Origin of the sequence: Candidatus Nitrosopumilus sp. (genome assembly GCF_040878665.1) — an archaeon.
Classification (GTDB): Archaea; Thermoproteota; Nitrososphaeria; order Nitrososphaerales; family Nitrosopumilaceae; genus Nitrosopumilus.
Genome location: NZ_JBBDLU010000007.1, coordinates 107,965 through 163,929 on the forward strand (window position 1 = coordinate 107,965; position 55,965 = coordinate 163,929).

General features: G+C 34.3%; 70 protein-coding genes and 1 tRNA gene (2 of these 71 cut by a window edge). 43 read left to right on the plus strand and 28 right to left on the minus strand.

Annotated features, from left to right (window positions below; all coding sequences use genetic code 11):
• A protein-coding gene (locus WDZ98_RS06965; protein ID WP_368059870.1) for a type II toxin-antitoxin system RelE/ParE family toxin crosses the window boundary here: on the plus strand, positions 1-38 show its 3' end. It extends 217 nt beyond the left edge of the window; 38 of the gene's 255 nt are visible here — the last part of the coding sequence; the start codon falls outside the window, past its left edge; it ends in the stop codon at positions 36-38.
• 316 nt (positions 39-354) lie between these two features.
• Here the strand turns inward: WDZ98_RS06965 and WDZ98_RS06970 are convergent, their stop codons facing one another.
• Genes WDZ98_RS06970 through WDZ98_RS06980 form a run of 3 tightly spaced genes read right to left on the minus strand, consistent with a single transcriptional unit; the run spans position 355 to position 2,102 of the window.
• Positions 355-1,023, minus strand: a complete 669-nt coding sequence (locus tag WDZ98_RS06970) for a zinc-ribbon domain-containing protein (protein WP_368059868.1) — start codon at positions 1,021-1,023, stop codon at positions 355-357.
• Positions 1,024-1,083: 60 nt separating this feature from the next.
• Entirely contained in the window at positions 1,084-1,260 is a 177-nt protein-coding gene (locus WDZ98_RS06975; protein ID WP_368059866.1) for a hypothetical protein, read from the minus strand.
• A complete protein-coding gene (locus WDZ98_RS06980; RefSeq protein ID WP_368059864.1) occupies positions 1,257-2,102 on the minus strand; it encodes a TrmB family transcriptional regulator in 846 nt (281 codons plus the stop codon). Before WDZ98_RS06980 ends, WDZ98_RS06975 begins: the two co-directional genes overlap by 4 nt.
• A gap of 741 nt (positions 2,103-2,843) precedes the next feature.
• Here WDZ98_RS06980 and WDZ98_RS06985 point away from each other — a divergent pair.
• The 5 genes from WDZ98_RS06985 (at position 2,844) to WDZ98_RS07005 (ending at position 4,586) form a co-directional block, all read left to right on the plus strand.
• Entirely contained in the window at positions 2,844-3,005 is a 162-nt protein-coding gene (locus tag WDZ98_RS06985; protein ID WP_368059862.1) for a hypothetical protein, read from the plus strand.
• An 89-nt stretch (positions 3,006-3,094) separates the two neighbouring features.
• A complete protein-coding gene (locus WDZ98_RS06990; RefSeq protein WP_014965479.1) occupies positions 3,095-3,226 on the plus strand; it encodes a hypothetical protein in 132 nt (43 codons plus the stop codon).
• 54 nt (positions 3,227-3,280) lie between these two features.
• On the plus strand, positions 3,281-3,703 hold the full coding sequence (locus WDZ98_RS06995) for a hypothetical protein (RefSeq protein WP_368059860.1): 423 nt from the start codon (positions 3,281-3,283) through the stop codon (positions 3,701-3,703).
• An 87-nt stretch (positions 3,704-3,790) separates the two neighbouring features.
• The gene (locus WDZ98_RS07000; protein WP_368059858.1) at positions 3,791-4,330 is read left to right on the plus strand and encodes an inorganic diphosphatase; all 540 of its coding nucleotides are present in this window, start codon (positions 3,791-3,793) and stop codon (positions 4,328-4,330) included.
• Position 4,331: 1 nt separating this feature from the next.
• Positions 4,332-4,586: a UBP-type zinc finger domain-containing protein gene (locus WDZ98_RS07005; RefSeq protein WP_368059856.1), complete on the plus strand. Its 255-nt coding sequence runs from the start codon at positions 4,332-4,334 to the stop codon at positions 4,584-4,586.
• Between the two features lie 39 nt (positions 4,587-4,625).
• Here the strand turns inward: WDZ98_RS07005 and WDZ98_RS07010 are convergent, their stop codons facing one another.
• The gene (locus WDZ98_RS07010) at positions 4,626-5,186 is read right to left on the minus strand and encodes a TATA-box-binding protein (RefSeq protein WP_014965483.1); all 561 of its coding nucleotides are present in this window, start codon (positions 5,184-5,186) and stop codon (positions 4,626-4,628) included.
• Between the two features lie 4 nt (positions 5,187-5,190).
• On the minus strand, positions 5,191-6,111 hold the full coding sequence (locus WDZ98_RS07015; RefSeq protein WP_368060146.1) for a transcription initiation factor IIB family protein: 921 nt from the start codon (positions 6,109-6,111) through the stop codon (positions 5,191-5,193).
• A gap of 178 nt (positions 6,112-6,289) precedes the next feature.
• Between WDZ98_RS07015 and WDZ98_RS07020 the strand changes: the two genes are divergently transcribed.
• On the plus strand, positions 6,290-8,062 hold the full coding sequence (locus WDZ98_RS07020) for a M3 family oligoendopeptidase (protein ID WP_368059853.1): 1,773 nt from the start codon (positions 6,290-6,292) through the stop codon (positions 8,060-8,062).
• Between the two features lie 115 nt (positions 8,063-8,177).
• On the opposite strand, the gene WDZ98_RS07025 is transcribed toward WDZ98_RS07020, so the two are convergent.
• Positions 8,178-8,750 (minus strand): hypothetical protein, encoded by a 573-nt coding sequence (locus tag WDZ98_RS07025; protein WP_368059850.1) that lies wholly within the window; start codon positions 8,748-8,750, stop codon positions 8,178-8,180.
• A gap of 143 nt (positions 8,751-8,893) precedes the next feature.
• Between WDZ98_RS07025 and WDZ98_RS07030 the strand changes: the two genes are divergently transcribed.
• Positions 8,894-10,039 carry a hypothetical protein gene (locus WDZ98_RS07030; RefSeq protein WP_368059848.1) on the plus strand — a complete coding sequence of 382 codons (1,146 nt, stop codon included), beginning with the start codon at positions 8,894-8,896 and terminating at the stop codon, positions 10,037-10,039.
• Here WDZ98_RS07030 and WDZ98_RS07035 read toward each other — a convergent pair whose 3' ends face one another.
• Positions 10,040-10,591: a pyruvoyl-dependent arginine decarboxylase gene (locus WDZ98_RS07035; protein ID WP_368059846.1), complete on the minus strand. Its 552-nt coding sequence runs from the start codon at positions 10,589-10,591 to the stop codon at positions 10,040-10,042. It lies immediately after the preceding gene.
• A 74-nt stretch (positions 10,592-10,665) separates the two neighbouring features.
• Positions 10,666-10,893: a hypothetical protein gene (locus tag WDZ98_RS07040; RefSeq protein ID WP_368059844.1), complete on the minus strand. Its 228-nt coding sequence runs from the start codon at positions 10,891-10,893 to the stop codon at positions 10,666-10,668.
• A gap of 123 nt (positions 10,894-11,016) precedes the next feature.
• On the opposite strand from WDZ98_RS07040, the gene WDZ98_RS07045 reads away from it, so the two are divergent.
• From WDZ98_RS07045 to WDZ98_RS07060, 4 genes are all read left to right on the plus strand, one after another.
• A tRNA-Thr gene (locus WDZ98_RS07045) sits at positions 11,017-11,091 on the plus strand.
• A 70-nt stretch (positions 11,092-11,161) separates the two neighbouring features.
• Complete coding sequence (locus WDZ98_RS07050; protein WP_368059842.1) at positions 11,162-11,965, plus strand: thioredoxin domain-containing protein; 804 nt, start codon at positions 11,162-11,164, stop codon at positions 11,963-11,965.
• A gap of 105 nt (positions 11,966-12,070) precedes the next feature.
• A complete protein-coding gene (locus WDZ98_RS07055; protein ID WP_368059840.1) occupies positions 12,071-13,402 on the plus strand; it encodes a DEAD/DEAH box helicase in 1,332 nt (443 codons plus the stop codon).
• Between the two features lie 44 nt (positions 13,403-13,446).
• Positions 13,447-13,680 (plus strand): Lrp/AsnC ligand binding domain-containing protein, encoded by a 234-nt coding sequence (locus WDZ98_RS07060; protein ID WP_368059838.1) that lies wholly within the window; start codon positions 13,447-13,449, stop codon positions 13,678-13,680.
• Positions 13,681-13,690: 10 nt separating this feature from the next.
• On the opposite strand, the gene WDZ98_RS07065 is transcribed toward WDZ98_RS07060, so the two are convergent.
• Complete coding sequence (locus WDZ98_RS07065) at positions 13,691-14,230, minus strand: hypothetical protein (RefSeq protein WP_368059836.1); 540 nt, start codon at positions 14,228-14,230, stop codon at positions 13,691-13,693.
• 94 nt (positions 14,231-14,324) lie between these two features.
• Between WDZ98_RS07065 and WDZ98_RS07070 the strand changes: the two genes are divergently transcribed.
• The 4 genes from WDZ98_RS07070 to WDZ98_RS07085 all read left to right on the plus strand — a co-directional run bounded on the left by WDZ98_RS07070 (position 14,325) and on the right by WDZ98_RS07085 (position 16,742).
• Positions 14,325-14,732, plus strand: a complete 408-nt coding sequence (locus WDZ98_RS07070; protein ID WP_368059834.1) for a cyclic nucleotide-binding/CBS domain-containing protein — start codon at positions 14,325-14,327, stop codon at positions 14,730-14,732.
• Positions 14,733-14,979: 247 nt separating this feature from the next.
• Positions 14,980-15,399, plus strand: a complete 420-nt coding sequence (locus WDZ98_RS07075) for a DUF6659 family protein (protein ID WP_368059832.1) — start codon at positions 14,980-14,982, stop codon at positions 15,397-15,399.
• A gap of 366 nt (positions 15,400-15,765) precedes the next feature.
• Positions 15,766-16,056 carry a hypothetical protein gene (locus tag WDZ98_RS07080; protein WP_368059830.1) on the plus strand — a complete coding sequence of 97 codons (291 nt, stop codon included), beginning with the start codon at positions 15,766-15,768 and terminating at the stop codon, positions 16,054-16,056.
• On the plus strand, positions 16,053-16,742 hold the full coding sequence (locus WDZ98_RS07085; protein WP_368059828.1) for a hypothetical protein: 690 nt from the start codon (positions 16,053-16,055) through the stop codon (positions 16,740-16,742). The genes WDZ98_RS07080 and WDZ98_RS07085 overlap by 4 nt, the downstream gene beginning before the upstream one ends.
• Before the next feature lie 15 nt (positions 16,743-16,757).
• Here WDZ98_RS07085 and WDZ98_RS07090 read toward each other — a convergent pair whose 3' ends face one another.
• Entirely contained in the window at positions 16,758-17,216 is a 459-nt protein-coding gene (locus WDZ98_RS07090) for a hypothetical protein (RefSeq protein ID WP_368059826.1), read from the minus strand.
• A 75-nt stretch (positions 17,217-17,291) separates the two neighbouring features.
• Here WDZ98_RS07090 and WDZ98_RS07095 point away from each other — a divergent pair, with 75 nt between their 5' ends.
• Together WDZ98_RS07095 and WDZ98_RS07100 are read left to right on the plus strand one after the other, a co-directional pair.
• Positions 17,292-17,606: a hypothetical protein gene (locus WDZ98_RS07095; protein WP_368059824.1), complete on the plus strand. Its 315-nt coding sequence runs from the start codon at positions 17,292-17,294 to the stop codon at positions 17,604-17,606.
• Between the two features lie 348 nt (positions 17,607-17,954).
• Positions 17,955-18,275, plus strand: a complete 321-nt coding sequence (locus WDZ98_RS07100) for a hypothetical protein (protein WP_368059822.1) — start codon at positions 17,955-17,957, stop codon at positions 18,273-18,275.
• On the opposite strand, the gene WDZ98_RS07105 is transcribed toward WDZ98_RS07100, so the two are convergent.
• Both WDZ98_RS07105 and WDZ98_RS07110 read right to left on the minus strand, forming a co-directional pair.
• Positions 18,272-20,299 (minus strand): thioredoxin domain-containing protein, encoded by a 2,028-nt coding sequence (locus tag WDZ98_RS07105; protein WP_368059820.1) that lies wholly within the window; start codon positions 20,297-20,299, stop codon positions 18,272-18,274. The two genes, WDZ98_RS07100 and WDZ98_RS07105, sit on opposite strands and share 4 nt — an antisense overlap.
• Before the next feature lie 42 nt (positions 20,300-20,341).
• Positions 20,342-20,575: a hypothetical protein gene (locus WDZ98_RS07110; RefSeq protein ID WP_368059818.1), complete on the minus strand. Its 234-nt coding sequence runs from the start codon at positions 20,573-20,575 to the stop codon at positions 20,342-20,344.
• Positions 20,576-20,695: 120 nt separating this feature from the next.
• On the opposite strand from WDZ98_RS07110, the gene WDZ98_RS07115 reads away from it, so the two are divergent.
• Both WDZ98_RS07115 and WDZ98_RS07120 read left to right on the plus strand, forming a co-directional pair.
• A complete protein-coding gene (locus WDZ98_RS07115) occupies positions 20,696-21,730 on the plus strand; it encodes an alcohol dehydrogenase catalytic domain-containing protein (protein WP_368059816.1) in 1,035 nt (344 codons plus the stop codon).
• 222 nt (positions 21,731-21,952) lie between these two features.
• Positions 21,953-22,192 carry a hypothetical protein gene (locus WDZ98_RS07120; RefSeq protein ID WP_368059814.1) on the plus strand — a complete coding sequence of 80 codons (240 nt, stop codon included), beginning with the start codon at positions 21,953-21,955 and terminating at the stop codon, positions 22,190-22,192.
• On the opposite strand, the gene WDZ98_RS07125 is transcribed toward WDZ98_RS07120, so the two are convergent.
• On the minus strand, positions 22,176-22,676 hold the full coding sequence (locus WDZ98_RS07125) for a hypothetical protein (RefSeq protein ID WP_368059812.1): 501 nt from the start codon (positions 22,674-22,676) through the stop codon (positions 22,176-22,178). The two genes, WDZ98_RS07120 and WDZ98_RS07125, sit on opposite strands and share 17 nt — an antisense overlap.
• A 120-nt stretch (positions 22,677-22,796) precedes the next feature.
• Here WDZ98_RS07125 and WDZ98_RS07130 point away from each other — a divergent pair, with 120 nt between their 5' ends.
• Positions 22,797-23,045, plus strand: coding sequence for a hypothetical protein (locus WDZ98_RS07130; RefSeq protein WP_368059810.1), 249 nt, complete (start codon positions 22,797-22,799; stop codon positions 23,043-23,045).
• Here WDZ98_RS07130 and WDZ98_RS07135 read toward each other — a convergent pair whose 3' ends face one another.
• Positions 23,046-23,732: a hypothetical protein gene (locus WDZ98_RS07135; protein ID WP_368059808.1), complete on the minus strand. Its 687-nt coding sequence runs from the start codon at positions 23,730-23,732 to the stop codon at positions 23,046-23,048.
• A 102-nt stretch (positions 23,733-23,834) separates the two neighbouring features.
• Between WDZ98_RS07135 and WDZ98_RS07140 the strand changes: the two genes are divergently transcribed.
• A complete protein-coding gene (locus tag WDZ98_RS07140) occupies positions 23,835-24,038 on the plus strand; it encodes a hypothetical protein (RefSeq protein ID WP_368059806.1) in 204 nt (67 codons plus the stop codon).
• On the opposite strand, the gene WDZ98_RS07145 is transcribed toward WDZ98_RS07140, so the two are convergent.
• The 5 genes from WDZ98_RS07145 to WDZ98_RS07165 all read right to left on the minus strand — a co-directional run bounded on the left by WDZ98_RS07145 (position 24,035) and on the right by WDZ98_RS07165 (position 28,298).
• On the minus strand, positions 24,035-24,265 hold the full coding sequence (locus tag WDZ98_RS07145; RefSeq protein ID WP_368059804.1) for an Lrp/AsnC ligand binding domain-containing protein: 231 nt from the start codon (positions 24,263-24,265) through the stop codon (positions 24,035-24,037). The genes WDZ98_RS07140 and WDZ98_RS07145 overlap by 4 nt on opposite strands.
• Positions 24,266-24,331: 66 nt before the next feature.
• Positions 24,332-25,528 carry a tRNA pseudouridine(13) synthase TruD gene (gene truD / locus WDZ98_RS07150; protein ID WP_368059802.1) on the minus strand — a complete coding sequence of 399 codons (1,197 nt, stop codon included), beginning with the start codon at positions 25,526-25,528 and terminating at the stop codon, positions 24,332-24,334.
• Positions 25,525-27,123 (minus strand): lyase, encoded by a 1,599-nt coding sequence (locus WDZ98_RS07155; RefSeq protein ID WP_368059800.1) that lies wholly within the window; start codon positions 27,121-27,123, stop codon positions 25,525-25,527. The genes truD and WDZ98_RS07155 overlap by 4 nt, the downstream gene beginning before the upstream one ends.
• A gap of 51 nt (positions 27,124-27,174) precedes the next feature.
• Positions 27,175-27,528 (minus strand): peptidyl-tRNA hydrolase Pth2, encoded by a 354-nt coding sequence (gene pth2, locus WDZ98_RS07160; protein ID WP_368059798.1) that lies wholly within the window; start codon positions 27,526-27,528, stop codon positions 27,175-27,177.
• A gap of 212 nt (positions 27,529-27,740) precedes the next feature.
• On the minus strand, positions 27,741-28,298 hold the full coding sequence (locus WDZ98_RS07165) for a hypothetical protein (protein ID WP_368059796.1): 558 nt from the start codon (positions 28,296-28,298) through the stop codon (positions 27,741-27,743).
• A 207-nt stretch (positions 28,299-28,505) separates the two neighbouring features.
• On the opposite strand from WDZ98_RS07165, the gene WDZ98_RS07170 reads away from it, so the two are divergent.
• From WDZ98_RS07170 to WDZ98_RS07205, 8 genes are all read left to right on the plus strand, one after another.
• Complete coding sequence (locus tag WDZ98_RS07170; protein ID WP_368059794.1) at positions 28,506-29,489, plus strand: matrixin family metalloprotease; 984 nt, start codon at positions 28,506-28,508, stop codon at positions 29,487-29,489.
• Positions 29,486-30,658 carry an ATP-binding protein gene (locus tag WDZ98_RS07175; RefSeq protein WP_368059792.1) on the plus strand — a complete coding sequence of 391 codons (1,173 nt, stop codon included), beginning with the start codon at positions 29,486-29,488 and terminating at the stop codon, positions 30,656-30,658. Before WDZ98_RS07170 ends, WDZ98_RS07175 begins: the two co-directional genes overlap by 4 nt.
• The gene (locus tag WDZ98_RS07180) at positions 30,651-30,803 is read left to right on the plus strand and encodes a hypothetical protein (RefSeq protein WP_368059790.1); all 153 of its coding nucleotides are present in this window, start codon (positions 30,651-30,653) and stop codon (positions 30,801-30,803) included. Before WDZ98_RS07175 ends, WDZ98_RS07180 begins: the two co-directional genes overlap by 8 nt.
• Before the next feature lie 355 nt (positions 30,804-31,158).
• Positions 31,159-32,295: an NAD(P)/FAD-dependent oxidoreductase gene (locus WDZ98_RS07185; RefSeq protein ID WP_368059788.1), complete on the plus strand. Its 1,137-nt coding sequence runs from the start codon at positions 31,159-31,161 to the stop codon at positions 32,293-32,295.
• Positions 32,296-32,348: 53 nt separating this feature from the next.
• Positions 32,349-32,528, plus strand: coding sequence for a zinc finger domain-containing protein (locus WDZ98_RS07190; RefSeq protein ID WP_368060953.1), 180 nt, complete (start codon positions 32,349-32,351; stop codon positions 32,526-32,528).
• A gap of 1 nt (position 32,529) precedes the next feature.
• The gene (locus WDZ98_RS07195; RefSeq protein WP_368059784.1) at positions 32,530-32,811 is read left to right on the plus strand and encodes an elongation factor 1-beta; all 282 of its coding nucleotides are present in this window, start codon (positions 32,530-32,532) and stop codon (positions 32,809-32,811) included.
• A gap of 8 nt (positions 32,812-32,819) precedes the next feature.
• On the plus strand, positions 32,820-34,988 hold the full coding sequence (locus WDZ98_RS07200) for a CDC48 family AAA ATPase (RefSeq protein WP_368059782.1): 2,169 nt from the start codon (positions 32,820-32,822) through the stop codon (positions 34,986-34,988).
• 3 nt (positions 34,989-34,991) lie between these two features.
• A complete protein-coding gene (locus WDZ98_RS07205) occupies positions 34,992-35,288 on the plus strand; it encodes a hypothetical protein (protein ID WP_368059780.1) in 297 nt (98 codons plus the stop codon).
• Here the strand turns inward: WDZ98_RS07205 and WDZ98_RS07210 are convergent, their stop codons facing one another.
• A complete protein-coding gene (locus tag WDZ98_RS07210; RefSeq protein WP_368059778.1) occupies positions 35,289-36,203 on the minus strand; it encodes a heme o synthase in 915 nt (304 codons plus the stop codon).
• Between the two features lie 69 nt (positions 36,204-36,272).
• On the opposite strand from WDZ98_RS07210, the gene WDZ98_RS07215 reads away from it, so the two are divergent.
• A complete protein-coding gene (locus tag WDZ98_RS07215) occupies positions 36,273-37,361 on the plus strand; it encodes a plastocyanin/azurin family copper-binding protein (RefSeq protein ID WP_368059776.1) in 1,089 nt (362 codons plus the stop codon).
• Positions 37,362-37,363: 2 nt separating this feature from the next.
• Positions 37,364-37,753 carry a Mov34/MPN/PAD-1 family protein gene (locus tag WDZ98_RS07220; RefSeq protein WP_368059774.1) on the plus strand — a complete coding sequence of 130 codons (390 nt, stop codon included), beginning with the start codon at positions 37,364-37,366 and terminating at the stop codon, positions 37,751-37,753.
• A 1-nt stretch (position 37,754) separates the two neighbouring features.
• Here the strand turns inward: WDZ98_RS07220 and WDZ98_RS07225 are convergent, their stop codons facing one another.
• A complete protein-coding gene (locus tag WDZ98_RS07225; protein ID WP_368059772.1) occupies positions 37,755-38,144 on the minus strand; it encodes a cyclophilin-like fold protein in 390 nt (129 codons plus the stop codon).
• A 571-nt stretch (positions 38,145-38,715) separates the two neighbouring features.
• Between WDZ98_RS07225 and WDZ98_RS07230 the strand changes: the two genes are divergently transcribed.
• Both WDZ98_RS07230 and WDZ98_RS07235 read left to right on the plus strand, forming a co-directional pair.
• On the plus strand, positions 38,716-38,973 hold the full coding sequence (locus WDZ98_RS07230) for a DUF2024 family protein (RefSeq protein WP_368059770.1): 258 nt from the start codon (positions 38,716-38,718) through the stop codon (positions 38,971-38,973).
• 58 nt (positions 38,974-39,031) lie between these two features.
• Complete coding sequence (locus WDZ98_RS07235; RefSeq protein ID WP_368059768.1) at positions 39,032-39,214, plus strand: hypothetical protein; 183 nt, start codon at positions 39,032-39,034, stop codon at positions 39,212-39,214.
• Here the strand turns inward: WDZ98_RS07235 and WDZ98_RS07240 are convergent.
• The 4 genes from WDZ98_RS07240 to WDZ98_RS07255 form a co-directional block, all read right to left on the minus strand.
• The gene (locus WDZ98_RS07240) at positions 39,211-41,250 is read right to left on the minus strand and encodes a sodium-translocating pyrophosphatase (protein ID WP_368059766.1); all 2,040 of its coding nucleotides are present in this window, start codon (positions 41,248-41,250) and stop codon (positions 39,211-39,213) included. The genes WDZ98_RS07235 and WDZ98_RS07240 overlap by 4 nt on opposite strands.
• Positions 41,251-41,286: 36 nt before the next feature.
• Positions 41,287-41,664 carry a hypothetical protein gene (locus WDZ98_RS07245; RefSeq protein WP_368059764.1) on the minus strand — a complete coding sequence of 126 codons (378 nt, stop codon included), beginning with the start codon at positions 41,662-41,664 and terminating at the stop codon, positions 41,287-41,289.
• Between the two features lie 153 nt (positions 41,665-41,817).
• Positions 41,818-42,309: a GTP-dependent dephospho-CoA kinase family protein gene (locus tag WDZ98_RS07250; RefSeq protein ID WP_368059762.1), complete on the minus strand. Its 492-nt coding sequence runs from the start codon at positions 42,307-42,309 to the stop codon at positions 41,818-41,820.
• Positions 42,310-42,321: 12 nt separating this feature from the next.
• Positions 42,322-43,584, minus strand: a complete 1,263-nt coding sequence (locus WDZ98_RS07255; RefSeq protein ID WP_368059760.1) for an Mrp/NBP35 family ATP-binding protein — start codon at positions 43,582-43,584, stop codon at positions 42,322-42,324.
• A gap of 148 nt (positions 43,585-43,732) precedes the next feature.
• Here WDZ98_RS07255 and WDZ98_RS07260 point away from each other — a divergent pair, with 148 nt between their 5' ends.
• The 3 genes from WDZ98_RS07260 to nadC are packed head-to-tail and all read left to right on the plus strand — an operon-like array spanning position 43,733 to position 45,374.
• Positions 43,733-44,326 (plus strand): DNA-directed RNA polymerase, encoded by a 594-nt coding sequence (locus WDZ98_RS07260; protein ID WP_368059758.1) that lies wholly within the window; start codon positions 43,733-43,735, stop codon positions 44,324-44,326.
• Between the two features lies 1 nt (position 44,327).
• Positions 44,328-44,516 (plus strand): transcription elongation factor subunit Spt4, encoded by a 189-nt coding sequence (gene spt4, locus WDZ98_RS07265; protein ID WP_368059756.1) that lies wholly within the window; start codon positions 44,328-44,330, stop codon positions 44,514-44,516.
• Positions 44,517-44,558: 42 nt separating this feature from the next.
• Entirely contained in the window at positions 44,559-45,374 is an 816-nt protein-coding gene (nadC, locus tag WDZ98_RS07270) for a carboxylating nicotinate-nucleotide diphosphorylase (protein WP_368059754.1), read from the plus strand.
• Here nadC and WDZ98_RS07275 read toward each other — a convergent pair.
• The 3 genes from WDZ98_RS07275 to WDZ98_RS07285 all read right to left on the minus strand — a co-directional run bounded on the left by WDZ98_RS07275 (position 45,363) and on the right by WDZ98_RS07285 (position 47,636).
• The gene (locus tag WDZ98_RS07275) at positions 45,363-45,755 is read right to left on the minus strand and encodes a tetratricopeptide repeat protein (protein ID WP_368059752.1); all 393 of its coding nucleotides are present in this window, start codon (positions 45,753-45,755) and stop codon (positions 45,363-45,365) included. The genes nadC and WDZ98_RS07275 overlap by 12 nt on opposite strands.
• A 12-nt stretch (positions 45,756-45,767) precedes the next feature.
• Positions 45,768-46,724, minus strand: coding sequence for a quinolinate synthase NadA (gene nadA / locus WDZ98_RS07280; protein ID WP_368059750.1), 957 nt, complete (start codon positions 46,722-46,724; stop codon positions 45,768-45,770).
• Between the two features lie 93 nt (positions 46,725-46,817).
• Positions 46,818-47,636, minus strand: a complete 819-nt coding sequence (locus WDZ98_RS07285) for an aspartate dehydrogenase (protein WP_368060144.1) — start codon at positions 47,634-47,636, stop codon at positions 46,818-46,820.
• A gap of 230 nt (positions 47,637-47,866) precedes the next feature.
• Between WDZ98_RS07285 and WDZ98_RS07290 the strand changes: the two genes are divergently transcribed.
• The 6 genes from WDZ98_RS07290 to WDZ98_RS07315 form a co-directional block, all read left to right on the plus strand.
• The gene (locus WDZ98_RS07290; protein WP_368060142.1) at positions 47,867-48,751 is read left to right on the plus strand and encodes a hypothetical protein; all 885 of its coding nucleotides are present in this window, start codon (positions 47,867-47,869) and stop codon (positions 48,749-48,751) included.
• A 347-nt stretch (positions 48,752-49,098) separates the two neighbouring features.
• Entirely contained in the window at positions 49,099-50,196 is a 1,098-nt protein-coding gene (locus WDZ98_RS07295) for a DNA double-strand break repair nuclease NurA (RefSeq protein ID WP_368059748.1), read from the plus strand.
• The gene (locus tag WDZ98_RS07300) at positions 50,196-51,755 is read left to right on the plus strand and encodes an ATP-binding protein (RefSeq protein ID WP_368059746.1); all 1,560 of its coding nucleotides are present in this window, start codon (positions 50,196-50,198) and stop codon (positions 51,753-51,755) included. Before WDZ98_RS07295 ends, WDZ98_RS07300 begins: the two co-directional genes overlap by 1 nt.
• Before the next feature lie 2 nt (positions 51,756-51,757).
• Positions 51,758-53,014, plus strand: a complete 1,257-nt coding sequence (locus WDZ98_RS07305; protein ID WP_368059744.1) for an exonuclease SbcCD subunit D — start codon at positions 51,758-51,760, stop codon at positions 53,012-53,014.
• Entirely contained in the window at positions 53,004-55,430 is a 2,427-nt protein-coding gene (locus WDZ98_RS07310; RefSeq protein ID WP_368059742.1) for an AAA family ATPase, read from the plus strand. Before WDZ98_RS07305 ends, WDZ98_RS07310 begins: the two co-directional genes overlap by 11 nt.
• Before the next feature lie 528 nt (positions 55,431-55,958).
• On the plus strand, positions 55,959-55,965 hold the 5' end (the start) of the coding sequence (locus WDZ98_RS07315) for a hypothetical protein (protein ID WP_368059740.1). Its footprint extends 356 nt past the window's final position; the window shows 7 of its 363 coding nt (coding positions 1-7); its start codon is at positions 55,959-55,961; its stop codon lies off the right edge, out of view.

Genomic DNA, 55,965 nt, shown 5'->3' on the forward strand with positions numbered 1-55,965 from the left:
TCGAGGCCGATCATAGAGGAAGAGTTTACAAAAAATAAGGTAGAGGTTGAATACTCCAATAACTTTCTACCGTCATTTATAATCAACAAAAAAGGTATCGAACCCCACTGTGGGTTGTGATACATACCAGTCCACCACTCTATTCATGATAATGATTTTTTCCTAAATACTAGTAAAACAGACAACAGTATGAATTGTCATAAAATAAGTGAAGCTCATGTTTGGAGATATTCAAAGCACACTAAAATGCGTAGATGTCTAAAATGCAAATCAAGAGTTGTAATCACTGAAAAAGAATTTGCTTCTAAATGGGGTATGAAAAAAAGTAATCTAAAATAGAATGCAGATTTTTTCCTATTCTAAATTACAAGAATTAGTATCAGGATCATAAACTAATCCTGGTCCACATTTTGAATTAGTTTCAATATTTTTTGCCACAATACCCACAACACAGGAATCAGTTTCTGTATCCAAAACAGTTCCAGGACCACATCTTGAATCAGCTATGCCAATGAAAACATCATCAACTGGTACAACATTTGATACATCAGATGAAGAGTCATCTAACATATTATCAAAATATCCCTGAGTGTATCCAGCTCCGAGAATTATCAAAATAATAACAGGAATTCCAACAAGCATAGGAATTTTTAGTGGAATAGTTGTAAAACTTTTGGATTTTGGGACTGGTTGTGGATTTGCACCTACTTCAAACAAAGAAGTACCACATGTCATACAGAAATTAGCACCTAATGGACATTTTTTACCACATTTCCAGCAATGGATTGTCTCTTTTGGTTCAGGTTCATTTTCAAAAACAGTATCTTCAGAAGTATCAAAAGTATGTTTTATGAGGTATTTTTCTCGCATGCGTTTTAGATAATTCTCGTCAGTAACCCAGATGGTTTTATTTTGAATGTACGCTTGCTTGATATGCTCTAATCTATACGAATCCCCAACACCAAGCTTCAGCAATGCATTGACATCATCTACAACATCAATAGGATCCATAATATCTTTCATTAGATACACATGACATTAAATACTAATTGAAAAATTAGAGCAAAATTTCAGACCGTGTAATTATGACCTAGAGGGGGAGAATTTGTTCTTTTCACGAGTCTCTTTGAATTTTTTAAACAGTGTACTAGTCTTGAGATTTAAGTCCAGCATTGTTTCTTGCATTATATCACGACATTCTTTTCCAGCAACATCAGCCATAGATAGATTTTCAAGTTTGCTAATGCTTTCTTTGGTCAATACGATGCTTCTCCTTTTTCCCAAGACAGATCAAAAAGAGAACTCATCATTTCGACTAGAGTTTCAGAATCAGACCACCATGCAAAGATTTGTCTTGTTGGATGGTTTGCATTACGCATAAAGATTAGAACCTCTTTTTTGTCATTAATAATGAAACACTTGTTATTTGAATCAGATGAAACAGTGCGTATTTTTTTGGGATCAATTTCAGATAAAAACTCTGGGGAGTTTTCAATAGGTGAAATTATTAATTTTAATTCAGATGTAGATTGTTCGATAGTATCAAAAATATCAGAATAATAAAAACGATTTACATCAGACATGCTTGCAAAGATTTTAAATTCATCATTACAAGATGTAATCATTTCTTGAATTTTAATTGAAATGGAATTAACTCCATGTAATAATTGCATTTTTTCAGATTTTGATTCATCAGTATCCACTGCAAAGAACGGAATTTCTTTCCACATTTTTGATAAAGATTCTTCTTTATCTGCCAACATGTTGATTTTAGATTGCTGTTGTAGGATCAATGTTTCAATCGCTAGTTTCATATCCATTGCCGTGTATTTTGTTGGATGTGATAACTCTGCCACAACCAGTCCTAAACTTTGTAAAGAATTTACAAGATGGTATGTTTCAGTTCTAGGTAATTGTAATGCCTTTGAAATTTCAGCGGCACTTTTTGAACCATATTTTCCTAAATATATGAAAACTTTGCTTTGATTAGCAGTTAATCCAAAATTAACTAATTCTGTTTTGATTTTATCAAGAGTTATTTTATGTCTGAATAGCTGAGTGTCAGAATCATTATCAAATACGGAGATATTGGCTTCAGTCATCTAACAATACACCATAGTTTGTTAGTTATAGGCAGAATGGACATATTTTTTACAAATAAGTTCGGTTCTGGAAAAAAGAGGTCAAAATTACGGTCAAAAAGAATCATTTCAAATACATATTTTGTATAAAAGGACAACAAAGTGATCAAAAATTGATCGCTTTTAACTACTAGCTAGAATGTAAAATAACTGTAACATAACAAACTGACATATTCTTATCTACACATTTGCATTATTTCTGTTATGTATAGAGAATCAGAAATTCATACAGACATGGTGAATTTACAAAAGATGACTGATGAAATTTTGGTAAAGGTCAGACAAATGTCGTTAACAAAATAAATTCATTTCCAGAATTGTTTGTTCAAATGAACAAACATGTTTTGATTCTATTTAGTCATAAGTGGTTTTAGTATAATCTCTACTAGTTCTAAAATTTTCAGTGTAATATTTTATTACATGTCTTTGTGTAAAGTTCCCAAAACATGAAAGTTCCAATTACACTTAACTAATGTAAACAAATGTAAAATCATACATTGAGATTAGTCTGTATACATTGTGGAAAAATCTTTGAGGGTGACAAAGATAAATTCTGTTCTCATGGGTGTAGGGATTCTCACATACTAGACATTGAGTATAGATTAAAAAAAGCAATGGAAAATGACAAGAGTCATACTGATAAAATGAGTAGAGCATAACAAATAAGTTAATTAACAGAATCATCTGAAAACTTTTTGAAACATGCAAAAAACTGTAACTGAAGAAACTGTAACTGAAGAAATGAAGAAACTGCTCAGAGAAGAACTAGAGTTGCTTCTTGCAGAAATTCGTGAAGAAGTGGCGAGGAAAAAAGCACTAATGCCAAAAGAGGAAGAAGGTACTAATAGAAAACGTAGATTTTGATTTGCCATATTAAACGATCAATAGCCATTAGAGTTGACCTTGAATCCTAGATAATACTAGTTAAATTGGGTCAAAATCATACATAATCTATGAAAGCCAGATTTAATGGAAAGTGTGTGGAATGTGGCGATGTCATCAAAACAGGCAAAGAGATACTAAAAAATTCTAAAGATCAGTGGGTTCACAAAGCATGCTGTGATCTAGAAGAAGAACTACCATAATAGGTACAAATTAGTAATAAATTTTTTAAAGGACTTTGTAAAACAGAGAATCAAATGAGTGCAAAAACAAACATTCTGCTATTTGCGTCAATAATGACAGTATTTGGAATAATGATGATTCCAGGTGACATTTCTGCTGAATCCAACCAGATTACAGTTACTCCAATTAATGAAAAAGTGAGTTTGGAGGAGACAATTACCACAATGAACGTTCCTCAGGACAACAAACTTCCTTGGGGCACAGTCAGAGGAGCAGCAGATGATGTAGCTGAAAGATATCCAATAATCATTCAATTTTACAAAGGTGAAGACCCAGTCCACTTTGCACAGGTGGATGCGAAAGGAGACGGATCATATGAATACAAATTCAGAGTTAGAAATCTTGATTCAAACACTGGTGAATTTGTAAATGTCTTTGAGGGGGAATATACAGTAAAAATATACAAAGTAATTCCAAACACCAATAATCTAGTATAATTATTAAAAATACACTTTTTCAACCAACGTGTAACAGAAATATTTCAGAGAATTCATATATTGAATATCTAAACAGAGAGCCAGAAAATGAGCAAAAATTTTTGGCACGATATTGAATCAGGTAATGATATTCCAGAAATTGTCAATGTCATTGTAGAAATTCCAAAAGGCTCGATGAACAAATACGAGTATGATAAAAAACACAACATGATAAAGCTTGACAGAGTGTTATTCTCACCATTTCACTATCCAGGAGATTACGGTCTGATACCGCAAACATTATCAGAGGATGGAGATCCACTTGATGCGCTGGTACTAGTAACAAATCCCACATATCCAGGAATTTTAATTGAAGCAAGACCGATTGGACTATTACAAATGAAAGATGATGGAAAGCTTGATGATAAAATAATCTGTGTTGCGACAAATGATCCGAGATATTTACACACTACAGACATTACAAATATTGAAGACCATTATCGTTCAGAGATTGCACATTTCTTCCAAGTGTATAAAGATCTGGAAGGCAAGAAAGTTGAAATCATAGGATGGAAACCAGCTAAAGAAGCCAAAGTCGTAATAATCGAATCGATAAAAAGATACAAAGATACTTTGAAAAAATACTGACATGTCAAAAGAATGCAAACATTTCTTGCAAGCAAAAGACGTATCTCAAAATACAAAAAACTGTGAAGAGTGTGAAAAAGAGCATCTCCCAGTTGTAGCACTTAGAATGTGTTTAACATGTGGACATGTTGGTTGCTGTGACTCATCAATTGGAAAACATGCTACAAGACATTTTGAAGAGACAGGGCATCCTGTAATGAAGGCAGTACCAGAAAATATTTGGAAGTGGTGCTACATTCATGAAGAATATTACTAGGGATGATAATTATTGAAACGTTATTTTCTAGATTCTAGTCTAATCGTAAACCATCAGGCCTTTTTCTTCAAGTAAGGCATGGATTTGGTTGACAGAGCGGTGAACATCTTTTTCAAGTTTAGCTCCAACACAGACAAGTTTTCCTGATGCAAAAATCAGAATTACAGTTTTTGGGTCAAGCATTCTATGAATCAATCCAGGAAATTGTTCTGGTTCATACATGCTTCTAGGAAGAGTTCTTGCTGCTTGCTCCAAGTTGACTTTACCTCCAAGATTAATTGAAGATACAATGTTTTGAATTGAAACTATAGGATCGTTTTTGATTTTGATTTTGCCTTTTCGTAATATTTTTACTACTTCAAACACAGCAGTTTCTGCTAACTCTTGTGATTTGGCACCAGTACACACCATCTTTCCTGAGCCAAAAAGTAATGTTGCAGTTTTAGGATTTTTTAGTCTAAATACAGCACCTGGAAATTGTTCTGGATGGTATTCAACTGCAGGAAATTTTTTAGTAATATCTACAAGATCTAGTTTTTGTTCAATTGTTGCAGAAGCTACTACATTAACTATAGCAATTATGGGCTTTGTTTGAGTCATATTCTTATTTTCCTCCTAGCATGTCCATATTTTGGTCTAATCGTAAACCTTTGTATCTATTTCTAATTGTTACTTCAGTAACATTTGCAGCCTCTGCAATGTCTCGCTGAGTCTTATCCTCACCATTCTTCACACATGACAAGTATAGTGCTGCAGCTGCCAACCCCATTGGATCTTTTCCTGCAGATTCCTCATGTTCTTGTGCATCTTTTAGTACTTTAACTGCAAATCGTTTTGTCTTTTCTGTAATTCCAATAGAGCTTGCAATTCTTGCTACACACTGAACTGGATCAACTACTGGCATCTTCAATTCTAATTCTTGATGTAAAATTCTATAACATCTAGAGATATCTTTTTTCTTGATGTTACCTGCATCAGAAACGTCTTTGAGAGTTCTAGGTGTTTCGGTATCTCTACATGCAGCATAAAGTGATGCAGCAATTAATGCAGAAATAGAACGACCTTTAACGAGACCTTTCTCTAATGCTTTTCTGTAAATATATGACGCCTTTTCTATTACAGCGTCTGAAAGTGAAAGTTTGTCTTTTAATGTAGATAATTCACTTAGTGCTTGTCTGAGATTTTTATCAGAAGATGCATTAACTTTACTTCTACTATCCCAAGTTCTCAGTCTTTCAATGGTACTTTTCATTGTAGATGTAAGTGGCTTTCCAGAAGAGTCCTTGTTCATTGGACTGATAATAGTTGCCAATCCTCTGTCATGCATTGCAAGTGATGTTGGAGCTCCAGTTCTAGTAGGATCAGCCCCTCCTTCTTTGGAAAATGATCTCCATTCAGGTCCAGAATCTTGCAATGTTTCAGAAATTACAAAACCACATTTTCCACAAAATCGTTCTCCAGTGACATTATCAGTCAACATGGATTTTTTTCCACAGCGACCGCATGTGGAATCTGCGTTAATCATTTCTAGTACCAAAGGTAATTACCAATATTGCATGGTGGAATTACTATATGAACCGATTTATTTTGGATTTTTTGGAGAAAATGAGCCTGATTTACAAAAATAATCCACAGAATAAAGGAAATTCTAGGCACAGCAAACCAGATATTGATTTTTAATAGTCACAAAACAGCAAAAATAGATGCCAGAGTATCAATTAGGCAAATGGAATTTAACAGAATTAGTAAAAAACCCAAAAAGTCCTGCTTTTCAAAAGCAAATTCAAGAATTAGAAAAACAGGCATTAAAGTTTGAAAAAATTAAATCAAAATTAGATCCTAAAATGTCATCCAAACAATTCATGAACATTATACAACAAGTTGAAGAAATTTCAGAAAACATGAGTAAGATTGGAGGTTACGCATCATTAGCATATTCATCAGACACACAATCAGATGAAGCTACATCCTTAATGACAAAGATGTCAAAGTTAGGGTCAGAGATTTCAAACAAGATTTTGTTTTTTGATTTATGGTGGAAGACACAGGTGGATGAAAAAAATGCAAAAAGACTCATGGCAAACGCAGGGGAAATTACAGAGTATCTTTCTCACAAAAGATTATTTGCAAAATATGCGCTTAGTGAACCTGAAGAGAGAATCATAAACACACTAGATGTAACTGGCATATCTGCACTAGTAAAACTGTATGATAAAATCACTAATGCGTTTGAGTACAAAATGAAGATTGGAAACAAATCCAAAGTGATGACAAGAGAAGAACTTACAAATTATGTCAGAAGTACAAATCCAAGAATTCGTGAGACGGCATACAAAACTATCCTTACAAAATATTTTGATAATAAAGGAGTGGTCGGGGAGATTTATCAAAACATTGTTCTTAACTGGAAAGATGAAGGCATAGAAATTCGTGGATACAAATCTCCAATATCAATGAGAAACATTGGAAACGATGTAGATGATAAAACAATTGACTCGCTACTTTCAGTATGTAAGAAAAACTCGCCTGTTTTTCAGAAATTCTTTGTTCAAAAAGCAAAGATGTTGAAAATGAAAAAACTAAGAAGGTATGATTTGTATGCTCCAGCAGCATCCAACATCAAAGAAAAAAATTATTCGTATAACAATTCGGTAAAACTAGTTTTTGAATCACTTGGGAAATTCAGTGATAAATTAGAAGGACATGCAAGAAAGGTATTCAATGAAAATCACATTGACTCTGAGATTAGACAAGGTAAAAGAGACGGAGCATTTTGCAGTACACTGACTCCAAAAATCACACCATTTGTGCTAGTGAATTTTACTGGAAAATCAAGAGATGTCTTTACTTTAGCTCATGAATTAGGTCATGCAGTTCACAGTCAAGCAGCACAAGACAGATCAATTCTTGTTCAGGACGCACCGCTGCCTTTAGCTGAGACAGCATCTACATTTTCAGAATTATTATTGTATGATAATTTATCAGATAAAATTTCAGATGATGAAAAAAAGATAATGTTATCGGAAAAAATTGATGATTTGTATGCAACAATTCTAAGACAGTCATTTTTTACAATATTTGAAGTCGATGCGCATAAACAAATTGGAGAGGGTACTACAATAGATGAAATATCAAAAACATATTTACAAAATCTCAAAATGCAATTTGGGAATTCTGTTAGTCTGACAGATGATTTTGCAATTGAATGGAGTTGTATTCCTCATTTTTATCACACTCCGTTTTACTGTTATGCATATTCCTTTGGGAACTTGCTTGCATTGTCATTATTTCAAAGATACAAAAAAGAAGGAAAAGATTTTGTCCCATCATACATTAACATTCTTTCAGCTGGAGGATCTAAGAAACCAGAAAAACTACTCTCAGAACATGGATTTGATATAACATCTCCTAAATTCTGGCAAGAGGGGTTTGATTATGTCAAAAAACAGGTAGACACACTTGCGTCATTAAATTAGATTTTTGAATAAATGGGGCTGACAGCCCAACGCATGGGCTGCCAGCTTGTTCCCCGAACGGTTTGAATTCGATGTCAAATACAAGATATCAATAATCTGATTTAAACGTTTGAAATCATTTGAAATTAAATTTCTTGGGTTTAATCTTTCTGAGAGTACCAGCTAAGATCCCAATGGAGATTCCTAACTGGTAAAGCAGGTATAGTAAAACCTCAAAAGAACTTGGTGTGAGTTCTGTGAATCTGCTCACAGCAGTCAATATCAGTAAAAGAGCACTAAAAAAGAAAACAAATGCCTTGGTTACTCCACTAATATGAGTAAATTTCAACATGACAAAGCTCATGACAGTGACAGATATTGCCAACACGGTTAGGAACCCAGTATTCATTCCAAAAATCAAAAAAAGTGAAGAGAGTAATTCCTCAGAACTAGTTACAGGTAAATTAAACAGATCAATTTTTTCAGGAGATTCAAAACGAGGAACACTCAAAACAGCATTAATCAAAAATAATACAAACAAAGTCACAGAGACAGTCTTTACGTGATTTTGCAGACGAGGAAATCTTACAAGGATTGCCCTGCCAAGGATTATCCCTTGAAACAAGCCAATGCCAAAAGCACCAAGCACTGCAATCAGTTGAATTACAGGATGTAAGAAAATATCAACTGGAAATGGGAGCAGGGCCAATGCTATCTAATATCAATTCTAATGAGAATATTAGTTAGTAGATAATCCAATTTTGCCATAAAGTGGAAAAATATCTAATTTAACAATTCATGATGAATAAAATAAGAGTAAATTTAATAATTTCAATTCTAGAGAGACAACCTATGCAAGAAAAGATACTTTGTTTTGCACTAATCATGTTAATTGGGGTTACAACAAGTCTTGCATACTCTCAAGAAATAAAGCATGCAACATTTCAAGAGACAGCTCAAATCATTATAGACCAGAGCATGTCTCAGAATGTAACAGCGTCCATTACGCTACAAAGTACCAGCATTCAAGAAATAAAAATTCCAGCAGAGTTAGACCAAGAGATTAGAGACAATAAAAGAATAGTCGCCATAATTCTTACAAATCAGGATCAATGTGTATTAGGAGTGGTGGATGAGTCATGCATTATGATTAACGTGACAAGAGACCCTGTAGACAAGGGGATCATAGCCATTCAGGACTCTACAAAAGAAATTGCCAATTTGTACATAGACAAGCTAAATCAAGTATTTGATACAAATGCCAAACTTCATTCAGTGTTCATACATAGTGACGGCAAATCAAATGAAGCATTAGAAACTTCAGGAATAATTTCTGGAAAAGGAATGATTTCAGCAGTGTACACATTACCAATGGAAGACACTAATTCCATGTATGAAAAAATTTCAGCCATCCTCATTCCCAAGTCAATCAGGGATGATGGAGGATTTTACGATGTAGCTAAAAATCTATCATCAGAGAAGAATGCAAAAGTGACATTCTCATGGATTCCATTAGAATCCAAATCACTTTTTCAGTTAAAGTTATCAGTTGACTATCCAAATAGTGCATCCATAATTTCAGAAATAGACCCATTAAAATTTCTCAAAGTTGAAGAATTAAAAAGATCAAATTATTTTGATTCAGGATTCTATCCACTAAATTCAATAATTCAAGTGGTGATATTATCTTCTGAAAATACCAATATTTCAGATATCAAAGGAAACATAGTTCCAACACAAATAATTGATGGTGAAAAAATTCCGATTGAAATCACAGAACAAGGATGGATCTTTCAACCAGAAGAGGGTCAAAGAATACAAGGAAAATATATTTTTGGTAAAGAGACATCAGTAAGCAAAGACGAATTAAAATTTTCGTTGGGAGGAGATGATCTCCAATATGTAAAACAAGAGTTTGATGAATCAATCATAATAATAATTATAACAATAGTAGCAATTGCAGCTGCAATATTTTATCTTAAAGGATATAAAAAATAATCATACCAAAAGAACAGCTGCTGCAAAAACAGTGGTCCATTTTCCATCTTTATCGCCTTTAGATGATTGTGTTATATTATGAGTATTGTAAATTTCACCTGAAATCTTCCATTGCTGTCTCTTTTCATCCCAGTTTTTATCAGCATCAAAAGAAATACCGAGGGAGGATGCCAACATTTGTGCTGCAATATCTTCAGCATAATCACCGGCTTGAAGTTCATTTTGTCCAAAAGATTCATACTCTGAGAGATACCCATATCGAGTCTTGTCTTTTGGTTGTGCAAGCCCAACAGATGCAGAACATACTCGCTGAGGTTCATTAGTCTGATTCTTGGAATAAATGGTAAACAAGATTTGCCCAGGTTTAATTTTTTTCAGTCCTTCTTTTCTGGAAATCAATTTTGCATTAGGTGGAAATATACTTGAAATTAAAACAAGATTTGTTCCTGCAATACCAGCATCTCTTAGAGCATATTCAAAACTAGTCAATCTATCTTCATGAACACCCTTACCTCTTGTAAGGAATAGATTTTTTGCAATTAAATCCAGCATTTCTGAATTGATGAAAAGACGTTATTATTTATACTTTAATTAGAATTGTAGATTTTTAAAACTTTAGAAAAAATCTAATCAGATTTTCTTTTTTTCTTTCTCTTGTCTGGAGTGGATGGAGTTTGTGTCAAAAGTAGAAATGTGAAAAATGCACCTAATCCAATATTGATAACGCCCAAGAAGGTGATCATCAGTGTTACAGAAGGAGGAGCAACAGTTAATCCAATAACGATCCCTAATGTTCCAGTCGCATAAAACATCATCATCAAAACCTTAACTCTAGTTGGTTCGATGTATCTCATAACAGGTATCAAAATGTGGCATTATTATAAACTGACGGTAAATTCGATAGATGTTAGGTAAAAATAGTTTTTAGAGAATCACAGGTAACACTTTAAACCGTCAAAAATTTCATAGTACTTCGTGCCAATGTAGCTCAGCCTGGTTAGAGCGGCTGATTTGTAATCAGCAGGTCGTGGGTTCGGATCCCGTCATTGGCTCCTTTAATTTCTAAAAACTCGATAAAGATTTGGCAATACGAATAAGTAGTCTAAACTAAGAGGAATTAAAATGAAATCAGAGGAATCAGAATCGATTCAAAATAAAGAAAACATGCCAGTTAAGAAATTATCATTTAATGGATTAATTATTGGGGTAATCATACTAGTTGGAGTTGCATCATTCTTTGCAGGGACATACACATCTAATCTAAATTCAAACCAAATATCTCAAGAAGATCTTGATGAAGCTATTGCCAAACTTGAATTGAAGATATTACAAAATCAGTTACCTACAAAACAAGCATCACCACCAGTAAAAATTTCAGCAGACAATGATCCAATTATTGGTGATCCAGACGCACCAATTACAATAATTGAGTTTTCAGATTTTCAGTGCCCATTTTGTGCAAGATTCCACACTCAAACACTACCATTAATTCTTGAGGAATACATAGAACAAGGCAAAGTGAAACTAGTATTCAGAGACTTTCCAATTCAAAGCATTCATCCAAATGCATTACCTGCATCTGTTGCAGCAGAATGTGCAAATGATCAAGGTAAATTCAGAGAAATGCATGACATGTTATTTGAAAAACAAAATGAGTGGAACAAGTTAGAAACTACTGAAGCATTATCCTTGTTTAGTCAATATGCATCAAATATGCAATTAGATCAAAAAATATTTGATTCGTGTCTTACTAGTGGAAAACATATTCCAGAAATTCAAAATGATCTTAATGATGGAAGAGACTATGGAGTGACAGGAACTCCAGGATTCTTCGTAGGAAATGAAAAAATAGGATTTACTGAATTAAAAGGAGCCCAGCCATTTGATAGTTTCAAAAAAATCATTGATGCGCAATTAGATGCATAGGTAATAACAAGCGTTTATTAGACCTTTATTGAAATTTTAATCATCGGAATAATGACGAGTGGGCAATGAGCTTTTTCGTCATTGCTTTAAGAGAAGAAAACAAAAATGACAAAATTTCAAGAATTAGGATTAAACGAAAATATTCTGAAAGGTATTACAGAACAAGGATTTGAAGAAGCTTTTGCAATTCAAGAAGCCGTAATTCCAGTATTACTTTCAGGAAGAGATGTTGTAGGACAGGCACATACAGGTTCTGGAAAGACTGCAGCATTTGCATTATCAATGTTACAAGAGATCCAACCAAAGAAAGGAATTCAGGGATTGATCATGGCTCCAACAAGAGAGCTTGCAATGCAAATTAGTGATGAAATTAAAAAATTTGGAAAATATACAGGAATTAGAACAGCTACAGTTTACGGAGGACAGGGCATGGGAATTCAACTAGATGCTCTGCATAGAGGAGTAGAGATAGTTGTTGCAACACCTGGAAGATTAATAGATCATCTCAAAAGAGGATCAATAGAACTAAGAGACATTACTCATATTGTTCTAGACGAGGCAGACACAATGTTGGATATGGGCTTTGTTGATGATATTCAATTTATTTTAGATTTAGCACCTGAAGATAGAGTAATGTCATTGTTTTCAGCAACAATGCCAACTGAAATTCTGAGACTTTCAGAAGACTATCTAAAGAATCCAAAACAATTTCTTTTGGATGCAGATGATCTAAGTGGAGAAGGAATAGACCAATCATATCTAGTAATCAAAGACAGAGACAAATTCAAGTATCTGATTGACTTTATCAAGCCAATAAAAGGCCAAAGCATTGTATTTTGTTCAACAAAGTACAGGACACGAGATGTAGCAAAATTCCTACATCAAGAAAAATTCAATGCAGTTGCCATAGAAGGCGATATGTCACAGCACAGAAGAGAGCAATCAATGGGCAAATTTAGAAGTGGTAAAGCAGACATTCTAGTTGCCACAGATGTAGCATCAAGAGGAATAGATGTGCCAAGAGTAGAACTAGTAGTAAATTATGATGTACCAAATCAAGAGATGGCGTACTTTCACAGGATTGGAAGAACTGCAAGAGCTGGTGCACTGGGTAGAGCGATTACATTTGTATCATATTCATCTGTTGGAGATTGGAATCTCATTAAACGTCAAATCAAAGTACCACTTACAGATTTAAATCAAGAGATGGGAATTCAGATCTCTATTCCAGACCCACTGAAAAGACAGACACCATCAAGAAGGTATGGAGGTCAATCAAGATCTAATTATTCCAGAGGAGGACGTTCTGGTGGATATGGCGGATCAGGCAGAGACAGAAATACAAGAGACAGTAGAAGTGGTGGTGGAAGAAAAAGATACGGAGATAAAGATAGCGGAAGCAGTGGCAATAGCTACGGCGGACGCAGTAGATGGTAGCATTAAAACTTAAAGGTTCGGACTTTATTAATTAATTTAAGATAATGCAGAAAGGATTCATTTTATTAAATTGTGATCTAGGAGCAGAAGAATATGTTGTTGATGAATTAAAACGAATGCAAAATATCAGTAATGCATATCTTACTTTTGGAGCATATGACGTAGTTGCAGAGATTCAAACAGAAACCGAAACAGAATTTAGCAAAGTAATTTCAGAAGTCAGAAAGATCTCAAGAGTTGTAAGCACAATGACATTAAATGTGATAGATCCCAAATAATTGATCTAGTTTAAGATATTGGAAATATGAAGACTATGGTATTTTTTGTTATTTTCACTTCTAATTTTTTCTTTATTACATCATGAAACAGTTTTGTGACTACTGTTTGCAGATACAATGACCATTTTGCATTAAGATCATGTTTTATTTTAAAAGTGTAGGATTTATCATCGTGTACAATATCATGTTGCATCCATGCCACATGTAACCACGTTCTGACAAAATCTATAAAATCCCTCACACTATATTGCTCCTTCATGAAATTTAGTATGTCTGAAAAAGTATCTTCTTCTACAGCTTCAGCAAGATGAATTACTTCTGTGTCATCCATTTTATCAAGGCAATATTTTACAAATGGTTTTGTCATTGGCAATAATCCAACCTTTCTTTCATATTTTTCCCAAAGAATATGGTTTGAGAGAATTTTGGAGACAAGTGCGTTCACATTCATCCCTTCAAGTTCTGCATCTTTTTTTATTTCCTCCAAGAGATCAATATCTAGACGAAATGAGATGGTCTGGCTTTTCTTCTTATCTGAATCTATATCCATGGATATTTTTATCGCGTTTTAATTAATAAGATATGTTATGAGTAAAGCAATACAATGTATGGCAATGTATTGCTAGTAGTATATCTATCACAAAATGACTTTAAAAATAATGGGTTTCCAGGATTTTGACTCTATTTTAGTTACAGACATAATGAGTAAAGCACTGATTACGGTAAATCCTGCAACTACATGTTTTCAGATTGCAAAGATGATGGAGCGTGGCTTTATTGGTGCCGTGCTAGTAAGTGAAAAAAATAACCCTGTTGGCATTATTACTGATAGGGATTTTGCGATAAAAATTGCAACCAACAGGCTATCATATGATACCCCTGCAAGAGAAATAATGTCTTCACCTCTAATAACAGTAAATTATGACAGTTCTGTATTGGAAGCCGTAAAGACCATGAGCATAAAGAAAATTCGCAAGATTGCGGTGTCAAAAGATAATAAAATAATTGGCATCGTAACATCAACGGATGTAGTAAATCACTTAACAAGATGATGCTTGATAAAAAATATCTGATGTTCAAATAATAAACAATAAAAATTTTTGTCAACACTCATGCAAGATTTTTTGTATGATATGCTGTATTATTTACAATGTGTTACATTGTAGTGCTACCACTATATCTATTACAAAAATATAATATTTACATGAAAGCAAAGGAGGCGATAAAACAATTATAATTGACAAATCAGATTCCTTCCCCTCTTAGTTTTTTTCTTGATTTGTCATTTTCTTTTCAACTATGATGAAACAATTAATTTCCAATGATGATGTAAAATCTTCATCAGATGTTAGCAAATATCTGCAACTAGAAAATAAATGTTGTAAACTTCTAAGAAACGACGAGATCAGATTTATTGGAATAATAGATCCCATAGGGAATTTAATTTCTGGAGGGATCAGTGCAGGTATAGATTTGTTAGAAACTGATGAAAAAAGAAGACAGTTCTACATGCAAATTTCACTTGAAATTCATATGCAAAAAGATTTTGATGACACTTTAGGCAAGATAAATTACAGTACAGCGAACAGAGAGAATATTTTGATTATAACTATGCCTATGAATGATCATATCATATTAATTTCTGCCCTACCTACATCTAGTGTCGAACACATTATTTCAGAATTAAATAATTTGGGATTCTTTCAACAGGGTATTTAGAATATGGCACAGACATGTAACGGATTATGTGAATGTCTAAAAGCACCTCCTATGAAAAATAATCTACGTTATTCAACAGGGCAAAAACGCTGCTCATTATGTGCCCATTATTTTTACATTAATGATGTCAGATGCCCTTGTTGTAAAACAAGGTTAAGATCTAAAGCTCGAACTAGGCATAGATGACAATGACGAATTTGATAAATCTGAATATTCTTTCTTTATTTTCTGAGTGGAGTGATCACAATGTACTCAAAACTAATACCATTATACCATACATTCAATTCTTTTGAGAGCATGTGTAAAAGTTAAAACAAAAACAATAGACGCATAATTGTTATATGAGTAAAATCAGGATTGTTCAAATTGCAGAAAATAGAGTATGAAGGAACAGTTTGGGTACTAAATTATAACAATCCTGAGCCATTGTTAAACCATGCAATCCATATGCTAGAAAGACACGGGGTGAAACGTGAAGACATGACAATTACAGAAACACCAATAGCAAAAGTAGGCTCAATTGTAGTAGAAATTTGGCCATATGAATTAGTCATAGGTAAAGTTAGAACAACGCGTAATGATTCGTTTATCAGTGGTACAGAATTTACAATTGAATTAAAGTTAGATGAAAATGGAAATTATGTAGATTATCTTTGAAAAAAAATAAAATTCAAAACATTACAATTGGGATCATAGCTGTAACAATCATAGTATTAATTGCATCATACAATTATTCAGCAGATCAGACTAAACAAAAAGGACTAAAATTTGGAAACGAGTTGACACAAGTTCAACAAGATGTAGCAGAACTACAAACCAAATTCTATTCCGAAAAAACAAAATGGGATGAAGGCGACATTACAAAAGAAGAATTGCTAAAATACTATGATGAACACATACAAAAATTTAAAGAGATAATTTCCAGATATGATAGATTGACACCGCCAGAGTTGTTCCAAAGTTCAGTAGATTTATTCAAAATTTCAGCTGAAACTCAATTAAAAAGCGATGTAGAATTTATCAGTTGGATTACAACAGGGGATGAATCTGCCAAAATACGATCAGATACACAGATTCAAGAAGCTTATGAATATGAAAATTTGGGATTAATGGAGTTTCAATCAGCAAAAATGGGCATAAAGAATTATGATGAACCAGAAAAATTCTCAGCGCCAGATAACATGATTAAACAAAAAGTTATCCAAATTTCAGAAAATATGAAAGAGCGATGTGATACAGAATTCAAAAATGAATTGGGCGAATTTAATTCAAACCAAATAGAGATAGAGTGGTTTAATTGTTTTAACGAGGCTGAAAAATGGAAAAAAGACCATCTGCCTTAGATGAAAGATCGTAAATCATAACAGGTCTGATTTTTGCAATAAATCAAAAGTTGTAAAAAGTTCTTCTTGTAGTGAAGTTGTCTCAAGAGGAATTGGTTTTGAAAAGATCACAGGGAAAGTAATTGTGAGCATATCTTGATCAGTGTGAGAAATTCGAATAGAGTGAACTTGGTGATTAGTTTCAGACAAGAATTTTTTCCATTTCTGCAAGTGTGTATTTACTCTAATTACTTGTTCTTCGACATTAGTCAAAATAGTATCAAGATCAGTATCAAATAAACCAAATTTAACCAAGGGAACCATTACAACTCCACCTAAAACAGGATCATGGTTTTTTAACATGGATGAAATGATTTCCTCAGCGTTTTCTTTAGGAAAAACATCCCCATAATCAGGATCAAAATATCCTGCAATGAGTTTTTTTGAATCATAAATTCGAAAATAGCCTTCATCTAATTCTAATTTCCACAACATCTTGAAAAGAGTTCATGAATAAATAAACGATTAATTCTAGACAGTTAAATAAACTAGGAAATAAAGAAAACAGTAATGGTAATTTCTAAAGAAAACAGAGACTTCATAGATAGTTTGATTGATTATTACATTAACGAATCAGAATCCTACAAACAGATTGCAGAAAATTTTGTGCCAGAAGTAGAATCAGTTACAGATACAGCATTTGGCATCATCACTGGATGTGTATATTCAGGATTTTTACAAGCATATCAAAATCAGCAACAGTCACCCAGTCTAGAAGATATGAAAGAATTCAATCAAATCATAAAAAAACGTGCTCCGCTAATCAAAAAATCAATCCTAAATCCATCCAGCATAGAAATTAGCGACAAGCCAGATCAAGCCTAAAAAAAGAAACAGATGACAAAACAAGTGAAGAGTGCCCAATAGGGCACCCATTATGACTCCTGTCTGGAATGGTCGAACAATCGCAGATGTGTAAATACAATTCACGTGCGATAACAAGATACAGTGTTTTTCTATTAAAACACTTACGTAGAAATCATCAGTAATGATATTTTAGAAAATATAGAACCAGTATGATTTAATTCCAACTATTACAAACAAATACCATGAATGTGGATGGGAGTAAGATAATTTTTGGATTAGGGGTAACTGCAGCAGTTGTAACTGCAGTGATAGCACTATATTTTTCAATTCGTTAAAGATAAATCACAAGAGATACTCAACAAAATAATGTCAGATACAAATGAGTTTAAGATAACACAAATAGTAGATAATGGTCAAATTGTGCAATTAACATTGATTGAGAATATTTCAACTGAACCAATCTCACAAAAACAAATGATAATAGATAATGTTTCAAAAAGACTAGATGAAGAAACCAAAGAGCAAGTAATGCCTCTACTAGAAGCAATTTTACAAGCACAGCCAACGGTCAACATAAAATCATATCAACAAACACAAATCACAATTGCAATGCCAAAATCAAGATATGACAAGATGGGAAGACCTCAAGTTGGAAGCATAATTGAAATAGATTTAAAAAAAATCTAAAGATGTGAATTTATCTCATCTAATGTGTGCAAAGGCAAAGAACAGGTAAAATCTTTACAAACAAATACAGATGTTTTATCTTCAAAAAGTTTTCCAGCAAAGAAAGGATATTCAGAAAGGCTTTCGAGTTGAGCAGAACTGGAAATACTCACCATAATAGAGTTTGGCAAATAATTTGAAAACAATGATGAGCAAATCGCAGAATTTTCAGTATTGATAATTGTAATCTCGGTAGGTTTTTGAATATACATGGAGATAGTATTTAGCAAATACCCAAATCCGAAAGGATTTTCAGCTGCCATTTGTGCCTGAGATTCCATTATTTTTATGGCAATGCCAAGAAAAGTTTGTTCTTGAGAGAGATGGTAAAGTCTAAGCATTACAAAAGCAGAAACAGAATTGCCAGAAGGTAAAGACAAGTCATAGTTACTTTTTGGACGAATAATTAATCCCTCATGAATATCAGAAGTCATAAAGAAACTGTTGTTTTTTGCATCCCAAAAGTGATCCACTAGATAGTTACCCAATTTCAGAGACAGTTTAAGGTATTTTGAATCAGGTTCAATTTCAAATACATCCAATAGTGCGTTGACAAAATACGAATAATCCTCAAGATATCCATTAATTTTTGCAGAGCCATTTTTGTAAGTTCGTAACAGTTTGTCATTATTTAGAAGACTTTTTTCAATAAAAGAAATACAGTTTTTAGCAGCATTAAGATATTTGGAATCATTTGTTACACGATATCCTTTTGCAAATGCAGTTATCATCAAAGAATTCCAAGAAACTAATATTTTATCATCTAATCCTGGAGGAACTCTAGTAGAACGAGCCTTTAATAATTTTTCACCGCATGATTTTACAATCTTATGAACTTCAGATTCAGAAATCCCAAAATTAAATGCCACAGTTGATGCATTAAGATTATTACACAAAATATTATTTCCTTCCCAATTACCACCATCAGTCACATCATAATACAGGCAGAAAAGATCAGCATCACTTCCTAGAATTTCTTTAATTTCACTTTTCTTCCACACGTAGAATTTTCCTTCTACACCTTCTGAATCAGCATCGTAAGCAGAGTAAAAACCACCTTCAGGAGATGTCATTTCACGTAAAACAAAATCAAGTGTTTTTTTTAAAATATCAAGGTAAAAAGGATCCTTGGTAATTTGATATGCTTCAGCATAGTTTACTGGAATCAATGCGTTGTCATAAAGCATTTTTTCAAAGTGAGGTACTAACCATTTTGCATCAGTGGAATATCTAGAAAAACCACCACCAATTTGATCAAAGATCCCACCTTTGGCCATTTTGTTGAGAGTTTTAAGCGCAAAATCATTGAATTTACTTAGACCTGAGAGTTTAGAATATCTGAAAAGAAATGACACATTTGCAGCGTTGGGAAATTTTGGGGCAGAGCCAAATCCACCATATGTAGCATCGCCTAATTGAAACAAGTTTAATGCGGCTTCATCTAGAATGACGCGCTCTAATGTTGTAGGAGTTTGAATTGTTTCTGTTTTATGTAATGTGTCGATAAATTTATCAGCCGCAGATTCAATATCTCGTGGTTTCTCTTTCCATGCTTGCGAAAGTTGTCTACAAATACTTCCAAAGCCGGGGCGGCCATAGGAATCCAAGACAGGAAAATAAGTTCCAACATAGAACGGTTTTTGATCAGGAGTAAGAAAAACACTCAAAGGCCATCCGCCTTGGCCAGTAGCTATCTGACAAACTTTTTGATAGATATCATCAATGTCAGGTCTTTCCTCTCTGTCAACTTTTATGTTAACAAAATTTTCATTCATAAATTGAGCAACATCTTCATTTTCAAATGATTCATGCGCCATAACATGACACCAATGACAAGAGCTATAACCAACACTTAGAAAAATTGGTTTATTTTCATCTTTTGCTTTTTTTAATGCTATGTCATTCCAACCATACCAATCAACAGGGTTGTTAGCATGTTGAAGTAAATAGGGACTACTTTCATGAATTAGATTATTTTCAACCACATTTAGTCAAACTCATTTGAATATTAGTACCTAATTGAAAGATTAACCCCAGATACCTTTACCTTCTGTTAATTCATAGATTCTAACATTAATTTTTCCAAGTAATTTCACTTTAGATTTATGTGCTTTTTTATCATGGCTGTAATCTTTTTTTTCAACTAATTCTTGTAATCGTTTCAATTCTTCCAAAGAAAATTTCTTAAATTCATGTTTAGAACTTGAAATACGTTGTAAAAATTCTACTCTTTGACGATCTTCATCAGAAATTTCAGTCATGTTCAGAATTTTATCAATTTTGCAAATAAATCTTAGTGTAAAAGCAGGGCTAGAGGCAAATTCAACCCATGAATAATTCAATTAACGAATCTTAAAATTTCATGTTTTATTTTTGAAATCATGGAAAAAATGCGTGCAATGGTACTTTCTGAATGTGCCAAAATTGAAACAAATCCATTAAAACTCACTCAAATTGATAAGCATGAGATTAAAAGATCAAATGAAATTCTATTAAAAATAGAAGCTTGTGGAGTTTGCCATTCTCAACTGCATGGAATTGAAGGAGATTGGAAAGATATTGGAATTCCACCTGCATTGCCAACAGTTCCAGGTCATGAGATAGTAGGAAAAGTAATTCAAATCGGAGACAGAGTTACAAAATTCAAAGTTGGTGATAGAGCAGGAATTACACCACTTTTAGAAGCATGTAAAAATTGTCAGTATTGTAAAGAGGGAAAAGAGCATCTGTGTGAATCATCAATAATCACAGGAGAATCTTTCAAAGGCGGATATGCAGAATACATTACAGTGCTTGAAGATTTTGCAACCAAAGTTCCAGAAAATATGAAACCTGAATATGCTGCACCATTGTTTTGTGCAGGAATAACTGGATACAAAGCAGTTGTAGCAGCAGAACCAAAACAGGACAAGAAAATTGGAATTTTCGGAATTGGAGGAGTAGGTCACATGGCAATACAATTTGCAAGAGTAGAAAAGTGCAAAGTGATTGCATTTTCTAGATCACAGAAGCATCTTGATGTTGCAAAAAGACTTGGAGCAACAGATGCAATAGTATTTTCAGAGAGTCAACAAGAATTTCTAAGAATGTTAAAAGAAAAACATGGAATGCTAGATGCTGCCATAGTATTTGCTCCAGCAGATATTGTTACAGACACTGCAATAAAATCAGTAAAGAAGGGTGGATTAATTGTGATTGCAACCGTAGGAGAAAATCCAGCATTTATGGCATTTGAAGAAAAAACAATCAGAGGCACAGTAATAGGATCAACTAAAGACATGGAGCAAGTAATCAAAATATGCACTGATGAAAATATCGAGGTAATTTCTGAAATATACCCATTAGAAAAAGCAAATGAAGTACTCAAAAAACTAAAAAATTCTGAAATTGAAGCTAGAGCTGTGTTAATTCCGTAATTCTTGGCTTAAATAAAGGATGATTAATTTTTCATTATGAATTGTAATAGATGTCACCATACTGATGAGGTACATATTCCAAATGACACAAGTAACTCACTTATCAAAGTAGGAAAATGTCAGATTCCCACATGTACGTGTTCGCAGTATATAGATCCAATTCAAAAAATTGATGAAGACCTCTTGTAACAATTCATATATCAAAATCAGTTTTAGATGAACATGGATAAACATAAGCCATCAGATGAGATGATAAAAGAACTAGATAATTTGTTATCAAAACTTAACGCTATGGAAATTGTTGCATCAGATGAACATCAAAAAAACTCTGTCAAAATTCAAAGAGCGCTAGTGGAAGGCCAAATTCATTCAATCAACGAGTTTCAACATTTGAAAAAAGCGATTGATTTACTGACATTGCAATTGTTTGATGTTCAAAACAAAACTAGGAATCAATCCTAGTATCACTTAACCCGCAACTAATACATCGAAAGAGAGTAGATTTTTCAAGTTGTTTCTCAGGTTTCATTTCAGAACCACAGCAAAGGCATAGATGTTTTTCCTCATCTGCTACATTTTGCTTAGAATGTCTAACAACATAATCAGGTTTTGTGATAGGAATGTCTTCAGAGTTACATGCGGGTTTGTAGTGAATCAGTATCTTATTTAGAATATTTTGTCTGTGTTCATCACTGAATTCAAACAATGGCAATATTGCTAAATGAATTGATTTTTCAGATCCTGAATGCTGAATCCAGCATTTGTATCCAGAGTGTTGAACAAAGAATGCCTTATCATCAGTCTTACCACATTCACCTGCATAAATGATATTGAATTTGTCTTTATCTCTTGAGAGAATCAAATAGACCAATTTTTCCATTGGAGGACCCCATTCTTCAAGTGGAATAGGCCCAAGAAATTCATACTGAAGGATTTGAATGCTCAATGATAGTATTTTTGAATACTTTCTTTTCATCTTTTCCCAAAAAATACACTAGTATGATTATTTTGATCGCAAAATCTTAACTTGAAAAGATTAAATTCAAGAGCTATTGATTTTCCATAAATGAAAGAGCCCCACAATTATGCAAAAGTAGGATATTCCATGATTGTAGTAGCAGCTAGTTTAGCTGCAATTGGACTCATAGCATTAGCAATAGGAAATGATGTATTATTTGCAGATAACATGCAAAGGGACAACACCAATCATTTCAACGAATGTAAAAAGAATGATTTCAAAGCAGATGGGTGTGAAAAATACTGGGACAGAATTAACAACAAAGCCTCAGGAATTTATGTAGACCTTGAAAAATAACTAGTATCCATTAGTAAAATCTTCGAGCATGTTTTGATTTTTGGTGAGTTTGTTCATTGCATAAAATGCACCCCCAATAATACCTGCTTGATAGAAAGTATACAAAAAGACACCAGATGACGTAGGATCAGATTTTGTGAAACTCAAAACAAGCATCGTAAAAAATACAAATGTTCCAACAAAAGTTACCAATCTATTTACAAATCCAGTATTCAGTCCAACAATTCTTTTAGTGGCACCTGCCATCAAACCAATACTAGTAATAATTAGAAAAGTTGCACCACCGTTTGCAGTTACAAAACTATGTACCCATGGTAAAAGACCGTCATCCAAAATTGAAATGTCGGGCATAACACTTCCTCCGTTTAAAGCAAAATTTACAGCACTGAACATCCCACCTATGACAAAAAAGAATAGGAATATCTTCACAATTGACCTTTTGATAGGACTGCGAATTTCTGATGGCCTTACTGCTCGTTCAGTAATTTTGATGCCGTAAAGAAAACCTACCGCCATAGCAGGGATAAACATGAGGTTGATTAGAATTGGAGATTCCTTGTTGATTGATTCAATCTGAGGGTGAAAGACAAGATACAAAAGAATTGCAAGTGAGGCTGAAGCAGTAAATAGAATCAAACCAACATGACTACGACCATGAGGTTCTTCAAAATTATCCCAGTTAGTCATTTTATGACATCTAAAGAAACTCATTAAAGATCAAATCAGAAAATCATTTGGTCAAATTATCAATTCTGTTTACCCTTTTTAATGGAAATCAAGTAGAAATCCATGAGAGAGGGAAAAATACTAGTCATAGTAGGAACTGTCATCATAATTTTTGGTGGATTGTTTCACCTTCAAGGACAATCAATAGTAGGTCCTGAATCATCTTTCATGTACTCAAATCCAGATTGGATTACTTATGGTATAGAAATTATCATTGTAGGAATTGCTATTTTTGGTGCAGGGATTTTAATTCTTAAAAAGAATTAGTCTGTTACACGCAAAGTAATTGTACTTTTAATTTTTTGAATCTTTCTAATTTTAGATGTGATAATTTCATTGAGTTGTGAAGAAGTATCAGTTATAAATTCTGCAACTAGATCATAGTTACCATAAGTTATCAAACAATTTTTGACTTCAGGAATTTCTTTTAATTGTAAATAAAGGGATTGTTCTTCTCCCATTTCACAACTAATTAGCATGTACGCTTTTTCCAATTAAATCATAATTTCTTAAAAAAACATCAACTTAAAGACAGCTAGAGAATTGTTTTAAAAAAGATCTCAAAACCCAGCAATCATCGGATCTTGAGGTTTCATAATCTCGCGCAATACAATTGTTGCAAAAGATCCTCTAGAAAGTGAAAATTCGACAACATTATCACTAGATGAGTAATTAGAACAGTGTATTGCAGCTTGTCTAAAGCCACCTTCACTGCTGACCTCTTGCATTTCTTTGATAAAGAAATCTTTAGGAGTAATTTCTTCTTGCTTTAGTATTTTAGAGATTTGAAAATCAAATCTTGTTTTTTTGTAATACGAATACCCAACAAACGGCAAGGCCAAATTTTGATCCAAACCATTAACATGTTTGCCAATAATACCACGAAGATCAAAACAAACATCACCAGAGTGAGACTCAAAGAGATTTTCACCATCTAAGAATGCAGAGCTTAGAGATTGATTGAAAATAAAAGACTGATAAGCTTGAATGTAAAATCTTCTCAGCGGTAAAGGAATGGCTCGAATTGCCCTGATTGGATCATCATGTTCAATCATTTCTTTGAGAACGATTTTTTCAACATCCATTGATGAAGGAACACTATCAAAGTATTTTTCATAGTTTTCCCTATCAACAAGTTTTTCACGAATCTCAGTGTTTTCCTTAGAATCATGTATAGACGTAAAGGACAGAATTAGTTCAACAGTTTTTTTGAAGTCCCTATGTAAAATTGCCTTACCAATTAAATGAGTCACAGGTCTTTTTGAGCCAAAACGCTGATAGCCATAAAAATTCAGAATTTTGTCATAATCTGTAAAAGATGATAATCGATTTTGGCAATCTGTTATTTTTAATTTAAAATGATTTCCAATCATATCTTTTTTTGTTAGAGGTTTTTTTGTATAGCCTATTTTTTCAAGAGAGTACTTGTCAGTAGAAAAATTTTCTATTGCCTTTCCTTTATTTCCAGAACAGACAAACTGTTCAGTTATTGCTGATGCATCTTTTAATCCAAGAGATTTTAGTCGTAAACCTTTTGTTTTAAAAATTCCAGTTAGTGCATGATTAGTATCGATTTTTTTCTTTTTTAGTTTGTATACTGCATAACCGTCTTGATCCTTTATTGCATTTTGTACTTTTTCAGAAAGTATTTCAGTAACTTGAAAGTCTTCAGGTTCAACTCTAATTTTCCCCCCAATACCTGGAAATTGCGTACTGTATACGGTAATACCAATTTGAGAGTCTAAGTCAGGAATCACTCTATTGTCACTGTAACATATTTGCTAACGGCAACATCAGGTAGTTGTGCACCAAGTAGTACTTTGTATGTACCAGGTACAGCATCATTAGATGCACTGATAGTTGCAGAAATCAAACGTGGTATATCAGCATCTAATTGAAACGTTTGTGGAGAATTTACATCAACATTAAGAAAACCAGTAGACGATAAAATTAATGAAACATCCATCAAATCTTGTGAAGATTGAGACGCAATAACAAACTCAAAGTCCTGTGAATTCCCAGGCGCCATAGTTACTGAATCAGATTTAAATTGAATTTCAAGGGGCAATGGAACCAAAGTGTCAACTACCCCAATGTTATTTTCTGCCATTTCAGTGAACCATATTTTTTCACCATCAACTGTAAAATCTAAAATTTGTGCAATGCCGCAGTCATCGATCATCATTCCGGTTCCAGGATCACAATCAGTCCAATACGGATTCTTTGACGGAACGTGGTATTCTACAAGAGATTGCGATTTTGGATCGAGTACAGAAATATTATTTGCAGCATATGTATTGAATACAATGCGTTCTTGACTATCTACATCAAGCCAATACGGCATTGAAACTGGAGATTTTATCACTCCTGTTTGATTGCCAAAAGTATTTGGAAGAGGATCAGATATTGAATATTGTGTGAATTGGTTAGTTACAGTATCAAAATTAAACAAGGAAGACGAAGTAGTATCGGCTAACCAAATAGAGTCATTGTTTGCAACTATACCATTTGGAGCACCTAGTTCTCTAGGAAATGGATAAAAATCAATGAATTCGTGTAAAGGAAGTGTTTGTTCAAAATTTGCAATAGAATCAAAGTATTCATTTTGATTAAATTTTACTAGTACCCCTCCTTGTTGGAATAACCAATTAGTGTACCAAACATCATCATTTTTGTCAACAGTAAAGTCTGCAGTGAATGGAGCAGTGTTATTCACAACTAAAGGAGAAGGCACACTAAGATACACTACATTATCAGCAGACTGAGTTGGATCCAGAAAAGTAATTTTGTTTCCGTAAAAATCATTAACAATAATTAAAGAACCATTCATTTTCAATTTTTGAGGCATTGAGTTTCCTTCAGAAGGATATGATATTCTAGTATATTGTTCATCAATTGTTGAGAATTTCCATATTGAGTCATTAGTATCGTCAGTGAACCATAGTGAACCATCTGGAGCATAGTCAATTCCCCAAATTGTAGATTGTAAACCTGCAGGCCATGATGGATTCTCATATTCAGTAAATGTTTCAGTGTTAGGATCAAATTTTGCCAAATTACCAGTATTAGATTGTGCAAACCAAATATTTCCATCAGGATCAGACACTATAGCTAAAGGATTAGTACAATCAGTTTGAATAGAAAACTCTTGTACGTAATCAGTAGACTTTGCATCACTTGAGCCACAACGTCTAGGACGCTCCTCATCAGGGTAATTATCTGCAGGAGTTCCAGTAATCGTAATTTCTGGGGAATCATCTGCTGGAATAAGTCCAGGAAGAGTGATCATCACAGTTGAAGAAAGTAAAATAAATCCAAAAAAGGCAGTTACAATGACACCTTTCTTCTTCATATTTCAAAAAATAGTAAAGCCTTGTTATATCTTATTCCAACACTAGAAAAGTCATAATAATTTTAGACCTCCTGTTATTTTATCAATTAGATTTTCCGGAGCAGGTCCAATAGAAATGCATGTTGTGGTTCCAGGGGCAAGCTGGGTATGGCCAGCATCAGAAACCTCAGACCATGGAAGATTCAAATCAATTGCATGTCTTTTTACTTCTTGTAATTCTTTGATGCCAGAAACTTTGAGGACTACTTTTTCTTGTCCTGCCCACCATTGATCATACCATTCAGGATGAGATTTTCTAACATGCTCTGCTCCAAGTACACAAGCATGCCCTACTTGTGCTGCAATCTTTCCTTTTCCCATTTCAAGATCAGTTCTAACAACAATCACCTGTTTGATATCACCCATAACATTACCAAATACAGGCCTAATGAAAAACTTTTGAATTAAAGTGTTGTACTTTCCGAGCTTATTTATTTCAGCGATCCGACCAAAAATATGATTTTCATTGTTTATCCATTTGTAACAAAGATAATCAAGTCATTGTAGCCCCAACCAGATGTTTTTGCAGATGAGGGGCAAACATAACTTATTTTTGAATTATTTTTAAATTCTTAAATTTATTTTTGTAAATTTGCAATTTCCAGTTTTACAATTTTAAAACATAAATTAGTTTCATTAAAATCGATTTCATTTACATCATAGGCCACTTCAACAAACAATGGGGTAATCATATTCAAAAAATGTAATGGCCATTTATCACCCATTTCATGTTGAATGATAAAGGAGTCTGTTCCGTCATCTACAAACCTAAACTGAAAATGTGAACGTTCTAACCAATCTTTTATTGTGGTTAGAATACTCTGATAAGTTACTTTATTATGCATAAACAGAATTATGTCCTTGAAACTAGGTGCGGAGACAAATTTTGCAATATGAATGACTTGAGTCTTGTCCTGATCAGATAGTATTGCTCTTAGATATTTCTTTGTCACACATACAGAACCTATATCTTTCCCAAATCTATCCCAATCAAGATATTTCACAATAATTTGATTAATTAATGTACATGAATTAACCTTCTGAATTTTGCTTTCTGCTTCAAGTTTTTCTTTAACTGAATCTTTTATTCTGATTGAGAATACGGACGTCCTCTCTTGTTTGTTTTCTACAGGCACGTACGTCATACATACACGTGATATATAACGATGTAAATGTAATAATAAGTAATTACATGATTTTCATAATATAATATTTCAATAGATTATGGTTATAATAAAATAAAATTATATTATGGTATTTATCTCCTTTTTCTTTAGTATCCTGTATTTTTTGTATACAATGTAAACCTAGTATATATTATTATCATATGATAGTAATATGATATGTCCACAAGTAACAAATTCTACATACTTGATGAGCAAATAGAACAACTATTACATGAAAAATCTATTTTGCTAAATCAAGAACTTTGTAAAAACCATGAAATTATATCCTCATTACATAAGACCCATCAAAAAAATACTTTGATAGACATTAATTCAAATAATTTTGATTTCCAAACATTTGAAAATGAACATTATTCAAATAATTTGATTAGAAAAAACATAAAAAATTATAAAATCAATCCAGTTCTAAAAAAAATAATCATAACTGGTATCATTTTAGGGAGTTCTTGTGCCATAGGTTTACAATTAAGCAGTGAGCATCATCCTGTATCTTTTGATACTCAGTATTTAGTTCAAAATTTAAAAGGCGACACAATAGACACTTGGAATTATTGGGACATACCATCTAATCGACCTTTGTATGTAGGTATAGTGGGATCTAATCTAATTAATGCTGATTATTACCATGAGTTGGAAAATGTAATTTTATCTGAAGAAAAGATCAATGTAGATAATTCAATATTGCATAAAGGGCCTAAAGGAACTGAATCTGTAAATTATCTTGGATGGAGTGGTGCACTAAAAAGTATTTCAGAGAAAACCATCCATTCAATACCATCTACTTTTGAAATTCTCCATTCTGATAAATCCCAGTCATCGGGAGACATCATAATTACATTAACTACTCAGAAAAGTCCTGATGGTATAAGTGGATTTACAACTTCACTATTACAAGAAAATCAAATTCTTAAATCACGTATTACTATCTATGATGTAGATGAATTATCCAAAAATCAATTCGCTACCATCCTAAGACATGAATTTGGACATGCTATAGGTTTAGCACATTCTACTGCTCCTGAAGATTTGATGTATCCAACTATCACTACTTCAATACCATTCATTTCTGACTGTAATATCGATGCAATTGTTTCATTGTATAATGGTAACAAACAAAGTGAGGTTGTATGTGAAATATGATAAAAAATCATCAATTAGAACAAAGAGATAACGTATTCATTAAATTTTATCGCCAAGCATATGAAGATTTACCAGTTATGTTGCGTACTATTGATAAAAACGGTATAATTATCGAATGCAACAATATGTACTGTCACACGCTAGGATATTGTAAAGAGGAAGTTGTTGGAAAATCAATATTCGAGCATGTTGCTGATGAAAGCATAAAAAAATTAACGGATACATTTTTGCGATGGAAACAGACTGGCAAAGTTGGAAACGCCAATCTATTGATGAAGAAAAAGAATGGAGATATTTTTCCAGTCTTATTGAACGCCACAAATATTCTTGACTCTCAAGGACTTTTAGTTGGAAGTAATACTGTAATTAGTGACATTACGAAATTAACCGAATTACATGATAAAGTCATAAAAAATGAAAAAATAATAAAAAGACAATATGATAATCTGATAAAATTGACTGTTCAAAAAGACTCATTTTTGGCAATGGTGGCACATGAATTGAAGACGCCTCTAGTTCCAATTAAGAGTTATACTGACATATTACTTCAAAACGCATTTGGAATACTGAATCCAAAACAAAAACAAATCATAACACAGATTAAAAACAGTGGGGAGTCTCTAGAATATCTAATAGGTGATCTTTTAGATGTTCAGAAAATGGAGTTAAACACATTCACCTTGAAACAAGAGACACATCCACTTGATGTGCTCATTAACAACAGCGTAGAAAACTTTACTCAAAATGCACTTGACAAAAAAATTCTCATAACTTTGTCTCTAATACCCAACATTTTGTGTTTTTGTGATTCGGCCCGACTGAAACAAGTGTTAAATAATCTTATTTTAAACGCCATAGACTTTTGTCCTCAAACAGACGGTAAAATCCACATTAGTTTGAAACAACATGGCAATAATGCCTACATCATTGTAAGAGACAATGGAATTGGAATACAAAAAAAAGTTCTAAGTAAAATATTCTCTAAATTTTATCAAGCAGATTCATCCATGACCAGGAGTCACGGTGGTAGTGGGTTGGGCCTGACAATTGCAGGTGGAATTATCCAATCTCATGGAGGCAAAATTTTTGCAAAATCTGAAGGATCTGGCAAAGGTACAGAAATTCATATAATTTTACCGCTGAGTCAGGAGATTTCAAAAAATGTCTAGTTTTGAGTGCGGAGTATGTAAAAATAAATTCGAACTATCTGAAGAATGTATTTTGTATGATAGTAGATTCTTTCACAAAAAATGTGATCCTAGACCAGATATCCCATGTTTTGGCATTATATCTAAGAAGGGGATGTCAGAATAACTCAGGCAATAGAGGAATTAACTTTAGAGGATTTAAGACGTAAATGTCAAGTGAAACAACAAGAGTTTCTACAAAGAATGAATAACAGTTAAAAAATATCTAAAATTCTAATGGTTTCTTATAATTTTTGAACGCAGATCTATTTTCTTTTTTTCAGAAATATCATGTATGATGATTAAGAATACTGCATAAAACCAAAGTCACAAGATTAATCCAACATTCTTCAATAACAAACCTGCCAAGGCGTGTACAATGACAAGACGCTTGCCAAGCCTGTTATAGTGTATAATATATCATCCATATACCTGACATGCATAAATAATTGAATTAAATAATTGGCAAAGAAACAAAATCTGTGAGATTTGACGTAGTAATTGCAGGTGGAAGTGTTGCAGGATTGCTGTGTGCCAGAGAAATTTCTTTAAATGGTTTTTCAGTACTTGTGATTGAGGAAGACTATGAGATAGGAACTCCTGAACATTGTGGAGGATTAGTCAGTATCGCAGGATTAGAGGAGTTAGGAGTAATACCATTTAGAAAAACTTTTGATCATATGATTGAATCTGCAACAATTACATCACCAAATGGAAATAATTTTACCATTAATTCAAAGAAGCAAAAAGTAATAGAGATTAGCAGAAGAGAATTAGACAAGCAAATCGCTTTTCAAGCTCAAAAAAACGGAGCAACAATCAAAGTTAGAACTAGTTTTCAAGAGATTACAGACACAGGAATCAGAACAAATGAAGAAAGAATTGATTGTAAAATTTTTGTAGATGCAAGAGGAGTGTCATCACTAATTCACAAAGACAGGACTGGAATTTTATCATCTGCACAATATGAAATCTATGCGGATTGGATAAAAAAAGGAAAAGTAGAAGTAATTTTTGATCAAGAAAAATATCCAGGATTCTTTGCATGGATAATTCCATCCAATGAGGGTAAAGGAAAAGTTGGAGTCGCAGGAAAAGGGATCAATGTATCTGAAGCAATAGATACCTTTCTCAAAGAGAAAGGAGAGTTCTCAACAATAAGGAAAATTTTTGCACCGATATGGATCAAAGGACCCATTAAAGATTTCATAGAGGGAAAAACAGTGATCATAGGTGATGCTGCAGGACAGGCAAAGCCAACAACAGCTGGAGGAATTTTTACTAGTGGCATTGGAGGAGTGTATGCAGGACAAGCAATATCAAAATTTTTGAAAACAAATAACAAAACAGATCTTGAAGAATATCAGAAAAGATGGATGAATCGTTTTGGTAAAGAATTTGAAAAACAAACTTTAGCAAGAAAAATTTTAGAACGAATTGATAATAACACAATTAACAAACTATTTGATTCAATCACACCCGAGATTACAAAAGAAATTTCAGAAAAAGATGATTTTGATTTTCATACTGGTTCCATCATAAAATTACTGGGAGTGAAAGGTTCGATTAAAACTGCCCAAACTCTAATTGGTGGAGAAATTAAAAAATTACTAAGTTAAAACACGCTTAATTTCTAAGGAAGATATAAATGATGTTTGGAGAAAATTTGAGCATGTCATCTACGATTTCTTTGCCAACATGTAGTTGTTGCCACAGACCAATTATGCCTAACGATAAATGTGTAAAATTCAATTGCCCTAGTTGCGGTGTCGATTTAATTTGGAGATGCCAAAGTTGCAGAGAGGCAGCAAGAAACTATACTTGCACTTCATGTAATACAATAGGACCATAAAATGACACAGTTACTACTAGTTACAAAAATTCTTCCAACTGGAATGGATGTAGATCTTGATAAATTAGCAGAGTCCATCAAAGGGGGATTAAAAGAAGGAATTACTATGAAAAGACATGCAAAAGAACCATTAGCATTCGGATTAGAATGCATTAAAGCAGAATTTGTTGTTAATGATGAAGAAGGACAGATGGACTCATTAGAAGAAGCAGTAAGATCAATTGACGGCGTGAGTGAATTTGAAGTACTCAACATGAGTCGAATGTCAGTTGACATGAAATAGGTGATTTTTTGGTACGCAAAGAAGAACCTTTGCAGATGAGAATCGGAGAAGCAAAACAACGAGACGTAGGCAAGAAACGCGCCAGAATAGGTCCTGAAGCCATGGATTTTCTCAGAGTAACACCAGGAGACATTATTGAGATAATGGGTTCAAGAACTAGCTGTGCAGTTGTTTGGCCAGTAGACGAAGATGAGAAACTACCAGAAACCATAAGAGTTGACGGACAAACAAGAAAAAATGTAGGAGCATCACTGAATGATTTTGTAAAAATTAGAAAAGTAACATCAAAGTTTGCAAAATCAGTTGCTCTAACACCAGTTACTGATTCAGTAACTGTGGATAAAGAATTCACAGACTTTGTAAAGAATAGACTCAAAGGGTTACCTATCACACACGGTGATGAGATTTCTGTGATGATTTTAGGGAATTCCATGGACTTTGAAATTACAAAAACAACTCCAAAAGGAGTAGTTAAGATAGACCGCACTACAAATCTCAGCATTTCAACTGAAACATCAGGTGATAGAAAAGTCAGAGTGACATATGAAGAAGTAGGAGGATTAAGACGTGAAATTAAAGCAATGAGGGAGATTGTAGAATTACCATTAAAACATCCAGAATTATTTGCAAGATTAGGAGTTGAACCACATAGTGGGATTTTACTTTACGGCCCACCTGGATGTGGAAAAACATTACTTGCTAAAGTAATGGCAAGTGAATCAGAAGCAAACATGTTTCCAATTAATGGTCCAGAAATTATGAACAAATATTACGGCGAGACAGAAGCAAAATTAAGAGAGATTTTCAAAGAAGCTAAAGACAATTCTCCAAGTATAATTTTCATAGATGAAATTGATGCAATAGCACCAAAAAGAGAAGAGGCATATGGTGATGTGGAAAAAAGAGTAGTGGCTCAACTATTAGCATTAATGGATGGATTAAACGATAGAGGTAACGTCATTGTACTTGGGGCAACAAACAGACCTGACAGTGTTGATCCAGCACTTAGAAGACCAGGTAGATTTGATAGAGAATTTGAGATATCAGTACCTAATGAAGATGGAAGATTGGAGATTCTTGAAATTCATACAAGAGGAATGCCAATTAGTGACGATATTGATCTTAAAGATTTATCATCAGAATTGCACGGATACACAGGTGCAGATATCAAATCACTTTGCAGAGAAGCTGCACTAAAATCAATTAGAAGATATCTGCCAGAGATAGACCTTGAAACTGAAAAAATTCCTTCAGAGGTATTGCAATCAATGCAAATTAAACTAGTTGACTTTTACGATGCAATGCACGAAGTAATCCCTACTGCAATGAGGGAATTTTACGTTGAACGACCAAAAGTTTGGTGGCAAGACGTTGGAGGACTAGATGATATCAAAAAATCACTTACAGATAATCTCATAATGGCAATGAAAGAGCCCAGTAAATTCACATCCATGGGAATAAAACCACCAAAAGGAGCTTTGATTTATGGGCCACCCGGATGTGGAAAAACATTACTTGGTAGAGCACTAGCTACTGAAACTGGGGCCAACATGATTCTAGTCAGAGGTCCTGAGATACTTTCAAAGTGGTTAGGAGAATCAGAAAAAGCAGTAAGAGAGATATTTAGAAAAGCAAAAGCATCATCCCCGTGTGTTGTAATTTTTGATGAGTTGGATTCTCTAGCTCGTTACAAATCAGGAGAGGGCGGAGCAAGTGAGACAGTTCTTAGTCAACTACTAACTGAGATAGAAGAAGGAGTATCTTCACGTGTAGTTGTAATTGGAATCACAAACAGACCAGATGTGCTAGATACTTCTCTGTTAAGGACAGGAAGGCTGGATTTGGTACTATATGTTGGACCACCAGATGAGAAAGGCAGATTGGAGATAATCAAAATTTTAACAAAAAAAATGCCATTGGCAAATGATGTCAAATTAGAGGAGATTGCAGTAGCTACTCAAAATTATTCAGGAGCAGATTTGGCAGCACTTTGCAGAGAAGCTGCAGTAGAAGCAATGAGAAGCAACTCGACAAAAATTTCAAGTCATGACTTTGCAAATAGTTTGAAACGTGTAAGACCATCAATTACCAAAGAAGTTGATCAATGGTACAACACAATAAAGGAAAGTATATCTAACGTGGTACCAAAGTCAGGGGATAAAACATTCTACGGATAAAAAATGACAATACCAATAAGAAATACAGTATTTGACAAAATAAAAGAAGCAAATAGATTAACGGATGTTGAACTTTTAAAAAGTCTAGCCAAAGATGGGCATGTAATTGCTGAAGATAGATTTAACAAGATACTTTTAGATTTAGAGATACTAGGACTCATCACAGTATCATGGGTTACAAAAGATGAACGCCGAATAGAAATTGTTACGATTAAACAAGAAATAGATGAAGTAGATGAGCAAGTAAAGGAAACAATGGAGAGCGATTACGAAGCTAGTTTCCCAGGCTTGGACAAATAATTAGAATAACGGAATATGAAATGCTGCATCTAATGCAACTGCAACAAAAATGATTGTAAGATAAGGAGCAGTAATCTTGTATGCTTTCCATGCAAATTCAGATGTAGGGGTCTTTGTCAGTTTGTAATGATATGCAAGCATCAATCCTCCTGAAACTAGTGCAATGACAGTGTAAACTATTCCCATACCATCTGGAATGAATGAAAGTATCAAAGAGTACGGAATTAAAATTAACGTATTTCCTAAAATGAATTTTGAAGTCTTTTGCATTCCGATTACCACTGGAAGCATTGGAACATTTGCTTGTGCATACTCATCTTTGATTTTCATTGCAAGACACCAAAAGTGAGAAGGAGTCCATACAAAGACCAGAAATCCCACAAGAAATCCTAACAAATCCATACTACCAGTAGCTGCTGCCCATCCTGCCCAAGCTGCCGCACTACCTGCAATTCCACCAATTACAATGTTGGAAGAATTTTTTCGTTTGAGCCAAACTGTGTAAATAATGACATAAGAGAAAATTCCAACTGAGATAAAGAATGCAGATACAGCATTTAGTGCAAAGAATCCGTAAATTACAGAAATACAACTAACTGCCAAACCATAAATCAAAACACTGGATGCGGACATTCGTCCAGATGGAATGGGTCTGGTACTAGTTCGAGTCATTTTTGGATCAATGTCTTTATCATAATAGTGATTTAGTGCACTAGAACCAGCAGATGCTAATGCTCCTGCGATGATTATGTGCAAATAGGACCAATAATCAAGTTCGGGTACGCCAGGAACTAGTTTACTTGCAGCATACATGGATGTAACTGCAGTAATTACTAAAAGAACAACAATTCTGGGTTTGGATATCTCCAGTATTTCATTGAATCCCAATCTCACTCTATCCAATGTCAAAGCCATTTAATTTCTTCGTATAGATCCATTACCTGTCGCAAGGAATAAGTATCTCAGTCCTGTCAGCTATTTTAAATGAGTAATTGGGACCTCATGATGCCTGGAATGGGACTAACAGCTATAGGAATAGCTGGTCTTACATTGTCGTATGCGGGAATTGCACACACATTCATCGATGGCATGCATGCACTAACTGGCCTTACCATGTTTGTAGGACTAATTTTTCTAGCAGCAGGCATACTAGATGGCGGGATTTCTACAAGTAACAGAGCCAAAGCAACGACTTTGGTAATTTTGTCAATTTCATTAGGATTTGGAATGTTTGCATTGACTATGAACACATCAAACTATACAATTACAATCGCAGGAATTTTAATGGCAATTGCATTTCCTGCAATAATTATAGCATATCTTGCAATGAAACATCCACCGTTTGCAAAACCAATCGGTGCAATTGTTGGAATTGCAGCAGCCACAGGAATCATCATGTGGGTAGCATTAGGATTTGTAAGTCCAGATACATACATGATTCCAGAACAAATATCGATTGAAGAACCTACAGAAATTGCAACTGCAGGGCCAATTTTTGCAATTGAGATTTTAAAAGATTCTACCATAGAGGGTAATCCAGACTATGATCCTGATGTAGCAATAGTCACACAAGGATACACTGTTGAATGGACAAATGCAGATGCAGTTGCACATACAGTTACAAGTACAGAAGGGTATGGAGAATTATTTGATTCAAGTACAATGAATCAAGGAGATGTTTTCAAATTAGATACAACAAAGTTAGAAGTTGGCGAATACGAATACCTGTGTAGTTTCCATCCTTGGATGGTTGCAACATTAGTTATCGAAGCAGCGCCAGAACCAACCAAAGTCATAATTCCTGAAGGAGCAGCAATTCCTGAAGATGGAAAAATATACTATGATCCAATGATAATTGACATTACAGTTGGAACTACAATTGTGTGGGACAATGTAGACAATACAGTGCACACTGTCACATCAGGAAAACCACCTGCAGATATAGATGGAATTTTTGATTCTGAAATGATGACAGCGGGAGGAATTTTTGAATATACATTTACAGATGCAGGAACGTTTGATTATTACTGTACATTCCATCCATGGATGGTTGGAACTGTTAACGTAGAATAGATTTGCAGAAAATCAGATTATCACAATCAGATAAAGAAGTTTTATCAGAGTACTCAGAGAATCAAAAACCCAATGAGTCTTGTGCGATACTATTTGGTAAAAATGATCAAGTTCTAGATTTATTTTTAACAGAAAATATTGAAAAATCACCTGTAAACTTTACAATTTCAAACGAACAGTTAATCGAAGGGTATAAGGTGGCTGAAGAAAAGAAAATGGACGTAGTTGGAATATTTCACTCACACCCAGACTCAGATGCATATCCATCAAATACTGATAAAAAATTCATGCAAAGCAATCCAGTAGTATGGATAATTTATTCTGGCATCAATAAAAATTTTAGAGCATATCTGCTTGAATCAGACATTGTAGAAATTCCAATAGAAGAATAGATTAGAATAGTAAGCTAAACGTTGCCTTTTCACTATGAATATTATTTAGAATTGCTTTATCTGGAGAAATAATTTTTCCAATCACATTAACTGGTGATGCAGGTGTAATTTCTCCTGGATTTCCAATTGGAGTGGAACCATAAAACAAACAGACTGCCTTTCCAGTTGGCCAGTATGCCACATCATTTAACTCAACAGGAGACTTTGCATTTTCTTCCGGTTGGATTATTGGTGATTTTGAAGTGTAGATTTCATCCCCCCAAACATTGAGGTCTACTGTAAAAGGCAACTTTGAAATAAAATCATTGACGGTATTTGGAGAATGAGTATCATTTAATTCTAAAAATATGCTTGAGGAGTTTGAGATTTTTACTTCAACTGAATATTTCATAACTGTATGAAGATCTTTGAATTAGAAAACTGTTGTGATTATGTGTATAGTAAGATTTCTTAAAAATAGAACACTAGCCAACAGATAACATCCGTAGTGAATTTATCTAACTAGTGTAGATTTATTTTTAATCGTCATCATCATCAAAGTCGTAATCGTCATCATCATAACATTCGATGAAATCAAATTCATACAATTTCATAGTTTTATTTTGTTCTAAATGAACTTAGGTATTGAGTGTGGGAATTACCATCATCACTGTTCTCTATATAGCAAATAGGAATTAAAATAATTCTTGTACGCATGGTAAATTAAAGGAATTAATCTTTTATCATATTTTTAATTAGTTGAGTTAGAATGCACATAATCTTCTCTTGTGGATGCAAAATAAAAGATCAGGATGGGGAATTAGTGAAAGAGTGTTCTTCTCACAGGGAAAGAAATTTTGTAAAATAGACCCCTAGATGTCATCAGAGTCCCATTTTAGATTCAATTTCTCAGATGTTTGAACCTTTTTTGGGAAATATAGAATATTATTTTGAATTAAATATCCCTTTTTTTAATTAAATTTATGGAAATTCACGTATACGACACTTATGTCAAAGCAGCAGATGGTCATACCATGCACTTTGACGTAATTACTGGTGAAAAAGACCACGACAAAGCCATCACATATGGCAAAGAGTGGTTAAAATCCGTCGGTGAAGGCGATGCAGAAATGACTACAAACGAATGTCAATTCTGCCACTCACAAGGAGCACCAGCACCTGTAGAACAGGCAATTAAGGAAAAAGGCTATTTTATCCAGAAGATGGAAGGCTGTCCTTAAACATTTTTTCCTTTTTATCAAAGAACATATTTTTTAGTCTGATTCGTAAAAGTCAGACATGTCTGAACACAAGTATTCAAAGTGGACAGTTGAAGGAGACAAGAAGACAAAATGGATTTGTGGTTGTTTTCAAACAGCTGATAATTATTTCAAATTCTGCGACAAACATGACACTACTTTGAGAAAAGCAATTCAAGCTCAAATTGATGAATTAGATATGACACTAATCGTAGAAGATTAGATTGTAATTATTGCGACAAATGCAGATACAAAAACGATTGCAATAGTGTTAAGTAATTTAATTACAGTGTTAAGTGCAGGACCTGCTGTATCTTTGTAAGGATCACCTATAATATCTCCAACTACTGCAACTTTGTGTACTTCGGAACCTTTCTCACCATTCATCTCAACTAGCTTCTTTGCATTATCCCATGCACCACCAGTGTTTGCCAAGTGATATGCCAAAAGTATTCCAGTTACAACTGAACCCATTAGTAATCCTGCTACTGCAGTTGGGCCTAACAAGATACCCAAAATTATTGGTGAAGCAATTGCAACAATAGCTGGTTTGTATAATTCTCTAAGTGATGCAGCAGTAGCAATGTCTACACATTTTGCATAATCAGGTTTTGATGTTCCAGTAAGAATTCCAGCGTCTGCCTTGAATTGTCTTCTAACCTCATCGACCATTTTACCTGCGGCACGTGATACACCATTGATGAGTTGTCCTGTAATGATAAATGGGATCAATCCACCGATTAGTAAGCCAACAATGATTGCTGGATTTGTTAAACTATAATCTAATTCTAATACGCCAGCAAAAACATGTGCTGCTTCAAATTGAAATGCCTGAATCATGGCTAATGCAGCTAATGCAGCACTAGCAATAGCGAAACCTTTGGTAACGGCTTTGGTTGTATTTCCTACAGCGTCAATCTCATCAGTTACTTTACGGTTTTCTTCGCCCATTCCAGTCATCTCTACAATGCCACCGGCATTATCTGCAATTGGGCCAAAGGCGTCAATGCTTAGAACAATTCCTGCAAGACTCAACATGGCCATTGCAGTCATGGCAGTACCAAATATTCCATAAAGAACAGGATCTGCACCTTCGGGAGCTGCTGCAGATGCAATGCTATAAGAGACAATGATTGCAACAACTAGTGCAATCATAAATGGTCCTGTGGATTGCATTCCTTTGATTATACCCATCAATGTTAATGATGCATAGCCCCATTTTGCAGAGTCTGCAATTTCTTTAACTGGTTTTTGTTTGTAGCTTGTATAGTAATCAGTAATTTTCTGAATCACAGGTACAAGAATGACACCAATGACAGTAGAACCAAACAAAGCATATGATGCTGTAGAGTTTCCGATAAACTGCGTGATAAAGACATAGTTTAATCCAATTGCAATAGATGCTGAAACATAAAACGAACGATTAAGAGGTTTCATTACATCAGTGATATTTTTAGAGCCAACAATTACAACACCGATAATAGATGCAATCATTCCAGAAGAACCAATTAGTATTGGGTAAAGGAAAAAGTTTGGTGCACCAATCAATGCTGCAATTAACAATGCTGCAAGAATTGTAACAATATAAGATTCATAAACATCAGAGCCCATTCCTGCGGCATCGCCAACATTATCTCCTACATTATCTGCAATGGTTGCAGGATTTCGAGGATCGTCTTCAGGAATATTTGCTTCAACTTTACCTACTAAATCAGCACCCATATCTGCTGCTTTTGTGAAAATACCACCGCCAATTCTAATGAATAATGCAATTAGACTTGCTCCAATGCCAACTCCGGCAATTGTGATTGGGTCAGGATAAATCAGATAAAGACCAGTGATTGCCAATAATGCCATTGCTGGAACTGCTAGACCTACTGTAGCTCCACCTCTAAACGCCATAGCAAAAGTCTTTCCAAGACCACTGCCACTAAGATTTGCAGCTCTGACTGCTGCTTTTACTGTAATTTTTAATGAGATAACTCCGGCTACTGCAGATAATGTTGCACCCACTGCAAATGCTAGTCCGTTTGATGGTTGAAGAAATGCGCCAATAATAACTGACAATGCTATTGCCACAGGAATGATAATTTTCATTTCTCTTTTTAGAAATGCAGAAGCGCCTTCTTTGACGGCATTTGAGATGTCCATCATCTCTTTGGTTCCAGCAGGTTGTTTAGTAATCCAAAACACCAATCCCCCAGCCACCAAAAATGATGCAATTCCTGCAATAAATGGAATAATTTGGGGAATTTCCATAGTATACTTTGCTTGCCTAGTTCTGGGAAATATAAATCAAATAGCAGAGATCTTACTTCTTTTTCTATATGGCGGAAATAATTTTCCCTTTAGTCCTTGTCTGACTAGCTTGTTGAATCTTTTACCGTGTGCAAGATATGGAAATCGCATATGGATTAATTCGTGAACTATTGTGTTCTCAAGTATTTTTTCATCAGGAATTTTTCTTACGTTAATAAAAACTAGATTGTGTTGAAGGTATGACACTCCATAATACTTGTATGCAGATGTTCTTCTACCTTCAGTCATCTCTTTTGGAGTATCCAGAACTTCTTTGGTAGTCAAAAGAATTTTAGGTTCAGCGATTGAAAAACGATTAGAATAGACACCTACTTTTTCTAAAATTTGTAACGAAAGTTCAGGATCTAGTTTCACAAATTTATGTCAAGTAATCTATGTTTATCTTCAAATGTCAATTCTTGTAAGAAGTTTAGTGTATTTTGATTCTTCAGAATTATGAATTAATAGGGTCAGAAGGTTTAGTAGAGTAATCACAAATCATACAGCCACCGTCTCATCATACCCCAATTATTCCATTAAATCAAGGAGTGCTTGTGCTTTATTTCTAATTTCTGGAGTAATTTTCACTATAACGAGTCCCTCGTTTGGCTGACCGTACATGACTACTGCATTTTCAGGTGCATGGACACATACGGGTAACACTAGAAGGTCTTCCTCACCATTAACAAAAATTCTAACCGGAGATTTTAGGGTAAACGCTGTTTTTATTGCAGAGACACTTTGAGGTGTAATTTCTGCTGCAGGGTTATCAACAGTCAGTTCAGTGGCATTTGCAAGTTTTGGTGGTTCTCTTTTTTCTCTTTTTTCTTGTCCGTCAATAATTTGCAATGATGGAATCAAACCAAAATTAATCATCTTCTCAGTAGTTCTATCGCCAACTGTAATGATGTAGTTTGCTGAAAGAAATTTTTTGATATTTTCTTTGCTTGTTTGGTTTTCAGGTAATAGTATTCCTAGTGGAGCTTTGAATTGGTCCCTAAGAGAGTCAGAAAGTTTCACAGACGATCAATACTAGTTGGAATTTGCCTCTGGTGTTGGTGTTTCGCTAGAAGTTTCAGATGCCATCTCTTCTTGGAGTTTGGCTGCAAGAATACTGCATTGCGCTGCAATATTTTTTGCACTCTTTCTAAAAGCTACTGCACTTGGAGAATCAGGATTTGTAATCATGATGGGTTTACCTAAATCAGAGCCTGCCATAATTCCAGAGTTTAGTGGAATTTCACCTAAGAAAGGCATATTGAATTGTTCACTTATTTTCTTTGCACCACCCTGACCAAAAATATAATGTTTTTTACCACATGTTAGATGATCGGATGTAGATTTAGTTTCAATTGTATTTGGTTTTTGTTCTGTCTTAGAAAACAATCCCTTAAGTTTAGAAACAAATCCCTTAAGTTTAGAAACAAATCCCTTAAGTTTAGACGTATTTTCAGATTTAGTTTCAATTGTATTTTGACAAATAAAATGACTCATGTTTTCAACAACTCCAATAATTGGAACGTTTAGTTTTTCAAACATTGAAACTGCTTTTACTGCAACATTACTTGCAACATCTTGCGGAGTTGTAACAACTAAGATTCCAGTAATAGGAATCGTTTGTGCAAGAGTTAATGGTATGTCACCAGTTCCAGGTGGAAGATCTACTATAAGATAATCCAAGTCAGACCAATTAGTGTCAACTAAAAACTGTTTTAATATTCCAGAAATAATTGGGCCACGATAAATTGCTGCTTGATTAGATTGATCTGCAAAGAAACCAAAAGAAACAACTTTCAATCCGTGAGAGTCTGCAGGTTGAAGTTTATTGTCTTCAACTTCCATGAATCCATCTTTCATTCCAAGCATTAATGGAATACTAGGACCATAGATATCAGCATCTAGTAATCCAACTTTGGCTCCTGATTCAGAGAGAGCTAATGCTAAATTCAAGGAAACAGTTGATTTACCAACGCCACCTTTTCCACTTGCAACACCAATGATATTTTTAACAGATGCCATTCCAGTATCAGCTTCAAGTGAACGTCCTTCCATTACCTTTGCAGTGACATTCATATCAAAATTTTTCAATTCAGACAGTTCACCGATTGCTTTTCTAACATCATCCTCAATTTCGACATTGAAAGGACATGCAGGTGTAGTTAATTCTAAAGTAAATTTGAGATTGCCATCGTTGAGTTCTAAATCTTTTATCATCCCCATAGAGACGATATCTTTTTTCAAGTCAGGATCAATGACAGTGCTAAGTTTTTCAAGAACTTGATCGATTCCAACCATTGCGTCAAAAAGACAGTTCACTTTATTTAAACATAAGTCAGAGATGAAAAGAAATTGACATTTTTTTGAAAAAATAGTAAATTCTTTGAAAATCCAAGCCTAAATCACCTAAACATTCATAAATTGAAATTCAAGAAAAACAGTACATTTGTTTTCTATATCCACCCTAATTGATGTTGTAAGGATTCCTCCAAGCTTATTTGGAACCACATTGAAAAAGGCTGCAACTAACATTCTCAAAGAAAAATACGAGAGCATGATTAATGCGGATTTAGGATACATCATTATGATTTTAGATGCCAAAGTAGATGAAATGGGAAAGATGATTGCAGGAGATGGTGGAACATTTCATAAAGTTGAATTTGAAGCATTAACATTTTATCCAAAATTACAAGAAATTGTTCACGGAGAAATTGTTGACATTACAGACTTTGGAGCATTTGTAAGAATTGGCCCAACTGATGCATTACTTCACTTGTCACAAGTGATGGATGATTATCTTAAGAGTGATGTCAAATCTGGAATGATCCTGGCTAACCAAAGCGGCAGAACACTCAAAGTTGGATCTACACTTCGTGCAAGAATTACTGCAGTATCATTAGGAAAAGCTGCAGCGATGGGCAAGATTGGAATTACATGTAGACAACCATTCTTAGGTGCAGATGATTGGATTGCAGAAGAAATCAAGAAAGCCAGCGGTGGCAAAGAGCCAGCAAAGGAAGAAAAAGTAGAGGCAAGTTAGAATGGCACGAGAGATGGCATGTCGCAAGTGTAAACATGTAACAACTCTGAAAGTTTGTCCCAATTGTAAATCATCAGACTTGACACCAGATTGGAATGGAGTTGTACTAGTAGTTGATCCAACAAATTCAGAAATTTCAAAGACATTGGGAATTACAAAAAAAGGCAAGTACGCCATCAGAGTAACGTAGAATATTTCTAAATCTTTAAAATTACATAAACATTTTATCATAATGTTGACCTTTAATTCTAAAAAACAATTATCAGAATTTCTTGCCGAAGATATTGGTAAAGGAGACATTACAAGTAATTTACTAACAAAGAAAAAAATTTCAGCGAGAATTATCTCTAGGGAAAATGCAATTGTGGCAGGGGCATCTTACGCAAAAGATATTTTCAAACTAAATGGATGCAATGTCAAAATTCTAAAAAAAGACGGTTCCAATGTAAAGCCAAACCAAACGATAATGGTCATAACAGGAAATGCAGGTAACGTATTAGCATGTGAGAGAACTGCACTAAATCTTCTAACACGAATGAGCGGCATTGCAACTCAGACATACAAACTTGTAAAAAAAATTCCAAAGAACACAAAATTGTATGCAACAAGAAAAACTGCTCCTGGACTGAGATATTTTGATAAAGAAGCAGTAGAGATAGGAGGAGGTAAAAAACACAGGCTCAGATTAGATGAGATGGTAATGATAAAAGACAATCACATAGCAATTGAGAATTTGATATCTTTGATTCAAAAAACAAAGAAAAAATATAAAAAATTTGAAGTTGAAGTTGAAAATACTGCAGACGCAATACTTGCTGCAAAAGAAGGTGCAACTATCATCATGTTAGATAATTTCACACCAGTACAGATTAAAAAAACAATAAAAATACTCAAAGATCAAAAGCTACGAGATAAAGTAATGCTTGAAGCATCAGGAGGAATCAATTCCAATAATATTGCAAAGTACAGTAAAACAGGAGTAGACATAATTTCAATTGGCAGTATTACAAATTCAGTCAAAGGAATTGATATGAGTTTAGAGATTTAATTCTGCGAGTAATGCAGACACTACTTTATTTTTCGGATCAACTTCTTGAATTTTTTCACAGCACTGAATTGCACGTTTATTTTCGGCTAATTTCTGATGAGAATATGCTTTTAACAACAAAACATCAACGTCATATGTGCCAATTTCAAGGGCTTTATCAAAATAGGATATTGCAGTAGCATATTTGTTTTGTAAGTAATAGATTCCACCAACAGTAAACAAAACATCATGATTGTATGGCACTTTTTGCAAGTATTCTGTACCTAATTTCAGAGCTGCCGTATATTTTTTTTCTTTAACTAATTTTTTTAGTTCCTTTATCTTTTGAACATTTTTTTTCTTTTGAGGATCTTTTGGAGTCCTAGAAAACAATCCAGTCATAATTATACATGGTTATCTAATTGCAAGCATTCGGTCTATTGCTAAACGAGCCTTGTCAGCAATTTCTTTAGGAACGGTAACCACATTTTTTTCATTTACCAATGCGTCATATACTTTTTCAAGCGTAATCATTTTCATATATTGACATTCAGCTTTTTCCGAAGCAGGAATGAATGTCTTTCCAGGATTTTGTTGCCTCATTTTGTACAATATGCCAGTTTCAGTAGCTACAACAAAGTTCTTTGACTTTGATTGATGAGCATGGTTAAGCATTCCTTCAGTTGAAAGAATAGACACGTTATTTTTATCATATCTTCCATCAGATACATCATACATCATTGGAGTAGTGCAACTGCATTCTGGATGGATTAAAAATTCAGCATCTTTTAGTGAGTTTAGTTTTTCTTGGACATCTTCAGGTCTGATTCCTGCATGAACATGGCATTCACCTGCCCAAATGTGCATGTTTTTTCTACCAGTCATCTTTGCGACATAAGATCCAAGAAACATGTCAGGTAAAAATAAAATTTCTTTATCTGCAGGAATTGATTTTACAACATTTACTGCGTTTGATGATGTACAACAATAATCAAGTTCTGCCTTAATTTCTGCAGTTGTATTGACATATCCCACAGTTATTGCATTAGGATGTTGTTTCTTCCAATTTCTTAATTCAGCAACAGTAATAGAATCAGATAATGAGCAGCCAGCTTCCAGATCAGGAATCAACACTCTTTTCTCAGGACTAATAATTGCAGCAGTCTCTGCCATGAAATTTACACCACAAAATAGAATTGTTTTTTGACTGACTGATGCTGCTTGTCTTGAGAGACCCAACGAGTCTCCTGTAAAGTCAGCTACATCTTGTACATCAGGTATCTGGTAATTGTGAGCAAGTATCACTATGTCTTTCTCTTTTTTTAATCTCAAAATCTCATCTTTAAGTGCTGAGGATTGTTGTACAAGCATAAGCCATTCAAATTTGATTCAGAGATGATTTAAAGAATGGGAAGTAGTCTTGAATTCTCTAAAAAGCTATCAAATGTGGCAATTATTGCCATATTAGGTGCCAATCTGAATATCATCTGAACAATATTTTCTCAGAGTTTCAATCGCTGACAAAACTGCCAATCTACTGGTTTTAGGATTGTTTTCATCAGGATAATTTTCAATTATAAAAGTCATTTTTCCAAATGTTCCTGCAGCTACAATATGATGAGTGTTTTTGTCAGTATTTGGATCAGCCATTATTTTGACGCCAGTTTTTTCACTACCAATTCCAGATAGAGACAATAATGCAGCAACATTGATGTTAGCAGGAAACAAAGAAACTGCATCTTTTGCAGTACCTTCAAAAATTGTTGTCAATGAGTCAATTGAGTCTAGATCAATTTTAGATGTCTCAAAAAATTTTGCGCCCTTGAGTGAACGAGGATGTTTTGTAGTTGTGATAGACAGAGATTCAAGTTCATCTTTAATTGATTTAATTCCATCCAATCCAGCAATTGCACCTGAAGGAAGATAGATTGTTTTTTTAAAATCTTTACAAGCATCAGACAAAATATCATAAATGGATTCATCAAGTAATGCTCCAACACTCATAATCATCAAATCACGTTTATTTTGTAAAACACTTAATGCAACATCCTTTACTGCATCTTGCGAAGCTGCTTCAACTACAATGTGGACAGGATGCGAAGAGAGCAGATGAGAGTTTTCAACAATTTCAGGCTTGTTGTTTAATTTGGAAACAAGGGATATTGCAGCATCTTTAGAATTATCAAAAACATGTGTTAAAACAGCTGGGATTTTTCCAGAATCAATTGCCAGGGCAATTTGAGTTCCTATGGACCCGCAACCCAATAAACCAACTTTTTTCAACATCATAAATAGAATTGATCTCTTAATTAATTCTAATCTGAAGGATTTCAATAAATAGCATAATCACCCCTACAAAAACTGATGATTTGTACCCAATCTATTTAAAATAAAAAAGAGAATTTGAATTAGAATTGAATAAAAATAAGAATATCCTTTTGACAATATCATTTTTTTTGCTATTTTCAATTATTCTGCCAATCAATGCAGAGATTGATTCGCCAAGAAAACAGATGGAGCAAGGAATTTCAGCTGTAGATGTAATTTGTAAAGTAGGATTAGAACGAGTGATCAGAACAAACGGAGATGCAGCTTGTGTAAAACCAGATACAGCAGAGAGAATGAAAAAAATAGGAATGTTATTTATTCCGATAAATTTTTTAGATTTGCAAAAAGATATCCAATCAGTTACAGCATCAGAAAAAGAGATGCAGACAGTTCCTGCATCAAGCATGTCAGTAGTGAATTTCTACATTACTGATCAGGATCTGAATACAGCACATAGGGGAATAGAGGTTGTTCCGATTCAAGGATTGTTTGAATTTACCATTAACGGAATTCCCATCAATGGACCAAAAAACATGATTGAAACAGGACCAGACACTGGTCAATTTTACATCAAATTGGAATTGCCAGAGACAATAAATGGAAGACCGCTGAGTCAAGACGATATTGTTTTGATAAAATATTTGGATGAATCAGATTATTCAGGAGAACAAAGAATTCTGGTCAAATCAGTGCCATTAACAAAGACGTTTGCAAAAGTAGAATCGTCTGGAGGAGGTTCACGAATAGGCCATGAATTTACTGTAAGAATTTATGAACCTGATGCAAACAGAGATTCAAAAAACGAAGATAAGATTTCATTAAGTGAATTAGAGTTTAGGAGTGAAGGTGGAATTAGAACCACGCTTGCCAATCCAAAATTTGAAGCAAACAGAAGTCATCTTGTAGAAACAGGTCCCAATACAGATACATTTGAGGTTATAATTAAAATTCCACGACAATTAGATGGGAAAACAATCCATATCGGAGATGAATACGAGATTAGATACATCGATAAATCTACGCCATCAAATTCAAATGAAAAAATTATTCTCAAAGGCAAGATAGGATGAGTTTGAAGTGGGCAAGTTTGGCGAATCATTGAAAAAATACCATTTAATTTTCAGACTCTCAGGCAGCATCCAAGAAAGGAGTACAACCATCCACCGGACTCGGTGATGGCTTTTGGTGTACGGGATTGCAGCGTTGAAAATAAGCGAACAGACAAAGTGGCACTAGATTAGTGCATAAAATGAGAAAATTTGAGGCTAAATTGTATGTAAAGTATGCATACTATACTCATGTTTCTTAATACCAGTTCTAAAATAGTTTGATCTGTGAATCAAGTCAAAAACACCATAACTAACAGTCAGATTATTACTCTAGGAAAATATCATAACAATGCAAGTAGAGAAAAAATATGAATGATAATCCAGTAAAAAGTTTAATCGAGGAATTAGGAGCTCATCTATCACAAAAAGAACACTCTGACGTAATACTAAACAATGGAAATGGAAAGCAGTTTCTCATTGCACCCTCAGAGTTCCAGGAGATAAAGCCGATCACATCACACAGAAAGATGGCATTTGTGGATGGCGGTGATGGGCCATTAGAGGAGACGCCAAATTTTTTAATAACAATTAATCGAGTGTACTTTTCATTGTTTCAGGGCAAAAAGAGAATCAAGCCAAAAGCAAATCCTCGAGTCCAGTTCTTTTCTTATGTTTTATCAAAGATTTGCACTGAAGACGGAAAAAAGAAAGTCAGTTACGACACAAGACTATTCCCACACAACCCAGAAGACAAAAAGTATCTTCCATCAGAAAGCGACCTAACATCAAAGACTGAAAGCACATCTATTTTGCAAGGTGCCAAACTAAATTCACTTGGAAGAAGGTTTGCAGAATGGCAACTGGCAATTCATGTAGTGGAAAATGAGTTGAATCAAGGAGACATGATAGTTATGGACGGTTCACTGCAGACAGGTTTTAAAAATGAGGTAAAATATTCCACAAGACTGTATGAGTTGGCTCAAAAAAAGGGTGTAATTGTGTGCGGTTTGGCAAAGACTAGTAGATTAATTACAGAGTCAGGTGACCCGTTACTTGCAAGAATTTCAGAGATTGCAGAAGAGGTACCATTTGGAAAATGGCATATCAAAATTGCAGATGAGGTATCAGCTGATGACCGAGGTTTTATGATGGTAGTAAAGTTTCATCCAAAATCAAGATTTGTCTTTAGATTTGAAATACTGCGAGAACAGTTTTACAAAATGAGCCCAGAGGAACTCAATTCTGTGCTTGAAAGCCTGGCTGAAAACTCGCAAGATGTTGCCATGATGGGATATCCGTATGGGGCAATTGATGCAGACAGATTTGCCCAAGTAAGAATGGATGAATTAGGAATGTACAAAGGATTCATACTTGCCGAACAGCTCAGACGACCAGAATGGAAGAAATTACAAAAGTATGCTGCAAGTTTGGCAGCACATGATGCACTAAATGGAGTGACCAGCTAATGGAAGATATTTCTATAGTAGGTCAAGTAGTTGGCGGAAAGTTTGGAGATATCATAGTTAGACAGAAAGCTGGAAGCAATTTAGAGATTGGAGATCTGATGGTCTCTGAAGAGAATGGGTCGTACTTGATTTTGCAAGTGTTTGCTCTGGAGTATGGTAGTCAGATACAAGATAAAATGCAGCAGATGATGTCAGGTGTCAACTTAGAGCAAGGAATAATGGATGCACAGTTTTACGAACCTGAATTTGTAAATTATGTTTTGGCTAGAATCAAACCTTTAGCTAGAGTGAATAAAGAAAAAGGTGAAGTAAAAATTCCAAAATCACTTCCCTCATTTTTTAACAAATTAAGATTGATAACTAGCAATGACTTGAAATTTTTGCACAAAGAAAAAGATTCCATCTTTGTAGGATACATCAGAAGTGGAAGTAAAGTGATCAAAGAGGCTGAAGTTTGGCTGCCTTCAGAAGATGTGTTTTCGCATCATGTGTTGATTCCTGCGACTACAGGTAGAGGAAAATCAAATTTGGTAAAGACGATTTTGTGGCATGTCTTGGATTCAAACAAGGTTGGCGCACTTGTACTTGATGCACATGATGAATATTTTGGACGACAGGGAGTCGGACTAAAGGACCACGCAAGGGCAAGAGAGAATTTAGTGTATTATACCCCATCAAATCCGCCAGCTGGTGCAAACAGATTGACAGTTAATTTGCAATCAATTAGACCGGAGCACTTTGAAGGTATTGTAGACTTTTCAGATGCACAATTTCAGGCAATTCGAAGCTATCATTGGAAGCAACACGATACCTGGCTTACCACATTGATGCTGACATCGCCTGAAGCTGCCGAAGACAGGATTGCAGCAGCTACAATGGGGGTGATTCAGCGTAAATTACGCCTAATTTTGGGTCTAGTCAAGGATGAGGAAGGGCATTTGGTCTCAAAGCACGAAGTCTTTGATTCTGCAACCAAAGGATTTACCACTGTTGATGATATTGTCAAAGACATAGAGCAAGGCAAGGTGGTCGTACTGGATACTTCAAGATTGGGAGATGAGGCAGAATTGATTGTTGGAAATATCATTGCATCAAAGTTATTTGATAAATACAAAGCATACAAGGCAACTGGCGAGTTGGCAAGAAAGCCAGTAGCTACTGTAGTAATTGAAGAGGCCCCTCGCGTAATTGGAGTCGATGTGTTGACTACAAAAAATGACAACATCTATTCGACAATTGCCAAAGAGGGCCGCAAGTTCAAAGTGGGATTGACTGCAATTACACAGCTAAGCAGTGTGATACCTAGAAGCATATTGGCAAACATGAATACTAAAATTATTCTAGGAAATGAGATGAAACAAGAAAGAGAGGCAATCATATCTTCAGCTTCTCAGGATTTATCTGAAGATGACAAAAACATTGCAAGCTTGGATAAAGGAGAGGCAATCATCACTAGCATCTTTGTGCCATTTGCAATGCCAATAAAAATTCCCTTGTTTGAAGATATAGTAAAGAGTAAAGGAATCATCAAAGACACTACAAAGACAAAGGTGTTTTAGTTTTGAGATTTGCTCATCTGTCAGATATACACCTAGGTTTTCAAAAACATGAAGCACTACAAAAGATAGAGCAAGATGTCTTTGAGAAAATCTGTGATCAATGTATAGAGAGAAAAATAGATTTTATTTTGATTCCAGGGGATTTATTTCATGTAAATATTCCAGAGATGAGAGTGCAGAAATTTGCATTTGCCAAGTTTAGGCAAATTTATGATGCGAAAATTCCAGTGTATGTTGTTTACGGCAGTCATGATTTCTCGCCGGTGTCAAATTCAGTAATTGATTTGCTTGCAGCAGTCGGTTACATCACCAAAGTTACCAAAGTAAAAGAGTCTGAAAATGGCAAAATTGTTTTGGATTTTTTAATAGATAAAAAAACGGGCGTAAAGATAGCTGGCTTGTCTGGCCTCAAAGTAGGCAAAGACCGCGAATATTATGAAAAGCTAGACAGTGATTCTTTGGAGGCAGAGTCTGGCCTCAAAATTTTCCTGTTTCATGGAGGAATTACCGAGATGAAGACAGATTCAGGTATGGACGGAGCCAATATGCCACTCTCTTTGCTGCCAAAAAACTTTGACTATTACGCTGGAGGCCACATGCACAAGTTCAATGCTCAGAAATTTGATGATCATCCAAATGTAGTATACCCTGGAACTCCGTTTGCAGGATATCACAGTGATCTCGAAGACAATGCAAAGGGCCAGAGACGCGGGTTTGTAATTGTAGAGTTTGAAGAAAAGATAAACAAGATTGAGTTTGTCGAAGTTGCAAATACAAGTTACAAAGTAATTGAGGTAAATGCAGAAAATAGAATTGCAGAATCTGTAAACAAAGAACTGCAAGACAAGATAAGAGACATTGATCCTGCCAAACAGGTAATAATTATCAAAGTGCAAGGAGAGATGACCAAAGGAAAGACTGCAGATGTGGACATCTCTACAATTAGAGATGAGTTGAATCAAAAAGGGGCATTGATGGTAAATATTAACAAGAATCAATTAACTTCAAAAGAGTATTCCATTACAGAAGCAAAGGGTGCAAACAAAGAAGAGATTGAGACAAATGTGTTTTCTGAAAACATTGGCCAGTTACGATTTGAGCAGAAAAATCTCATTGGGGAACAAGGTGTGCAATTGGCAAAAAAATTACTTGCAGGATTGGTACATCAGAAATTGGAAAATGAAAAAGTTGCAGATTACAACAGCAGGATTAAAGAAAATGCGTTTGGCACACTAGGATTGGATTCGGATGCTTCTTAATTCCATAATAATTGAAAATATTCGCAGTTATACACATGAGGAGATTGTGTTTCCTCGCGGAATTTCTTTGTTTGAAGGGGACATTGGTTCTGGAAAATCAACCATACTGATGGCAATTGAATTTGCATTGTTTGGTTTGGGTTCTCAGAAAGCAGAGTCGCTTTTGGCAAAAAAATCTGAATCAGGTTATGTGGTTTTAGAGTTTTCAGTGGATAGCGAGAAATTTGAGATCAAGCGCACACTGAAAAGAAAAAGTACCGGGGTAAACCAGGACCCAAAGAATTCCTGGATTAAAACGGGTGACGGGATAGAACCACTATCACCATCTGAACTAAAGCAGCGAGTATTGCAGATATTAAAGTTCAACGAGCCTACAGAGCCTACTGCAGAGAGTAGAATATTCCGATATGCGATATTTACGCCCCAGGAAGCCATGAAAGAGGTACTAGGTGATTCCAGAAAGCGCCTTGGGACAATCAGACGAGCATTTGGAATTGAGGATTACAGCATTGCAGAAATGAACGCAAAAGAAGTTACCAGTCAGATTCGCCTGGAATTGGCAGTGTTGCAGCAAAAGTTTAGCAACATTATAGAATTAGAATCACAAATTAGTGAATCAGAAAAACTAGTAATTGAGTTAAATGAGGAACTGGCAAAAAAACAAAATCAAACCAGAGTGTTAAAGGAGCAAGAAGACAAACTAAATGCAGAACATAAAGAATTACAAGCTAAAAACAATGAGAAAATAAAATTAAAAGCTAGAAAAGAAAATTTGCAAGACAGGATAGATTCAGCCAAAATAAGAATTGAAAGAATTGAAAAAGATTTTGCAAGTTGGGAAGATGAATTAAAAGAAAATACTGAAAAATTAGGTCCACTATTAGAGATAAAGAGTCCTCCAATTAGTAAAAAAATTCCAGAGATAGTATCAGAGATTAAAAAATTCCAGAAAATCAACGATGAGATGATAAAATTAGAATCAGAAAGAAAGGGTGCAGAAGAAGACATTATACGATTAAAAGAAAATTTTGGTGCGAAGTTAGATTTGAAAAGAGAATCTCTCCAAGATACACTAGATGAATTAATTAGAGAGCGAGAATCCCTAGAAAAATTTGCAACAGAGATTAAAGAAAAATTAGAAAAGGTAAATGACCAAAAAATTCAAAAAGAGACGCTAAAGAATTCACTAGAAAAAGAGATTGCACGATTTTCCCAGCTAGGCAACGCTTGTCCTACATGCAAGCAAGAGATTACAGAAAAACATCACCACAGTTTAGTTGATGAAAAAGACATAGAAGTCAAATCACTAACTAGAGAATTACATGAAATTACAGAGTCGTTTTTTGAGTCAAAGGAAAAATCCAAAGAGATTCAAGGCAAAATAGAGGCATACGAGCAGGAAATTTTGCAGTTACGTGAAATAATTCCAAGAGTGGAAGAGTATGGAGTAAAATCAGCAAGAGAGAACCAATTAGGCACTGAAATCAAAGGATTGCAAAACAAACTTCAGGATTCAGAGTTTGAAGGCAAAAACCCAGTAGAGTATCTGACTGAACTCAAAGATAATTTGATGAAATTTGAAAGTGTTACTGATAAGATTAAACAAATTGTAGAGACAAAGCAGAGAATTGAGAGATCAATTATAGAAAATCAAAAAGAAGGTGAAAAACTAGAAGATATAATTTTAGAAAATGAGACTGAATTAAAAAAAACAGAGACAGAGTTGATATCATTTGAAGATATCGAACAAAGTATTTTCAAAGTAGAAGATAATTTAGATTCACTTAGAAAAGAGATATCTGGAATTTCAAATATGGTTGCAGCATCTCAAGAAAAATTGCACAACGAGCAAGAAAAGATTGTTCAGAATCAGAAAAAAATTACAGAATCTAGGAAATATGAGAGTAAATTTAAGATTGTTTCACAGCATAAAGAATGGCTAGAGGCATTTTTTGTTCCAGCAATTATTCAAATTGAAAAGCAGGTATTGCTGTCAATATTGCAGAATTTTAATGAGACTTATCGTAGATGGTACTCTATTTTGGTTGAGGATCCTACCAAAGAATCAAGAATTGATGAAAATTTTACACCAATTGTGAATCAAGACGGATACGACCAGGAGGTAGGTTATTTGTCAGGCGGGGAGAAGACCAGCATTGCATTGGCGTATAGATTGACATTAAATTCACTAATGAGAAAAGAGACAGATTCAATGAAATCAAATTTGTTGATTTTAGATGAGCCAACTGATGGATTTTCTAAAAATCAGCTAGGAAAGATTCGCGAGGTACTAGATGAGTTAAAATCAGAGCAAATCATTTTGGTCTCTCATGAAAAGGAATTGGAGACGTATGTGGATAATATATTTCAGATTTCAAAGCAGGATGGGATTTCAAAGATTGCAAGAATGTCCTAGTGAACGTAAGTGTCATGTAATGCCAAAAGTTGGTGGAATGCTTTGGGAAAACAAAAAGAATTTAGATAATCATGTTGTTTCTTATCATATTTTTAATATTTATTGGATACAAGGTTTGAAATTTGTCCCAACTCTTGTTTAGATTCATCTAAACTTGGATTTTCAGAATTAGGTAAAATATCTACAAGTGAATGTGGATCACACATCCTAATGTTACTGTAGAACCATACTGTGTAGTTTTACAATTTTTATCACAGTATGTACAGTATGCATACTATTGACATGTTATATAATAATTTCCAAAGCCTAGTTATTTTATGAAAACAAACACAATACAAAAAAACAGTGAAATGATTTCTAATTTTTATCCAAGAATCATTCGTGAATTTGAAGATAACGATAAACCAATGATGTATGGTGAGCGATATTGGCAGTAATGTATTTTGGTGCAGTATTCATGCTTGATAGATTAGAATTAGAATCAAATCTAGAAAACATTGAGAATATGAAAAGAATGGAGAGTAAGAAATGACTA

Bases quoted from the DNA above. Each gene is read 5' to 3' on its own strand.
- WDZ98_RS06970 (WP_368059868.1), bottom strand. From the start codon at position 1,023: ATGAAAGATATTATGGATCCTATTGATGTTGTAGATGATGTCAATGCA.
- WDZ98_RS06980 (WP_368059864.1), bottom strand. From the start codon at position 2,102: ATGACTGAAGCCAATATCTCCGTATTTGATAATGATTCTGACACTCAG.
- WDZ98_RS06985 (WP_368059862.1), top strand. From the start codon at position 2,844: ATGCAAAAAACTGTAACTGAAGAAACTGTAACTGAAGAAATGAAGAAA.
- WDZ98_RS06990 (WP_014965479.1), top strand. From the start codon at position 3,095: ATGAAAGCCAGATTTAATGGAAAGTGTGTGGAATGTGGCGATGTCATC.
- WDZ98_RS06995 (WP_368059860.1), top strand. From the start codon at position 3,281: ATGAGTGCAAAAACAAACATTCTGCTATTTGCGTCAATAATGACAGTA.
- WDZ98_RS07000 (WP_368059858.1), top strand. From the start codon at position 3,791: ATGAGCAAAAATTTTTGGCACGATATTGAATCAGGTAATGATATTCCA.
- WDZ98_RS07005 (WP_368059856.1), top strand. From the start codon at position 4,332: ATGTCAAAAGAATGCAAACATTTCTTGCAAGCAAAAGACGTATCTCAA.
- WDZ98_RS07010 (WP_014965483.1), bottom strand. From the start codon at position 5,186: ATGACTCAAACAAAGCCCATAATTGCTATAGTTAATGTAGTAGCTTCT.
- WDZ98_RS07015 (WP_368060146.1), bottom strand. From the start codon at position 6,111: ATGATTAACGCAGATTCCACATGCGGTCGCTGTGGAAAAAAATCCATG.
- WDZ98_RS07020 (WP_368059853.1), top strand. From the start codon at position 6,290: ATGCCAGAGTATCAATTAGGCAAATGGAATTTAACAGAATTAGTAAAA.
- WDZ98_RS07030 (WP_368059848.1), top strand. From the start codon at position 8,894: ATGCAAGAAAAGATACTTTGTTTTGCACTAATCATGTTAATTGGGGTT.
- WDZ98_RS07035 (WP_368059846.1), bottom strand. From the start codon at position 10,591: ATGCTGGATTTAATTGCAAAAAATCTATTCCTTACAAGAGGTAAGGGT.
- WDZ98_RS07040 (WP_368059844.1), bottom strand. From the start codon at position 10,893: ATGAGATACATCGAACCAACTAGAGTTAAGGTTTTGATGATGATGTTT.
- WDZ98_RS07050 (WP_368059842.1), top strand. From the start codon at position 11,162: ATGAAATCAGAGGAATCAGAATCGATTCAAAATAAAGAAAACATGCCA.
- WDZ98_RS07055 (WP_368059840.1), top strand. From the start codon at position 12,071: ATGACAAAATTTCAAGAATTAGGATTAAACGAAAATATTCTGAAAGGT.
- WDZ98_RS07060 (WP_368059838.1), top strand. From the start codon at position 13,447: ATGCAGAAAGGATTCATTTTATTAAATTGTGATCTAGGAGCAGAAGAA.
- WDZ98_RS07065 (WP_368059836.1), bottom strand. From the start codon at position 14,230: ATGGATATAGATTCAGATAAGAAGAAAAGCCAGACCATCTCATTTCGT.
- WDZ98_RS07070 (WP_368059834.1), top strand. From the start codon at position 14,325: ATGACTTTAAAAATAATGGGTTTCCAGGATTTTGACTCTATTTTAGTT.
- WDZ98_RS07075 (WP_368059832.1), top strand. From the start codon at position 14,980: ATGATGAAACAATTAATTTCCAATGATGATGTAAAATCTTCATCAGAT.
- WDZ98_RS07090 (WP_368059826.1), bottom strand. From the start codon at position 17,216: ATGTTGTGGAAATTAGAATTAGATGAAGGCTATTTTCGAATTTATGAT.
- WDZ98_RS07095 (WP_368059824.1), top strand. From the start codon at position 17,292: ATGGTAATTTCTAAAGAAAACAGAGACTTCATAGATAGTTTGATTGAT.
- WDZ98_RS07100 (WP_368059822.1), top strand. From the start codon at position 17,955: ATGTCAGATACAAATGAGTTTAAGATAACACAAATAGTAGATAATGGT.
- WDZ98_RS07110 (WP_368059818.1), bottom strand. From the start codon at position 20,575: ATGACTGAAATTTCTGATGAAGATCGTCAAAGAGTAGAATTTTTACAA.
- WDZ98_RS07115 (WP_368059816.1), top strand. From the start codon at position 20,696: ATGGAAAAAATGCGTGCAATGGTACTTTCTGAATGTGCCAAAATTGAA.
- WDZ98_RS07120 (WP_368059814.1), top strand. From the start codon at position 21,953: ATGGATAAACATAAGCCATCAGATGAGATGATAAAAGAACTAGATAAT.
- WDZ98_RS07130 (WP_368059810.1), top strand. From the start codon at position 22,797: ATGAAAGAGCCCCACAATTATGCAAAAGTAGGATATTCCATGATTGTA.
- WDZ98_RS07135 (WP_368059808.1), bottom strand. From the start codon at position 23,732: ATGACTAACTGGGATAATTTTGAAGAACCTCATGGTCGTAGTCATGTT.
- WDZ98_RS07140 (WP_368059806.1), top strand. From the start codon at position 23,835: ATGAGAGAGGGAAAAATACTAGTCATAGTAGGAACTGTCATCATAATT.
- WDZ98_RS07155 (WP_368059800.1), bottom strand. From the start codon at position 27,123: ATGAAGAAGAAAGGTGTCATTGTAACTGCCTTTTTTGGATTTATTTTA.
- pth2 (WP_368059798.1), bottom strand. From the start codon at position 27,528: ATGGGTGATATCAAACAGGTGATTGTTGTTAGAACTGATCTTGAAATG.
- WDZ98_RS07170 (WP_368059794.1), top strand. From the start codon at position 28,506: ATGTCCACAAGTAACAAATTCTACATACTTGATGAGCAAATAGAACAA.
- WDZ98_RS07175 (WP_368059792.1), top strand. From the start codon at position 29,486: ATGATAAAAAATCATCAATTAGAACAAAGAGATAACGTATTCATTAAA.
- WDZ98_RS07180 (WP_368059790.1), top strand. From the start codon at position 30,651: ATGTCTAGTTTTGAGTGCGGAGTATGTAAAAATAAATTCGAACTATCT.
- WDZ98_RS07190 (WP_368060953.1), top strand. From the start codon at position 32,349: ATGTCATCTACGATTTCTTTGCCAACATGTAGTTGTTGCCACAGACCA.
- WDZ98_RS07195 (WP_368059784.1), top strand. From the start codon at position 32,530: ATGACACAGTTACTACTAGTTACAAAAATTCTTCCAACTGGAATGGAT.
- WDZ98_RS07205 (WP_368059780.1), top strand. From the start codon at position 34,992: ATGACAATACCAATAAGAAATACAGTATTTGACAAAATAAAAGAAGCA.
- WDZ98_RS07210 (WP_368059778.1), bottom strand. From the start codon at position 36,203: ATGGCTTTGACATTGGATAGAGTGAGATTGGGATTCAATGAAATACTG.
- WDZ98_RS07215 (WP_368059776.1), top strand. From the start codon at position 36,273: ATGAGTAATTGGGACCTCATGATGCCTGGAATGGGACTAACAGCTATA.
- WDZ98_RS07225 (WP_368059772.1), bottom strand. From the start codon at position 38,144: ATGAAATATTCAGTTGAAGTAAAAATCTCAAACTCCTCAAGCATATTT.
- WDZ98_RS07230 (WP_368059770.1), top strand. From the start codon at position 38,716: ATGGAAATTCACGTATACGACACTTATGTCAAAGCAGCAGATGGTCAT.
- WDZ98_RS07235 (WP_368059768.1), top strand. From the start codon at position 39,032: ATGTCTGAACACAAGTATTCAAAGTGGACAGTTGAAGGAGACAAGAAG.
- WDZ98_RS07240 (WP_368059766.1), bottom strand. From the start codon at position 41,250: ATGGAAATTCCCCAAATTATTCCATTTATTGCAGGAATTGCATCATTT.
- WDZ98_RS07255 (WP_368059760.1), bottom strand. From the start codon at position 43,584: ATGGTTGGAATCGATCAAGTTCTTGAAAAACTTAGCACTGTCATTGAT.
- spt4 (WP_368059756.1), top strand. From the start codon at position 44,328: ATGGCACGAGAGATGGCATGTCGCAAGTGTAAACATGTAACAACTCTG.
- nadC (WP_368059754.1), top strand. From the start codon at position 44,559: ATGTTGACCTTTAATTCTAAAAAACAATTATCAGAATTTCTTGCCGAA.
- WDZ98_RS07275 (WP_368059752.1), bottom strand. From the start codon at position 45,755: ATGACTGGATTGTTTTCTAGGACTCCAAAAGATCCTCAAAAGAAAAAA.
- nadA (WP_368059750.1), bottom strand. From the start codon at position 46,724: ATGCTTGTACAACAATCCTCAGCACTTAAAGATGAGATTTTGAGATTA.
- WDZ98_RS07290 (WP_368060142.1), top strand. From the start codon at position 47,867: ATGGAGCAAGGAATTTCAGCTGTAGATGTAATTTGTAAAGTAGGATTA.
- WDZ98_RS07295 (WP_368059748.1), top strand. From the start codon at position 49,099: ATGAATGATAATCCAGTAAAAAGTTTAATCGAGGAATTAGGAGCTCAT.
- WDZ98_RS07300 (WP_368059746.1), top strand. From the start codon at position 50,196: ATGGAAGATATTTCTATAGTAGGTCAAGTAGTTGGCGGAAAGTTTGGA.
- WDZ98_RS07310 (WP_368059742.1), top strand. From the start codon at position 53,004: ATGCTTCTTAATTCCATAATAATTGAAAATATTCGCAGTTATACACAT.